General features: G+C 68.6%; 47 protein-coding genes (2 of these 47 only partly in view). 31 read left to right on the top strand and 16 right to left on the bottom strand.

What is annotated here, in order from left to right; translation table 11 throughout:
- The 6 genes from ACFV2O_RS21565 to ACFV2O_RS21540 form a co-directional block, all read left to right on the top strand.
- Positions 1-6,103, top strand: partial view of an amino acid adenylation domain-containing protein gene (locus ACFV2O_RS21565; RefSeq protein WP_379253322.1) — the 3' portion only. Its footprint begins 7,199 nt before the window's first position; the window shows 6,103 of its 13,302 coding nt (coding positions 7,200-13,302); the start codon falls outside the window, past its left edge; its stop codon occupies positions 6,101-6,103.
- Entirely contained in the window at positions 6,100-7,086 is a 987-nt protein-coding gene (locus tag ACFV2O_RS21560; protein WP_355078756.1) for an ATP-binding cassette domain-containing protein, read from the top strand. The genes ACFV2O_RS21565 and ACFV2O_RS21560 overlap by 4 nt, the downstream gene beginning before the upstream one ends.
- The gene (locus ACFV2O_RS21555; RefSeq protein ID WP_379253321.1) at positions 7,083-7,904 is read left to right on the top strand and encodes an antibiotic transporter; all 822 of its coding nucleotides are present in this window, start codon (positions 7,083-7,085) and stop codon (positions 7,902-7,904) included. The genes ACFV2O_RS21560 and ACFV2O_RS21555 overlap by 4 nt, the downstream gene beginning before the upstream one ends.
- Positions 7,904-8,722 carry an ABC transporter permease gene (locus ACFV2O_RS21550; RefSeq protein WP_379253320.1) on the top strand — a complete coding sequence of 273 codons (819 nt, stop codon included), beginning with the start codon at positions 7,904-7,906 and terminating at the stop codon, positions 8,720-8,722. Before ACFV2O_RS21555 ends, ACFV2O_RS21550 begins: the two co-directional genes overlap by 1 nt.
- 268 nt (positions 8,723-8,990) lie before the next feature.
- Positions 8,991-9,953 (top strand): class 1b ribonucleoside-diphosphate reductase subunit beta, encoded by a 963-nt coding sequence (gene nrdF / locus ACFV2O_RS21545; RefSeq protein ID WP_355078753.1) that lies wholly within the window; start codon positions 8,991-8,993, stop codon positions 9,951-9,953.
- Between the two features lie 130 nt (positions 9,954-10,083).
- Entirely contained in the window at positions 10,084-11,043 is a 960-nt protein-coding gene (locus tag ACFV2O_RS21540) for a hypothetical protein (protein WP_379253319.1), read from the top strand.
- Between the two features lie 25 nt (positions 11,044-11,068).
- On the opposite strand, the gene mgtE is transcribed toward ACFV2O_RS21540, so the two are convergent.
- A complete protein-coding gene (gene mgtE, locus ACFV2O_RS21535; protein ID WP_355078750.1) occupies positions 11,069-12,433 on the bottom strand; it encodes a magnesium transporter in 1,365 nt (454 codons plus the stop codon).
- A 785-nt stretch (positions 12,434-13,218) separates the two neighbouring features.
- Between mgtE and ACFV2O_RS21530 the strand changes: the two genes are divergently transcribed.
- The 4 genes from ACFV2O_RS21530 (at position 13,219) to ACFV2O_RS21515 (ending at position 17,159) form a co-directional block, all read left to right on the top strand.
- On the top strand, positions 13,219-14,301 hold the full coding sequence (locus tag ACFV2O_RS21530; protein ID WP_379253318.1) for an ABC transporter substrate-binding protein: 1,083 nt from the start codon (positions 13,219-13,221) through the stop codon (positions 14,299-14,301).
- Complete coding sequence (locus ACFV2O_RS21525) at positions 14,298-15,158, top strand: ABC transporter ATP-binding protein (protein ID WP_379253317.1); 861 nt, start codon at positions 14,298-14,300, stop codon at positions 15,156-15,158. Before ACFV2O_RS21530 ends, ACFV2O_RS21525 begins: the two co-directional genes overlap by 4 nt.
- Positions 15,151-16,041, top strand: coding sequence for an ABC transporter permease (locus ACFV2O_RS21520; RefSeq protein ID WP_379253315.1), 891 nt, complete (start codon positions 15,151-15,153; stop codon positions 16,039-16,041). Before ACFV2O_RS21525 ends, ACFV2O_RS21520 begins: the two co-directional genes overlap by 8 nt.
- A gap of 170 nt (positions 16,042-16,211) precedes the next feature.
- Positions 16,212-17,159 (top strand): TauD/TfdA family dioxygenase, encoded by a 948-nt coding sequence (locus ACFV2O_RS21515; protein WP_355078746.1) that lies wholly within the window; start codon positions 16,212-16,214, stop codon positions 17,157-17,159.
- Between the two features lie 113 nt (positions 17,160-17,272).
- Here the strand turns inward: ACFV2O_RS21515 and ACFV2O_RS21510 are convergent, their stop codons facing one another.
- A complete protein-coding gene (locus tag ACFV2O_RS21510) occupies positions 17,273-17,821 on the bottom strand; it encodes a hypothetical protein (RefSeq protein WP_379253314.1) in 549 nt (182 codons plus the stop codon).
- Between the two features lie 189 nt (positions 17,822-18,010).
- Here ACFV2O_RS21510 and ACFV2O_RS21505 point away from each other — a divergent pair, with 189 nt between their 5' ends.
- The gene (locus ACFV2O_RS21505) at positions 18,011-19,003 is read left to right on the top strand and encodes an LLM class F420-dependent oxidoreductase (RefSeq protein WP_355078744.1); all 993 of its coding nucleotides are present in this window, start codon (positions 18,011-18,013) and stop codon (positions 19,001-19,003) included.
- Between the two features lie 315 nt (positions 19,004-19,318).
- Here the strand turns inward: ACFV2O_RS21505 and ACFV2O_RS21500 are convergent, their stop codons facing one another.
- The 5 genes from ACFV2O_RS21500 to ACFV2O_RS21480 form a co-directional block, all read right to left on the bottom strand.
- Positions 19,319-20,140 carry an SAM-dependent methyltransferase gene (locus ACFV2O_RS21500; RefSeq protein WP_379253313.1) on the bottom strand — a complete coding sequence of 274 codons (822 nt, stop codon included), beginning with the start codon at positions 20,138-20,140 and terminating at the stop codon, positions 19,319-19,321.
- 184 nt (positions 20,141-20,324) lie between these two features.
- On the bottom strand, positions 20,325-22,406 hold the full coding sequence (gene nrdE / locus ACFV2O_RS21495) for a class 1b ribonucleoside-diphosphate reductase subunit alpha (protein WP_355078830.1): 2,082 nt from the start codon (positions 22,404-22,406) through the stop codon (positions 20,325-20,327).
- A 62-nt stretch (positions 22,407-22,468) separates the two neighbouring features.
- Complete coding sequence (nrdI, locus tag ACFV2O_RS21490) at positions 22,469-22,930, bottom strand: class Ib ribonucleoside-diphosphate reductase assembly flavoprotein NrdI (protein ID WP_355078742.1); 462 nt, start codon at positions 22,928-22,930, stop codon at positions 22,469-22,471.
- Between the two features lie 67 nt (positions 22,931-22,997).
- On the bottom strand, positions 22,998-23,231 hold the full coding sequence (nrdH, locus tag ACFV2O_RS21485) for a glutaredoxin-like protein NrdH (protein ID WP_043729459.1): 234 nt from the start codon (positions 23,229-23,231) through the stop codon (positions 22,998-23,000).
- Positions 23,232-23,623: 392 nt separating this feature from the next.
- Complete coding sequence (locus tag ACFV2O_RS21480; RefSeq protein WP_379253312.1) at positions 23,624-24,193, bottom strand: NAD(P)H-dependent oxidoreductase; 570 nt, start codon at positions 24,191-24,193, stop codon at positions 23,624-23,626.
- A gap of 143 nt (positions 24,194-24,336) precedes the next feature.
- Between ACFV2O_RS21480 and ACFV2O_RS21475 the strand changes: the two genes are divergently transcribed.
- Complete coding sequence (locus ACFV2O_RS21475) at positions 24,337-24,942, top strand: TetR/AcrR family transcriptional regulator (protein ID WP_379253387.1); 606 nt, start codon at positions 24,337-24,339, stop codon at positions 24,940-24,942.
- A 22-nt stretch (positions 24,943-24,964) separates the two neighbouring features.
- Positions 24,965-25,789, top strand: coding sequence for an ammonia-dependent NAD(+) synthetase (gene nadE, locus ACFV2O_RS21470; RefSeq protein ID WP_379253311.1), 825 nt, complete (start codon positions 24,965-24,967; stop codon positions 25,787-25,789).
- A gap of 127 nt (positions 25,790-25,916) precedes the next feature.
- Here the strand turns inward: nadE and ACFV2O_RS21465 are convergent, their stop codons facing one another.
- Together ACFV2O_RS21465 and moaA are read right to left on the bottom strand one after the other, a co-directional pair.
- The gene (locus tag ACFV2O_RS21465; protein WP_356961082.1) at positions 25,917-26,159 is read right to left on the bottom strand and encodes a MoaD/ThiS family protein; all 243 of its coding nucleotides are present in this window, start codon (positions 26,157-26,159) and stop codon (positions 25,917-25,919) included.
- Positions 26,152-27,210 (bottom strand): GTP 3',8-cyclase MoaA, encoded by a 1,059-nt coding sequence (moaA, locus tag ACFV2O_RS21460; RefSeq protein WP_379253309.1) that lies wholly within the window; start codon positions 27,208-27,210, stop codon positions 26,152-26,154. Before moaA ends, ACFV2O_RS21465 begins: the two co-directional genes overlap by 8 nt.
- A gap of 231 nt (positions 27,211-27,441) precedes the next feature.
- On the opposite strand from moaA, the gene glp reads away from it, so the two are divergent.
- The 4 genes from glp to ACFV2O_RS21440 all read left to right on the top strand — a co-directional run bounded on the left by glp (position 27,442) and on the right by ACFV2O_RS21440 (position 31,261).
- Positions 27,442-28,686, top strand: a complete 1,245-nt coding sequence (glp, locus tag ACFV2O_RS21455; protein WP_379253308.1) for a gephyrin-like molybdotransferase Glp — start codon at positions 27,442-27,444, stop codon at positions 28,684-28,686.
- Positions 28,683-29,705 (top strand): bifunctional molybdenum cofactor biosynthesis protein MoaC/MoaB, encoded by a 1,023-nt coding sequence (gene moaCB / locus ACFV2O_RS21450; RefSeq protein ID WP_379253307.1) that lies wholly within the window; start codon positions 28,683-28,685, stop codon positions 29,703-29,705. Before glp ends, moaCB begins: the two co-directional genes overlap by 4 nt.
- Positions 29,692-30,126, top strand: coding sequence for a molybdenum cofactor biosynthesis protein MoaE (locus ACFV2O_RS21445; protein WP_355077707.1), 435 nt, complete (start codon positions 29,692-29,694; stop codon positions 30,124-30,126). The genes moaCB and ACFV2O_RS21445 overlap by 14 nt, the downstream gene beginning before the upstream one ends.
- Positions 30,127-30,247: 121 nt before the next feature.
- Positions 30,248-31,261 carry an AraC family transcriptional regulator ligand-binding domain-containing protein gene (locus tag ACFV2O_RS21440; RefSeq protein ID WP_379253306.1) on the top strand — a complete coding sequence of 338 codons (1,014 nt, stop codon included), beginning with the start codon at positions 30,248-30,250 and terminating at the stop codon, positions 31,259-31,261.
- Here ACFV2O_RS21440 and ACFV2O_RS21435 read toward each other — a convergent pair.
- The 3 genes from ACFV2O_RS21435 to ACFV2O_RS21425 all read right to left on the bottom strand — a co-directional run bounded on the left by ACFV2O_RS21435 (position 31,251) and on the right by ACFV2O_RS21425 (position 34,115).
- Positions 31,251-31,442 carry a hypothetical protein gene (locus tag ACFV2O_RS21435; RefSeq protein ID WP_355077710.1) on the bottom strand — a complete coding sequence of 64 codons (192 nt, stop codon included), beginning with the start codon at positions 31,440-31,442 and terminating at the stop codon, positions 31,251-31,253. The genes ACFV2O_RS21440 and ACFV2O_RS21435 overlap by 11 nt on opposite strands.
- A 185-nt stretch (positions 31,443-31,627) precedes the next feature.
- Complete coding sequence (locus ACFV2O_RS21430; protein WP_379253304.1) at positions 31,628-32,662, bottom strand: CobW family GTP-binding protein; 1,035 nt, start codon at positions 32,660-32,662, stop codon at positions 31,628-31,630.
- 94 nt (positions 32,663-32,756) lie between these two features.
- Positions 32,757-34,115 carry an N-acetylmuramoyl-L-alanine amidase gene (locus ACFV2O_RS21425; protein ID WP_379253303.1) on the bottom strand — a complete coding sequence of 453 codons (1,359 nt, stop codon included), beginning with the start codon at positions 34,113-34,115 and terminating at the stop codon, positions 32,757-32,759.
- Positions 34,116-34,552: 437 nt separating this feature from the next.
- Here ACFV2O_RS21425 and ACFV2O_RS21420 point away from each other — a divergent pair, with 437 nt between their 5' ends.
- Together ACFV2O_RS21420 and ACFV2O_RS21415 are read left to right on the top strand one after the other, a co-directional pair.
- Positions 34,553-34,924, top strand: coding sequence for a hypothetical protein (locus tag ACFV2O_RS21420; RefSeq protein WP_379253302.1), 372 nt, complete (start codon positions 34,553-34,555; stop codon positions 34,922-34,924).
- 57 nt (positions 34,925-34,981) lie between these two features.
- Positions 34,982-35,731, top strand: coding sequence for an SDR family oxidoreductase (locus ACFV2O_RS21415; RefSeq protein ID WP_379253301.1), 750 nt, complete (start codon positions 34,982-34,984; stop codon positions 35,729-35,731).
- 33 nt (positions 35,732-35,764) lie between these two features.
- On the opposite strand, the gene ACFV2O_RS21410 is transcribed toward ACFV2O_RS21415, so the two are convergent.
- Positions 35,765-36,622 carry a cyclopropane mycolic acid synthase family methyltransferase gene (locus ACFV2O_RS21410; protein WP_356961068.1) on the bottom strand — a complete coding sequence of 286 codons (858 nt, stop codon included), beginning with the start codon at positions 36,620-36,622 and terminating at the stop codon, positions 35,765-35,767.
- 179 nt (positions 36,623-36,801) lie between these two features.
- Here ACFV2O_RS21410 and ACFV2O_RS21405 point away from each other — a divergent pair, with 179 nt between their 5' ends.
- On the top strand, positions 36,802-37,203 hold the full coding sequence (locus tag ACFV2O_RS21405) for a PaaI family thioesterase (protein ID WP_379253300.1): 402 nt from the start codon (positions 36,802-36,804) through the stop codon (positions 37,201-37,203).
- Here ACFV2O_RS21405 and ACFV2O_RS21400 read toward each other — a convergent pair.
- Positions 37,200-38,324 carry an MAB_1171c family putative transporter gene (locus ACFV2O_RS21400; RefSeq protein ID WP_379253299.1) on the bottom strand — a complete coding sequence of 375 codons (1,125 nt, stop codon included), beginning with the start codon at positions 38,322-38,324 and terminating at the stop codon, positions 37,200-37,202. The genes ACFV2O_RS21405 and ACFV2O_RS21400 overlap by 4 nt on opposite strands.
- A 636-nt stretch (positions 38,325-38,960) precedes the next feature.
- On the opposite strand from ACFV2O_RS21400, the gene ACFV2O_RS21395 reads away from it, so the two are divergent.
- The gene (locus ACFV2O_RS21395; protein WP_379253298.1) at positions 38,961-39,689 is read left to right on the top strand and encodes a TetR/AcrR family transcriptional regulator; all 729 of its coding nucleotides are present in this window, start codon (positions 38,961-38,963) and stop codon (positions 39,687-39,689) included.
- Positions 39,690-39,702: 13 nt separating this feature from the next.
- On the opposite strand, the gene ACFV2O_RS21390 is transcribed toward ACFV2O_RS21395, so the two are convergent.
- On the bottom strand, positions 39,703-40,251 hold the full coding sequence (locus ACFV2O_RS21390) for an ester cyclase (protein ID WP_379253297.1): 549 nt from the start codon (positions 40,249-40,251) through the stop codon (positions 39,703-39,705).
- Positions 40,252-40,707: 456 nt separating this feature from the next.
- Between ACFV2O_RS21390 and ACFV2O_RS21385 the strand changes: the two genes are divergently transcribed.
- The 7 genes from ACFV2O_RS21385 to ACFV2O_RS21355 are packed head-to-tail and all read left to right on the top strand — an operon-like array spanning position 40,708 to position 53,949.
- Entirely contained in the window at positions 40,708-47,031 is a 6,324-nt protein-coding gene (locus ACFV2O_RS21385) for an SDR family NAD(P)-dependent oxidoreductase (RefSeq protein ID WP_379253296.1), read from the top strand.
- Positions 47,028-48,452: an aminotransferase class I/II-fold pyridoxal phosphate-dependent enzyme gene (locus ACFV2O_RS21380; protein ID WP_379253295.1), complete on the top strand. Its 1,425-nt coding sequence runs from the start codon at positions 47,028-47,030 to the stop codon at positions 48,450-48,452. Before ACFV2O_RS21385 ends, ACFV2O_RS21380 begins: the two co-directional genes overlap by 4 nt.
- Positions 48,449-50,461, top strand: coding sequence for a CRTAC1 family protein (locus tag ACFV2O_RS21375; protein ID WP_356961060.1), 2,013 nt, complete (start codon positions 48,449-48,451; stop codon positions 50,459-50,461). Before ACFV2O_RS21380 ends, ACFV2O_RS21375 begins: the two co-directional genes overlap by 4 nt.
- The gene (locus ACFV2O_RS21370) at positions 50,458-51,648 is read left to right on the top strand and encodes an enediyne biosynthesis protein (protein WP_379253294.1); all 1,191 of its coding nucleotides are present in this window, start codon (positions 50,458-50,460) and stop codon (positions 51,646-51,648) included. Before ACFV2O_RS21375 ends, ACFV2O_RS21370 begins: the two co-directional genes overlap by 4 nt.
- Positions 51,645-52,139: a flavin reductase family protein gene (locus ACFV2O_RS21365; protein ID WP_379253292.1), complete on the top strand. Its 495-nt coding sequence runs from the start codon at positions 51,645-51,647 to the stop codon at positions 52,137-52,139. Before ACFV2O_RS21370 ends, ACFV2O_RS21365 begins: the two co-directional genes overlap by 4 nt.
- Positions 52,140-52,173: 34 nt before the next feature.
- Positions 52,174-53,136, top strand: coding sequence for a DUF1702 family protein (locus ACFV2O_RS21360; protein WP_379253291.1), 963 nt, complete (start codon positions 52,174-52,176; stop codon positions 53,134-53,136).
- A gap of 9 nt (positions 53,137-53,145) precedes the next feature.
- Positions 53,146-53,949, top strand: coding sequence for an SDR family oxidoreductase (locus tag ACFV2O_RS21355; RefSeq protein WP_379253290.1), 804 nt, complete (start codon positions 53,146-53,148; stop codon positions 53,947-53,949).
- Positions 53,950-54,015: 66 nt separating this feature from the next.
- Here ACFV2O_RS21355 and ACFV2O_RS21350 read toward each other — a convergent pair whose 3' ends face one another.
- On the bottom strand, positions 54,016-54,453 hold the full coding sequence (locus tag ACFV2O_RS21350; RefSeq protein ID WP_356961055.1) for a hypothetical protein: 438 nt from the start codon (positions 54,451-54,453) through the stop codon (positions 54,016-54,018).
- 99 nt (positions 54,454-54,552) lie between these two features.
- Between ACFV2O_RS21350 and ACFV2O_RS21345 the strand changes: the two genes are divergently transcribed.
- The 3 genes from ACFV2O_RS21345 to ACFV2O_RS21335 all read left to right on the top strand — a co-directional run.
- A complete protein-coding gene (locus tag ACFV2O_RS21345; protein ID WP_379253289.1) occupies positions 54,553-55,122 on the top strand; it encodes a TetR/AcrR family transcriptional regulator in 570 nt (189 codons plus the stop codon).
- 86 nt (positions 55,123-55,208) lie between these two features.
- On the top strand, positions 55,209-55,580 hold the full coding sequence (locus ACFV2O_RS21340; protein ID WP_379253288.1) for a hypothetical protein: 372 nt from the start codon (positions 55,209-55,211) through the stop codon (positions 55,578-55,580).
- A 134-nt stretch (positions 55,581-55,714) separates the two neighbouring features.
- A protein-coding gene (locus ACFV2O_RS21335) for a tetratricopeptide repeat protein (protein ID WP_379253287.1) crosses the window boundary here: on the top strand, positions 55,715-57,671 show its 5' portion. It continues 575 nt past the right edge of the window; 1,957 of the gene's 2,532 nt are visible here — the first part of the coding sequence; its start codon is at positions 55,715-55,717; the stop codon falls past the right edge of the window.

Raw genomic sequence — 57,671 nt, 5'->3', positions numbered from 1 at the left:
CCGCGACGACGAGGTCGAATACGCGGTGACCATCGGGCGCACCGGCCCCGCCGGGACGACCGTGCTGGTCTCCTACGTGCTGCCCGTCGAAGGCGCGCGGCTTGACGTCGAGCGGCTGCGCGCGCAGGTGGCCGCCGAACTGCCGGGCTACATGGTGCCCGGTTACCTCGTCGTACTGGAGACTATCCCGCTCACCCCGGTCGGCAAGCTGGATCGCAAAGCCCTTCCGGCGCCGGACTTCTCCGACAGCCACCGGCCCTACCTCGCGCCCCGCGGACCCGTCGAGGAGGCGGTGGCCGCCGTGTTCGGCGAAGTGCTCGAACGGGAGCGCGTCGGCGTCGACCAGTCGTTCTTCGAACTCGGCGGCAACTCGCTGAGCGCGACCAAGGTGGTGGCGCGAGTGAACGCGGCGCTCGGCTCGCGGATCGCGCTGCGTGATCTGTTCGACGCGCCGACCGTGGCCCAGCTCTCCGCCCGGGTGGTGCCCGCCACCGGCGCCGCGCCGGGCGGGTTCGGCCTCGCGCCCCGCATCCGGCCGGACCGGGTTCCGCTGTCTCCCGCACAACAGCGCATGTGGGTGCTCAATCGGATGGATCCGGCTTCCGCCGCCTACAACATCGCGGTGGCACTGCGGCTCACCGGAGAGCTGGACGTCCATGCGCTGCGCGCGGCGCTCGTCGACGTCGTGGACCGGCACGAGAGCCTGCGCACGCTCTACCCCGCCGACGCGGAAGGGCCGCGTCAAGTCGTGGTCGACGCCGACGTGGCCGTGCCAGCGATGCCGGTGACCGACACCGAGGACGGCGCGGAACTGCGGGAGCGGATCGCCGAATTGGCGGGAACCGGCTTCGATCTCGCCACCCAGCCGCCGCTGCGGGTCGGCCTGTTCCGGATCCACGGCGACGTCGAGCCCTCCGCGAGTGCGGGACCGGTGTCGTCGGCCCCTTCCACCGGCGAAGCGCCGATCTCGTCCGGGCCCGTGAGCGCGACCGCACCGGTCTCATCGAGTTACACCGCGAGTTCCGGCGAGATCGCCGCCGCCACGCCGCCGGTGCACGTCGTCGTGCTGGTGGTGCACCACATCAGCGCCGACGGCGCGTCGATGGCGCCACTGGCCGCCGACCTGGTCGCCGCCTACTCCGAACGGTCCGCGGGCGGGCACGCCGTCCGTGTCCCGCTGCCGGTGCAGTACGCCGATTTCGCGCTGTGGCACCGCGAGGTGCTCGGCGACGAGGCGAATCCGGAATCGTTGGCGGCGCGGCAGATCGAGTTCTGGCGCGCGACCCTGGCCGGCGCGCCCGACGTGCTGGAACTGCCCTCCGACCGGCCACGCCCCGCGGTGCAGACCATGCACAGCGCCGACTTCGGCTTCACCGTCGACGCCGAGACGCACCGAGCGCTGGTGGATTTCGCCACCGCGCACCACGTCAGCCCGTTCATGGTGGTGCACGCGGCGCTCGCGGTGCTGCTCGCGCGCCTCGCCACCACCGACGACGTGCTGATCGGCACCCCGGTCGCCGGACGCGGCGAGGAAGCGCTGGACCAGCTCGTCGGCATGTTCGTCAACACCCTGGCACTGCGCACCCCGGTCGATCCGGGCGCGGGCTTCGCCGCGTTCCTGGACACCGTCCGGTCCACTGACCTGGACGCCTTCGCCAACGCGGACGTGCCGTTCGAGCGGCTGGTCCAGGTGCTGGATCCGGCTCGCTCGACCGCGCACCACCCGCTGTTCCAGGTCTCGCTGTCGCTGCAGAACTTCGTCGAACCCGTGCTGGAACTGCCCGGCCTGCGGTTCGAGGTGGAGGACTTCGAGCGCGACGCCTCCCAGTTCGACCTGACCTTGGATCTGCGCGAGCGCTTCGCCGCAGGCGGTCCGGCGGGCATCGAGGCCGTGCTGACCTACGCCACGGATCTGTTCGACGAGGCGACGGTGGCCGCGTTCGCCACCCGGTGGCGGCGCGTGCTCGCTGCGGTGCTGGCGCGGCCCGAGGTACGCATCGCCGATATCGACATTCTCGACGACACCGAACGGGCCACGTTGGTACCCGTGCGTGGCCCCGCCGCGGCGGCGACCACGATCCTGCCGGACCTGCTGGCCGAGACCGTGCGGCGGTACCCGGACCGCATCGCCTTGGTGTCCGACGGGCAGACCACCACCTATGCCGAGATCGACGCGCACGCCAATCGCCTGGCCCGAGTGTTGCTCGAGTCGGGCGGCGGTCCGGAAACCGTGGTCGCGCTGGGGCTGCCGCGTTCGCCGGAACTGCTCATCGGCATGTGGGCCGCGGCGAAAGCGGGGGCGGCGTTCCTTCCGGTCGATCCGAAGCACCCGGTCGAGCGCATCGATCACATGCTCACCGACTCCGGCGCGACGCTCGGGCTGACCCTCGCCGTGTTCCGGCCCATGCTGCCCGACAGCACGAACTGGCTGGTGCTCGACGACCTCGCGCTCGTCGAGCGGTGGAGCGCCGCGAGCAGCCGGCCGCTGGGCGAGCGTGAGCTGCCGGGCCCCATCCGGCCGGACAACGCGGCGTGGATGATCTACACCTCCGGCTCCACCGGCACACCGAAGGGCGTCTCGGTATCCCATCGTGGCATCGCGGATCTTGTTTCAGCGCAACGAGTTTCGCTCGGCCTGGACGAGCGCTCCCGGGTGCTGCAGGTGGCGTCACCGAGTTTCGACGCGTCGGTGTTCGAGGCGATCATGGCGTTCGGTTCCGGCGGCGCGTCGGTCGTGGCACCGCCGGAGGTGTTCGGCGGCGGCGCGCTGGCGGAGCTGATCGACACCGAACAGGTCAGCCACATGGTGATCACGCCATCCGCGCTGGCGACCCTCGACCCCGCCGAGGTGACCAGCGTCCGGGTGCTCGCGGTGGCAGGCGAGGCGGTCGGCGCGGAACTGGTCGAGCGCTGGGCCACCGGACGCACCATGGTCAACCTGTACGGACCCACCGAATCGACTATCTGGGCAACAGGTTCGGCGCCGCTGGCGGTGGGCGCCCCGGTAACCATCGGCGCGCCGGTGCAGGGCGCGCAGGTGCTGGTCCTCGACGACCGGTTGCGCCCGGTCCCGTTCGGCGTGGCGGGCGAGCTGTATCTCGCCGGGCCGTCGCTGGCGCGCGGGTACCACGCGCGGCCGAGTCTGACCGCTGCCCGCTTCGTCGCCGGTCCCTTCGGCACGGCGGGTGAACGGATGTATCGCACCGGCGATCTGGTGCGCTGGATCCGCGGCGACTCCGGACCCGAACTGGAGTACCTGGGCCGCACCGACTTCCAGGTCAAAGTGCGCGGACAGCGGATCGAGCTGGGCGAGATCGACGCGGTGCTCGGCCGCGCCGACGGCGTGGACTTCGCGGTGACGCTCGGCGTACCCGGCCCCACCGGGGCCACCGCGCTGGCCGCCTACCTGGTCCGCACGCCCGGCTCCGAGCTCGACGTGGCGAAGGTGCGCGCCTTCGCCGCCGACATCCTGCCCGGCTATATGGTGCCCTCGGCGTTCGTCGTGCTGGACGAGATCCCGCTCAACGCGGTCGGCAAGCTGGACCGCAAGGCGCTGCCCGCGCCGGAGTTCCGCGCCGACCGCACCGAGTACCGCGCGCCCGAAACGCCGACCGAACAGCAGCTGGCCGCGATCTTCGGCGAGTTGCTGGGGGTGGCGCTGGTGGGCGCCGACGACTCGTTCTTCGCGCTGGGCGGCGACAGCATCCTGGCGATCCAGCTGGTGTCGCGCGCCAAGCAGCAGGGCATCACCTGCACCCCGCTGCAGGTGTTCGAGCACCGCACGGTGGCGGCGCTGGCCGCGGCCGTCGACGCGGCGGGCGCCGCGGTGACGTTGGACGAGCTGCCCGGCGGCGGCGTCGGCGAACTGCCGCTCACGCCGATCGCGCACTACATGCTGGAGCGCGGCGGAAACCACGACCGCTTCGCCCAGACGGCGGTCCTGGAGCTACCGGTCGGCATCGAGCGGTCGCAGATCGTCACCGTGCTCGCCGCCGCGGTGGACCGGCACGACATGCTGCGCGCCCGGCTGGTGACCGACGGCGCGGACGGGCCGCGCATACTGGTCGGCTCCCCCGGATCGGTCGACGTGGACGCGCTGGTGCACCGCGTCGAGTTCACCGCCGTCGACCCGATCGAACTGCACGAGTTCGCCATGACGGAGTTGGACGCCGCCGCCGACCGGCTCGACCCGGCCAACGGCACGGTGCTGCAATTCATCTGGCTCGACCCGGTCGGCGACGCGGGCTCGCGCACCCGATCGGGCCGGTTGATCGTGCTGGCGCACCACTTGGTGATCGACGGGGTGTCCTGGCGCATCCTGATCCCGGACCTGGTGGCCGCGTGGGCCCAGGTGTCGGCGGGCGCCACCCCGGTGCTGGCGGAGACCGGAACCTCGATGCGCCGGTGGGCCCACGCGCTGACCGAGGAGGCGCACTCCGAACAGCGGGTCGCCGAATTGGCGTACTGGCACGACGTGCTCGCCGGACCCGACCCGCTGATCGGGGGCCGGGAACTCGATCCCGCCGTCGACCGGACCGGCACGCTGCGCATGGTCGAGCGAGAGGTGTCCGCCGAGGTCACCACCGCGCTGCTCACCACCCTGCCCGGCTTGTTCCAGGGCAGCGTCAACGACACGCTGCTGGCCACCTTGGCGCTGGCCTTGGTGCGCTGGCGCGCCGGTGACCCGTCGGCGCTGCTGCGCCTGGAAGGTCACGGCCGTCAGGAAGAAGTGGTGCCCGGCGCCGATCTGTCCCGCACCGTCGGCTGGTTCACCAGCATCTACCCGGTGCGCCTCGATCTGGCACAGATCGACATCGACGACGCGCTGGCCGGTGGACCCGCGTTGGGCGCCGCGATCCGCGCCGTGAAGCACCAATTGCTCGCGGTGCCCGACAAAGGCATCGGCTTCGGCCTGCTGCGCTATCTCAACGCCGAGACCGCGCGGCAGTTGCCGCGGCGGCTGCCGGGCCGGGTCGGCTTCAACTACCTGGGCCGGTACTCCACCGGAGACATCCCGGCCGGACTCGAGGGCCTGGGCTGGCTGCCGACCGACGAACTGGGCGACGTGCACGTCGCCGAAGACCCCGGCGTGCCGCTGCAATCGGCGATCGACGTGAACGCGGTCGTGATCGGCGACCGGTTGCGGGCGAGCTTCGGCTTCCCGTCCACGCTGCTCGACCAGGACGAGGTCGCCGAACTGGCCGATCTGTGGATCGACGCCCTGAGCGCCGCGGCCCGGTTCGCCCATACCCCGGCGGCGCGGACCGCCGCCGAGGAAGAAGCGGCGGCCACGGCGTCTCCGGCCGTGCCCGCGGCGGGCGGCCTCGGGTTGGACGTGGTGCTGCCGATCCGGCTCGGGGGCGAGCAACCCGCGCTGTTCTGCATCCACCCGTCGTCCGGGATGTCCTGGACGTACCTGGGATTCGCCGACGCGCTCGCACCCGGCCGCCCGATCTACGGGCTGCAAGCGCCCGACCTCGGCGGCCACGAACCGCCCGCGCGCTCGATCGACGAGTTCGCCGAGCGGTACGTGCGGGAGATCCGTGCCCTGCAACCCGAGGGGCCGTACCACCTGCTCGGCTGGTCGTTCGGCGGCCTCATCGCCCACGCGGCGGCGGCGAAGCTGAAGGCCGAAGGCGCCGAGGTGGGCGTGGTCGCGCTGCTGGACGCCGACACCGCCGACATCGACGGCGACAGTATCGAACGGCTCACCGCGGGCTCGTTCGTGAACACCTTCGGCGCGGTGTTCGGCATCCACGACGTCCCCGCGGACGCGACCGCGCAGCAGGCGGCCGATCTGATCCGCGAACGGCTCGGCGTGTCGCTGATCGACGCCGCGACGCTCGAGCGCATGGCCGCGTCCTACAACGCCGCCGCGCGGACCAGAACCGGTTACCGCCGTCCGGTGTTCGACGGCGACATCGTGTACTTCAGCGCGATCGTCGACACCTCCGACATCTTCGGTCCGGACGGCTGGGGGCCGTACGTGACCGGCGAGATCATCAACCACGACATCGAGGCGACCCACGACGAACTGACCGCGCCGCACGTGCTGCCGGTCGTCGCGCGCGTGCTCGATGCACATCTGGGAGGCCGAGGATGAATTCCGACCAAGGAGTCGTAGTCGAAGGGATCGAGAAATCCTTCGGCGCGGTCAAGGCATTGCGCGGAGTCGACTTCGCGGCCGAGCCGGGCGAGGTGCTCGGCATTCTGGGACCGAACGGCGCGGGCAAGACCACCATGGTGAACGTGCTGTCCACGCTGGTCCGGCCGGATCGCGGCCGGGCGACGGTCGCCGGGTACGACGTGCTGGCCGATCCCGCGGCTGTCCGCCGCAGCATCATGCTGACCGGCCAGTACGCCGCGCTGGACGACATGCTCAGCGGCTACGAGAACCTGGTGATGTTCGGCAGGCTGATGGGCCTGCGCAAGCGGACCGCCCGCGCCCGCGCGGACGAACTGCTCGCCGAGTTCGACCTCGAACGCGCGGCGGGCCGCCGGGTCGGCACCTACTCCGGCGGCATGCGCAGGCGCATCGACATCGCCTGCGGTCTGGTCGTGCGGCCCGACGTGGTGTTCCTGGACGAGCCGACCACCGGCCTGGATCCGCGCAGCAGGCAAGGGGTGTGGGATCTGGTCGCCGGCTTCAAGAAGGCGGGCATCACCACCCTGCTCACCACCCAGTACCTGGAGGAGGCCGACGCGCTCAGCGACCGGATCATCGTCATCGATCACGGCGTGGTGATCGCCCAGGGCACCGCCGACGAGTTGAAGGCGCGCACCGGCGGCAGCTACTGCGAGGTGGTGCCGCTGAATCTGCGGGACCTGCCCGCTATCGCCGCCGCGCTGGGCCACCTGTTGCCGCAGGAGAATCGGGACGCGCTCGGTCCCGATTCCGATCGGATCGCCATACCGGCCCCGGACGGTGCGAAGACACTGCTGGAGGCGCTGCGCAGGCTGGACAGCGCGGGTTTCGATCTCGTGGACGTCGCACTGCGTCGCCCCTCGCTCGACGACGTATTCCTCCAGCTGACCGGGCATCTGGCGACGACGGAAGAGATCGCACGGCGGGAGGCCGCGTCGTGACGGCGGCGGCGACCTGGCTCAGCCAGACCCGTGCCACGCCGCTGCGGCCGCAGCAGTGGTGGGTGCTGACCACCCGGTTGATCGCACCGTCGATGCGAACCGGCGAGGTGCTCACCTCGGTGCTCGCGCCCGTGACGTTCACCGCCAGCTTCTTCATCCCGCTGAAGACCATCATGACCGTCATCGGCACGGGGTTCAGCAGCTACGCGCAGTACATGATGCCGCTGGTCATCCTGCAGGCCGCCGCGTTCACCGCAGTCTCGGCGGCCTTCCGCGCCGCCACCGACTCCGTGGCCGGGCTGAACCGGCGTTTCGGCTCGATGCCGATCGGCCCGCTGGTCCCGGTCACCGCGCGCCTCGCCGGCAGCGTCTTCCGCCTGATCATCGCCTTGATCAGCGGGTTGATCTGTGGATACGTCATCGGGTTCCGCTTCTACCTCAGCCCCGCCCACACAGTCGGCTTCGTGTTGTTCTCGGTGCTCGTCGGGATCGCGCTGATCTGGGGCGGGGATGTGATCGGCACCTTGTCGCACAACCCGGAGGCGACGGCGCAGGCGCTGGTGTTGCCGCCGCTGATCCTGGGCATGCTGTCCACCGGGATCGCGCCTGCCGATCAGTTCCCGGAATGGGTGCAGCCGTTCGTGCGCAATCAGCCGGTGTCGCAGTGGGCCATCGCCTTGCGGGCGTTGGCCGGGGACAAGGGGCCGAACGCGGGTGAGGTGACCTGGTCGCTGATGGGTCCGCCGTTGGTCTGGGCGCTGGGCTATCTGGCCAGCTCCATCCTGCTGTCGATGCGGCTGAGCTCGAGGAGGGCGTGATGGCGCTGTTGACCGAACACTCGGACGAGTTGCTCACCGGCTCGGAGATATCGGGGTCGGCACTGGTGCGGCACACGCTGATCCAGACCCATCGACTGCTGCTGCGCTGGGCGCGCAACCCGGTCACGCTGTTGGAGACGCTGATCATCCCGTGCCTACTGCTGATCATGCTGAACACCGTCATCGGCGGGCAGATCCGGAAGTTCACCGGCGAGAGCGCGCTGTACGGCTCGGTGCCCTTGGTCGCTCTGGTCGGCGCGCTCTCCGGCGCGGTCGCGGGAGGTGTCCTGCTCGGCCGCGAACGCGACGCGGGCCTGCTCGCCCGCTTCTGGGTGCTGCCCGTGCACCGTGCCTCCGGACTCGCCTCGCGGGTGCTCGCCGAGGGCTGCCGCATTTTCGCGTGCACCGTCTCCGTCGTGCTGGTGGGCTTCGTGCTCGGATTCCGCTTCCACGAAGGTGTCGCGGCGACGATCGTCTTCCTGTTCCTCCCGACGTTCTTCGGCGTGGCCTTCGCCACCATCGTCACCTCGGTCGCCGTGTTCACCGCGAAATCGACTCTGGTGGAGAGCATCACGATCCTCACCTCACTGATGATGTTCTTCAGCACCGGCTTCGTGCCGCTGGTCGCCTTCCCGAAATGGATCCAGCCGGTGGTGCACAACCAACCCATGTCGGTGGGCGTCGACGCCATGCGCGCGCTCGCCTACGGCGGGCCGCTCGCGCGCCCGCTCACCCTCACCGCCGTGTGGTCGCTCGGCGCGATCGTCGTGTTCGCGGTGCCCGCGAGCATCGGCTACCGCAGGGCCAGCAGGCGCTGAGCCGCGCAGCGAACCCGGCGGTCGCCCGCCGCGGTGACCGGCGGCCCCCGCGCCCGACCGCCACGGGCCAGGGGCCGAGCCACGGCGGCTCACCGCTTGCCGCACAATAGGGGGCCGCGCGCGGCGCGTCACAGCATTCTTCCCGACGTAGACGCCTGCCGCGGCGACACAAGGTGTTGTGCTGAGCGGACATGTCGGCCACAAGGAGTAGTGTCCCGAGGGTAGACATTCCGTGACGACAGGTGCTCGGGAAAGGCGTGGAGGCAGGATGAAACTGATCGATCGGGTGTCGGCCATCAACTGGAATCGGGTTCCCGACGAAAAGGACGCCGAGGTCTGGGACCGGCTGACCGGCAACTTCTGGCTGCCGGAGAAGGTCCCGGTCTCCAACGACATTCCGTCGTGGAACACCCTGACCGCCGACGAGAAGCAACTGACCATGCGGGTCTTCACCGGCCTGACCCTGCTGGACACCATCCAGGGCACGGTCGGCGCGGTGAGCCTGATCCCGGACGCGCTCACCCCGCACGAAGAGGCGGTGCTCACCAACATCGCGTTCATGGAGTCGGTACACGCCAAGAGCTACAGCTCAATCTTCTCCACGCTGTGCTCCACGCGCGAGATCGACGAGGCGTTCCGCTGGTCGGAGGAGAACCGCAACCTCCAGCGCAAGGCCGAGATCGTGCTGGAGTACTACCGGGGCGACGATCCGCTCAAGCGCAAGGTCGCCTCCACGCTGCTGGAGAGCTTCCTGTTCTACTCCGGCTTCTACCTGCCCATGCACTGGTCGTCGCGGGCCAAGCTCACCAACACCGCCGACATGATCCGGCTGATCATCCGGGACGAAGCGGTCCACGGTTACTACATCGGCTACAAGTACCAGAAGGGCCTGGAGCAGGTCACCCAAGCCGAGCGCGACGAGCTCAAGAACTACACCTTCGAGCTGCTGTTCGAGCTCTACGACAACGAGGTCGACTACACCCAGGACCTCTACGACGAGGTCGGCCTCACCGAGGACGTGAAGAAGTTCCTGCGCTACAACGCCAACAAGGCGCTGATGAACCTCGGCTACGAGGGCCTGTTCCCCAAGGACGAAACCGAGGTGAACCCGGCCATCCTCTCGGCGCTTTCCCCCAACGCCGACGAGAACCACGACTTCTTCTCCGGCTCGGGCTCGAGCTACGTCATCGGCAAGGCCGTCAACACCGAGGACGAAGACTGGGAGTTCTGAACCATCAGTTATGGTGTGGGACAACGGGGCCCGGCAGCGATGCCGGGCCCTCGCCTTGTCTCCGATCGCCGACCCGGCGGCGAGGACTCTGCGCCACAGCTGTATTTCGATCCGAAGAGGGGGTTTCTCGATGTACCGACGACTGGCTCTGATCGCGGCGGTGCTGTTGACCGCTGCCGCGTGTCAGGACGACAGTCCGGCGGCGACTCCGCAGACCGGTGACGGATCCTTCTGGTCCACCGTGCCGCAGACCGACGACCAGCGTCTGGAAGTGCTGCGCCGCATGCGCGCGATGGACACCTGCGCGTTGCTGCCACGAGCCGAACTGGCCGAAGTCGGGCAATTGCGCACCGTCGGCACCGACGGGCTGAACTCGTGCCGGGCCGAACTCGACAGTTCGGAACGCTACAAGGGAAAATCCGTCCACTGGACCATGGCGGGACCGGCGCCGGAAGTGAAGAACGATCGAGGTACCACCGAGCGACTCGGCGACGTGACCATCACCTTGCTGGCGGACAAGGACACACTGAGCGCCGAACAGGCCGGGCAACTCGTCCAGCGCTCCTGTTCGGCCACCGCACGCTTCCCCTCCTTCGCCGCGATCGGCCTGGCGGTGGACACGCCCTTGGGGGTCGAGCCGTGCCCGATCGCCAAGTCACTGATCGCCACGGCGGTATCCGAATGGAAGCGGGAGCCACGACAGGGCAGCGCGGCGGAGACGATCACCACCGTGCTGACCGGCGCCGACCCCTGCGCGGTGCTGCCGCGGCTCGGCGTCACGGCGGACCCCGCGCGAGAGCGGGTCTCCAGCTGTACGTTCTCGTATCACGGCGACGAGATTCGTCTCGCTTACGAATACAGCGCGGAGTCGCTGGTCACCGCGGGCAGTCCGGCTTTCACCGTCGGCGACCGCACCGTCTACCGAGATGCCGCCGACGAACTGCGGTTCTACAACGTCGCGGTCGGACCGCCGCTCGCATCGGAGAACCGCGCTTCGCTCGGGCCGCGCCTACCCGCCATCTCGCTCACCGGCAAGGCTGACGCGGCCCTCGAAGATGTTGTGCGCCAAGTACTCACGCTCTTTCCGTAGGGCGATCGTCGAGCACACCGCGCCCTCAGATACCGAGGACCAGTTTGGCCGTCGTGAAGTAGATGATCAGACCGGTGGCGTCGACCAGGGTGGTGACCATCGGGGCGGAGACGACCGCGGGGTCGATGCGCAGCTTCTTGGCCAGCAGGGGCATGGTGCCGCCGATGGTGGCGGCCCAGCCGCAGATCAGGACCAGCGTGATCCCGACGACCAGAGCGATGCGCGGACCGACGAACAAGGCCCCGATCGCCAGGCCGACGGACGCCAGCAGTGAGCCCAGCACCAGACCTACCCGGCATTCCCGCCAGATCACCCGGAACAGGTCCGACACCCGGACCTCGCCGACCGCCACCGCACGCACGCAGGCGGTGGCGGCCTGCGCGCCCGCGTTGCCGCCCGCGCCGATCAGCAGCGGGATGAACAGCGCCAGATGCGCCGCCTGCTGCAAGGTGCCCTCGAAGAAGTCGGTCACGCTCACCGTGAGGGTCGCCGCGAACAGCAACAGCAGCAGCCACAGCGCGCGGTAGCGGGCCAGCTGGAACACCCCGGCGGCCATGTAGTGGCCTTCCCACGGCGCGGACCCCGCCTGCAACGCGACGTCCTCGCTGTCGGCAGCCTCGATCACCTCGACCGCGTCATCGATGGTCAGCAGGCCGACCAGCCGGTCCTCGCTGTCCACGACCGGCAGGTTGATGTCGTTGGTCTCGCGCATCAAGCGGGCGGCCTTCTCCGCGGCGTCGGTGGCGCGCGCGAAGGCGGGTTCGGTGACGACCAGCTCCGACACCATCGTCTCCGGCTTGCTGAGCACCAGTTCGCGCAGCTCGACGATGCCGGTCAGCCGCCTGCCCGCGTCGACGACGGGCAGCGTGTACACCGTCTCGGCGTTGCCGCCCTTGGCCCGCACCATGCCGAGCGCTTCGGCCACCGTGAGGTCACGCGGCAGCGCCACCACCTCCGGCGTCATGTACTGCCCCGCGGACCCCTCCGGGTAGCCGAGCAGGCTCGCGGTCATCCGCCGCTCGCGCGGGCTCAGCCCGGCCAGCGCCTTCTTGGCGACCTTGGCGGGCGCCTCGCGCAGCATTCGGGCGCGGTCGTCGGGCGCCATGCCCTCGACCAGGTCGCGGAAGCTCTGATCGCGCAGCCCCTGCAGGATCTGCTGCTGGTCCACCGGCTCGAGTTCCTCGAAGACGGCCAGCGCCAGGTCTTTGTCGAGCAGGCGGAACGCCATCCCGGCCCGCACGGCGTCCATCCGGGCGAGTTGATCGGCGATGACGTGCGGCGGGTGGTTGCCGAGCCAGTCCAGCGCGGCGTCCACGCGGCGGGTTTCGACGATGTCCTGGAGGGATTCGGACAGCGTCGGACGTACTTCGATGATGTCGGTCTGCGACATGAGAGGACCTCAGCACATGCGTGAGTGAACGGAGAGCTCGAAATTCACACCGCGGGCGCCGGCCCCTGCCGTCGCGACCTGACTAGGAATGCGAAGGGGCGGCGCCGCGCGGCCTTCGACTGGGAGGTTCGCTGCGCATCGCTACCCCACCTCCCTCTCGTCGCCGCCGCGGAACTCGGATATCCGCACCGTTCGGATCAACATCTCACGGACACGAAAATGTCCTCGTGCAGCTTACATCGCTTCGGAGACGATGATCACCTTACGACAGGGTGTTGTGACCGAAGCCGCTCCACACCGAGAGACCGCGACGCGACTCGTCCGCAGCGCAAGCGACGACCGCCGGGACGACCGGAACCGGGCGATGCCCTACGGAAGCCGGGCCGCACGGTATCGGCCGATGCGTTACCGCACGCGTCAGCCTGACCCCTTCGTAGTCCATCGGCCGCCGTAAAACAGGGTTATACGCAGTCGGCGTCGAACTGTTGCTCCCATGCTTGGGAACCGGGACAGTGTTTGCCAGGCAAGTGCCGAAACATCGGCGCCCGCAGGCACCAGTACAGCTCACGAAAGTTTCGAAGTGTCGACAGCCACCGCCCTGATCCGCCGTCGCGCGGTCGACTTCATGCGCGTTCCGCACGGAATCTGTTGCCGCTGAGGCAACGCGGCCCTCGTTTCCGACCGGAACCCGCACGGTCGTCCACCGCCGCATCGCTCCCGCTGTGGTGTCTCCGGACGCCGAGCGTCGAATCGCACGGCGTCTTCTCGTCTTCGAAAGAACAACAATGCCTTTCCCCCCCTCGTCCCGGCGCGTCGCCCGCGCTCTCTCCGCCGCCGTAGCGGTGCTCACCGGGCTGTCCGTGCTCACCGGCTGCGGCGAGTCCGCACCCGCCAAGACCGCGGACGGCAAGACCGTGCTGCGCTACCAAGGCTCCACCGGGCAGGTGAGCGCCTTCGAATTGGCCGACGACCTAGGCTATTTCAGCAAGGTCAGCCTGCATTGGGAAGGCGACACCACCAGTGGCCCCGCCAATATCCAGGCCGCGGCGACGAACCAAGTCGAGTTCGGCAGCGCGTTCAACGGCGCGGTGGTCAAGCTGATCGCGGGCGGCGCGAAGGTCACCTCCGTGCTCAGTTCCTATGGCGCGGACGAGCAGTCGTTCACCGGTTACTACGTGCGTGACGATTCCGGCATCAACTCGCCGCGCGATCTGATCGGCAAGAAGGTCGCGGTCAACACCCTCGGCGCGCACCACGAATTCATCACCAGGGAGTGGCTGCATCAGCAAGGCCTGACCGAGGACGAGATCAAGCAGGTGCAACTGATCGTCGTGCCGCCCGCCAACACCGAGGACGCACTGCGCAAGGGACAGGTCGACGTCGCGGCCTTGGGTAGCGTCTTCCGGGACACCGCCCTCCGGCGCGGCGGCATCCACCCGCTCTACACCGACAAAGCCATCTTCGGCACGTTCGACTACGGCACCTACGTCTTCCGCAACGACTACATCGCCAAGAATCCCGAAGCGGTGGAGGACTTCGTGCAGGGCACCGCACGCGCTATCCGCTGGCTCCAGGTGACGCCCCGCGAGCAGGTGCGCGAGCGGTTCACCCAGATCATCAACAAGCGCGGCCGCAACGAGAACACCAACTTGGTGCCGTACTGGCTCAGCTCCGGAATCCCGGTGCCGGGCGCGGTGGTCGCGGACAAGGAACTGCAGATCTGGATCGACTGGCTGGTGCGCAACGGCGAACTGCCGAACGGCAAGTTGAAGGCAGCGGATCTGTTCACCAACAAGTTCAACCCCTACGCCAACGGCAAGTACAAGCCGGAGGCCGGCCCGACCGGAGAGGTGGTGGCCGCGAAATGACCACGACGGCGACGAAACTGTCGCTCACCGGAGTGAGCAAGCAGTTCGCGGTGCGCGGCTCGCGCGAGCGATTCACCGCACTCGACGACATCTCGCTGGAGCTGCGCGAGGGCGAATTCCTGGTGCTGGTCGGGCCGAGTGGTTCGGGCAAGTCCACGCTGCTGGATCTGCTCGGCGGGCTGAGCAAGCCCAGCTCCGGTGAGATCCTGCTTGACGGCAAGCCGATCACCGGCCCCGGCCTGGATCGCGGCGTCGTCTTCCAGCAGTACGCGCTGCTGCCCTGGCGGACGGCCCGGGCCAACATCGAATTCGGACTGGAGGCCAAGGGTTTACGCCGCAAGGCGCGCCGCGAACTCGCCGAGCACTATCTGGAACTGGTCGGGCTCGCCGGCTTCGGCGACCGCTACCCGCACGAGCTGTCCGGCGGCATGAAACAGCGCGTCGCGATCGCGCGCAGTCTCGCGTTCGATCCAGAGGTGCTGCTGATGGACGAGCCGTTCGCCGCGCTCGACGCGCAGACCCGGGAGTCGTTGCAGGACGAACTGTTGCGCATCTGGCGTGCCACCGGCAAGACCGTCCTGTTCATCACCCACGGCATCGATGAGGCGGTGTACCTGGGCCAGCGGGTGGCCGTGCTGACCTCACGACCCGGCCGGATCAAGGCCATCGTCGACGTCGAGATCGACCGGGAAACCGACGACGACATCCGCTCCTCCGAACGCTTCCGGGATTACCGCCACGAGATCTGGACGCTGCTGCACAGCGAGGTCCAGCGGGCCGCGAGCCTGGAACTGAAGTCCTTGTCCGACCACACGGCCGACGTCGAATCCACCACCGAGAGGACGGCCAATGTCTAGTGCCATTCAGCTGAGCGAGCGGCCGGTACGGGAGAGCGCGGCCGCGCAGGCCCGGCCTGCCCAGGTGCGCAGGGCCGAGACCGCGCCCTCCGCCGGAACACAAGCCATCCGCGCGGTGAGCCGGTTGGCCTGGCGGGCGTTCAAACCGACCGTCGTCATCGCCCTGTTCCTGCTGCTGTGGCAGCTCGCCCCGACCCTCGGCCTGGTGGACGAGGTATTCCTGCCGCCGTTCTCGGTGGTCGCCCAGGCGTTCGCCGACCTGGTGGCGAGCGGGGAGATGTGGACCCACATCTCCGCGAGCCTGAACCGTTCGCTGGCCGGGTACTCGCTCGCGTTGGTAGCCGGCATTCCGGTGGGCATCGCGATCGCCTGGTACAAGCCGGTCGCGGACTTCCTGAACCCGATTCTCGAACTGTTCCGCAACACCGCGGCGCTGGCGTTGCTGCCGGTGTTCCTGCTGATCCTGGGCATCGGCGAGACCTCGAAGGTCGCCATCGTCGTCTACGCGAGCTTCTTCCCGATTCTGCTGAACACCATCACCGGCGTGCGCACCGTCGATCCGCTGCTCGTCAAATCGGCCGCCTCCCTCGGTTTCTCGCCGTTGCGGCTGTTCCAGAAGGTGATCCTGCCCGCGGCGCTGCCGTCCATCTTCACCGGCCTGCGGATGGCCGCCGCCAGCTCGATCCTCGTGCTGCTGGCCGCCGAGATGTTCGGAGCCAGGGCCGGTCTCGGCTATCTGATCACCGCCGCGCAGCAGAACTTCGCGATCCCGAACATGTACGCGGGCATCCTCGCCATCTCGCTGCTCGGCCTCGCCTTCAACGGCCTGCTGGTCGCCCTGGAACGCCGCCTGTCGCGGTGGCGCGCACCGGCGAACGCCTGATAACCATGCCCGCCCACCCCGCGCTCGGAAGGCAGTCGTCGTGCAGGCGCTGACCAAACGTCGCGTCGTCGACTTCATGCGCGTCTGCGGCAGCGCTTGTCGCCTTGCCGCAGACCCCGCATCTCCGGTTGCCGCCGGCCCGATCCTCTGATCCGAAATGAGTTCTTCCGATGACCGCTGTACACGAATCCCCCGTCTCGACCGCTACCGATGGCGCGGTGCACGTCGCTCCCGTCGCCGGGCACATCGGCGCCGAGATCTCCGGCGTCGATCTCCGTGAGTCGCTGACCGACCAGCAGGTCGAGGCCATCACCGACGCGCTGCACACCTACAAGGTGCTGTTCTTCCGCGATCAGCACATCGATCACGCACAGCAGATCGCCTTCTCCCGCCGCTTCGGCGCGGTCACGCCGTCGCACCCGTACGACGACGACGCGCCGACGGAGTACCCGGAGATCCTCGCGGTCGACAGCCGGCTGTACGAGAAGCGGTTCGGTGTGCGCAAGCACAGCTACACCAACCACTGGCACACCGATGTCTCCGCGCTGATCAACCCGCCCGCGGCCTCCATCCTGCGCGCCGAGATCGCCCCGGAGCGCGGCGGCGACACCGGCTGGACGAACCTCGTCGCCGCCTACGAGAACCTGCCCGAGTCGCTCAAGCGCTTCGCCGAAGGGCTGCGCGCCGAGCACCGCTTCGGCGGCAACAGGCCGGCCTGGAACTCCGACAGCGACTACGCGAAGAAGGTCGCGGCCGCGCCGCTGGTCACCGAGCACCCGGTCGTCCGGGTGCACCCGGTCACCGGTGAGCGGGCGCTGTTCGTCAACCCCGGCTTCACCACCCGGATCGTCGGGCTCACCCCGAACCAGAGCGACGCGGTGTTGAAGCTGCTGTTCGACGAGGTCACCCACCCCGCCTACACGGTCCGCTTCCGCTGGCAGAAGGGCAGCATCGCGTTCTGGGACAACCGGGTCACCGCGCACCTCGCCCCGAGCGATCTGGACCACCTCGATGTCACCCGGGTGCTGTACCGCACCACCCTCGAGGGCGACATCCCGGTCGGCGTCGACGGTGAGCCGTCGAAGTCCGTCGCCGGAGAGAAGTTCACCGGCGCGTAGGGAACGAACACGCGATCGGCCGGGCGCGCGAGCTCCCGGCCGATTTCGTGCGGTCACCGCACGCGAGCCGGAGCACTCGAACCGGAGACCGGCGCCCGGCCCCGCGCACCGGACTACAGATGCGCCTGCGGAAACCGATCCATCGTCTCCAGCACGGTCCGCTCCGCGTCCTCCCAGGTCGGGACGTGCCGCACCCACTCGGGGACCGGCTCCGACTGCGCGCCGAACAGCAATCGGTGCGGCACTACGTCACGCAGCGCACGGTGAACGTCGACGCGATCATCGATCATGTGCGTGATGCCGAGTTCGGCGCAGTGCGCCGCCTTGTCCGCCCGGGCACGGCAGAAGCGCACGTTCTCCCGGGCGATCCCGGTGCGGTTATAGAAGTCGTGGTGGTCGAGCCACTGGCGGGTGCGCTGCTCGATCCGCGGGCCACATTTGGAAATCACCCAGGCGCGCCCCTCGAACCGCCGGACCAGACGCGGCAATACCTCGAAAGCGCCCACGCTGGGCGGCGTGCGCAGCGCCTCCTCGAGCCCGCCGGAGAGAAACACCGTGTCCTCGTCCCCGGGCGCTAGAGCGGCCCCCTGGATGACCCGGCCGAAATCGACGCCGAGCCGAGGCTGCGTTTCTTTGTCCCGATGTCCTCTTTCCTCGTTCATACGTTTCCAGCGTGCGACATTCGCCCGCCTACCGCCAGCGAATTCTGTGGGTGCAGCCTTCCGGAAACATCGCGTGAATTCGATGCGTCGAGCGCCGAACAGTTGCCAGCGCGCGGCGCACTGGTAACAGTGAGATAGAGGCCGCGGCGCTCGCCGCGGCCGTTTCGGGTACACACGAAGGAGATATTCGTGCGCTTCGGCATCTTCGTCCCGCAGGGTTGGCGGCTCGATCTGGTGGGCATCGATCCGGCGGACCAATGGGGGGTGATGCGAGACCTCGCCCAGCGCGCCGATGCGAACCCGGTGTGGGAATCGCTGTGGGTGTACGACCACTTCCACACCGTTCCGGTGCCCACCGAGGAGGCGACGCACGAAGCGTGGTCGCTGATGTCGGCGTTCGCCGCGACCACCTCGCGTATCCGCCTGGGCCAGATGTGTACCGCGATCAGCTACCGCAACCCGGCCTACCTGGCCAAGGTGGCCGCGACGGTCGACCTGATCTCCGGCGGACGCGTCGAGATGGGCATCGGCGGTGGCTGGTACGAACACGAGTGGCGCGCCTACGGCTACGGATTCCCGTCCGCCGGCGAACGGCTGGGCCGCCTCGACGAAGGCGTGCAGATCTTCCGGCAGGCGTGGACCACCGGTTCGGCCACCCTCGACGGCAAGTACTACCAGGTGGACGGCGCGATCGTGCGCCCACTCCCCCTCCAGCAGGGCGGGATTCCGCTGTGGATCGCTGGTGGAGGCGAGAAGAAGACGCTGCGCATCGCGGCGAAATACGCCCAGTACACCAACTTCAGCGGCAATCCCGACGAGTTCACCCACAAGTCCGAGGTGCTGCGCGCGCACTGCGCTGACGTCGGCACCGACTTCGACGCGATCGTCCGCAGTTCCAACTTCAATGTCGTCATCGGTTCCACGCAGGCCGAAGTAGAGGATCGCCTGGAGGCGCTGAAAGCCCGCCTGACGCCCGTCATCGGCGCCGACGCGGCCAAGTCCTACTTCGAGCAGCTGTACAACAGCGGCGCCGCCACCGGCACCCCCGAGCAGATCGCCGAGAACCTGCGCCGGGTCCGCGATCTCGGCCTCGGCTACGCCATCTTCAACTTCCCCGAAGCCGCCTACGACACCTCCGGCATCGAACTCTTCGAACGCGAAGTGCTCCCGGCCCTGAGCTGACCACGCGGGGCAGGACTCACGAGCACCGAGCCTCCGTGATTCCTGCCCCGGGAAGGTCCGCCTACGCCCGAGCCCTCGCGACTCCTCCTCTCGGGAAGGTCCCCATCGGCCGAGCCGTCGGGACGCCTACCCCGGCGATATCCGCCAACAGCCGAGCCGTAGCGACTGCAGCTTCCTTTGAAGGCCGCCATTGCCGAGTCCCCACAACCCCGGCCCAGCCCTCAATAGCTCGATTCACCACTTACGCAACCACAACGGAGCGAGTCTTACGAGCGACCGTTCGCAGCGCCGCAGGCGCTGCCGAACAACACGACCTCACACCTTGCGGCCGACCGCGCTCCAGCAATTCACCTGCGAGTCGAGCCAAGACGGCGACTCGCCCTGCGGACGCCATTGATTGGTGACGACGATTCCCGGGTCCAATAGTTCCAACCCGGTGAAGAACCGGGCGAATTCGTCCCGCGTGCGCGTCTGGGCATAGACCCCGCTCTGCCGGTACACGTTGAGGGCGTCGGTCATCATCTCCGGTTCGAGGTCGGCGGTGATGTGCGAGACCACGAGGAACGATCCCGGCGCGAGTGCATCCATCAACGTCTCGACGATCCCGTAGGGGTTCTGCTCGTCGGTCAGGAAATGCAGCACGGCGACCAGGCTCAGCGCCACCGGGCGCTCCAGGTCCAGGGTCTCGCGGAGTTCGGGCGCGGACAGGATCGCCGCGGGGTCCTTCAGGTCGGCGTCGACGTACGCGGTGCGGCCCTCCGGCGTGCCGGTGAGCAGGGCGCGGGCATGGGTCAGCACGATCGGGTCGTTGTCCACGTAGACCACCCGCGCTTCGGGCGTCGGCGCCTGTGCCACCTGGTGCAGATTCGGCTCGGTGGGGATACCGGTGCCGACGTCGAGGAACTGCGTCACGCCCAACTCGGTCAGCGCGTTCACCGCACGGTGCATGAACGACCGGTTCTGCCGAGCCGCGACCCGGGTGGTGGGAAACGCCGCGATCACTTTCTCGGCCGCGTCCCGATCCACTTGATAGTGGTCTTTCCCACCCAGCACATAGTCGTATATTCGAGCGCTGCTCGGCACACTCGCGTCATGAATCGGCCTGAGCGGCTTCCCATTGCCGCCGAGATCGGTCATCGTCGTTCCCATCACTACCGGATCGCTTCTGCCCCAGCCTATTCCAGGCGCTGACGGCCTACCGCACGCGATGCGAGGAAGAGCGCAGGATGGGGTTGCGCTTCGAGCGTAGGCGAGCGCGCGATCTCAGCGGCCGCGGAATGCGAAAAAGGGCCCCTTCCGGAGGCCCCCGTTCGCAACCGAACTACAGCATGCAGGAGACGCAACCTTCGACTTCTGTTCCCTCCAGGGCCATCTGGCGCAGCCGGATGTAGTAGAGGGTCTTGATGCCCTTGCGCCAGGCGTAGATCTGGGCGCGGTTGAGATCGCGGGTGGTGGCGGAGTCCTTGAAGAACAACGTCAGCGACAGGCCCTGGTCCACGTGCTGGGTGGCCGCGGCGTAGGTGTCGATGATCTTCTCGTAGCCGATCTCGTAGGCATCCTCGTAGTACTCGAGGTTGTCGTTGGTCATGTAGGGCGCCGGATAGTAGACGCGCCCGATCTTGCCTTCCTTGCGGATCTCGATCTTCGACGCCACCGGGTGGATGGAGCTGGTGGAGTGGTTGATGTAGGAGATCGATCCGGTCGGCGGCACCGCCTGCAGGTTCTGGTTGTAGATGCCGTGCTCCATGACCGAGGCCTTCAGCTCGCGCCAGTCGTCCTGGGTCGGGATGTGCACGCCCGCGTCGGCGAACAGTCGCCGGACGCGCTCGGTCTTCGGCTCCCACACCTGATCGGTGTACTTGTCGAAGTACTCACCGCTGGCGTACTTCGATTCGGGGAAGCCGCCGAAGTACGTACCGCGCTCGATCGCGATCCGATTCGACGCCCGGATCGCGTGATAGACCACGGTGTAGAAGTAGATGTCGGTGAAGTCGATGCCCTCTTCGGACCCGTAGTGGACCCGTTCGCGCGCCAGGTAGCCGTGCAGATTCATCTGCCCGAGGCCGATGGCGTGGGAGAGGTTGTTGCCTTGCTCGATGGACGGCACCGAGTAGATGTGGGTCTGGTCCGACACCGCCGTCAACGCCCGGATGGCCACCTCGATGGTCTGCGCGAAATCGGGTGAGTCCATCGTCTTGGCGATGTTCAGCGACCCGAGGTTGCAGGAGATGTCCTTGCCCACCTTGGCGTAGGACAGATCGTCGTTGAACTCCGACGGCGTGGAGACCTGCAGGATCTCCGAGCACAGGTTGGAGTGGGTGATCTTGCCCGCGATCGGGTTTGCCCGGTTCACCGTGTCCTCGAACATGATGTACGGATAACCCGACTCGAACTGCAACTCGGCGATGGTCTGGAAGAACTCGCGCGCCTTGATCTTCGACTTGCGGATGCGCTTGTCGTCGACCATCTCGTAGTACTTCTCGGTGACGTCGATGTCGGCGAACGGCTTGCCGTAGATGCGTTCCACGTCGTACGGCGAGAACAGGTACATGTCCTCGTTCTTCTTGGCCAGCTCGAAGGTGATGTCCGGGATGACCACGCCCAGCGAGAGCGTCTTGATGCGGATCTTCTCGTCCGCGTTCTCCCGCTTGGTGTCCAGGAACCGGTAGATGTCCGGGTGGTGCGCGTGCAGGTAGACCGCGCCCGCGCCCTGCCGCGCGCCGAGCTGGTTGGCGTAGGAGAACGAGTCCTCGAGCAGCTTCATGATCGGGATGACGCCCGAGCTCTGGTTCTCGATCTTCTTGATCGGCGCACCGTGCTCGCGAATGTTGCTCAGCAGCAGCGCCACTCCGCCGCCGCGCTTGGACAGCTGCAACGCGGAGTTGATCGAGCGCCCGATCGACTCCATGTTGTCCTCGATGCGCAGCAGGAAGCACGACACCGGCTCGCCACGCTGCTTCTTGCCCGAGTTCAGGAAGGTCGGGGTGGCCGGCTGGAAACGGCCTTCGATGATCTCGTCGACCAGTTGGCCCGCCAGCGCCTCGTCACCGGCGGCGAGCGTGAGCGCGACCATGCACACCCGGTCCTCGAACCGCTCCAGGTAGCGCTTGCCGTCGAAGGTCTTCAGCGTGTACGAGGTGTAGTACTTGAACGCGCCGAGGAAGGTGGGGAACCGGAACTTCTTGGCGTAGGCCTGCTTGAACAGCTTCTTGATGAACGCGCGGCTGTACTGCTCGAGAACCTCGGCCTCGTAGTAGTTCTCCTCGATCAGGTAGTCCAGCTTCTCGTCCAGGTTGTGGAAGAAGACGGTGTTCTGATTGACGTGTTGCAAGAAGTACTGGTGGGCGGCCTCACGGTCCTTGTCGAACTGGATCTCCCCGTCCGGGCCGTACAGGTTCAGCATCGCGTTGAGGGCGTGGTAGTCGAGGACCTCGCCCGCCTCGCCGCCGCGGACCGGGGGCTGCTCTAAGCGAGCTGTCTTTCCGGCCGGTGCTGTCGTTGCTGTTGCCAAAACAATCCCAATCCCTCTCGGACGCGCTCGACGTCCTCAGCGGTTCCCATGAGTTCGAAGCGATACAGGTACGGCACCCCGCACTTGCGTGCGATGAGCTCGCCCGCGTAGCAAAAGGTGTCGCCGAAGTTCGTGTTGCCCGCCGCGATCACCCCGCGCAGCAACGCGCGGTTGTGCGGGTCGTTGAGGAACTTGGCGACCTGCCTCGGCACGAAGTCCTTGTCGGAACGATCGCCCCCCAGTACGTGCCGACCGCCCCCGTAGGTGGGGACGATCAGCACGTACGGATGGTCTACGCGCAGTGAGTCGGCGGTGTGCAGTGGTATGCGAGTCGCCGGGAGACCCAGCTTCTCGACGAAGCGATGCGTGTTCTCCGAAGCGCTGGAGAAGTAGACCAGCGCCGTCGTCTCCGACATGGTCGCCTTCCTCTTCTCTGGAGCGCCGTAGCGCTCGCCCTCGGATGAACCGGAAGCGGTGGAAGCGTCAGGCCGCCACGGTCGCGAGCGACTTGATGCGGTCGGGACGGAAGCCCGACCAGTGATCGTCCCCGGCCACCACGACCGGCGCCTGCAGGTACCCGAGTGCCATGACGAAGTCACGCGCCTCGTCGTTCTCCGAGATGTCGATGACCTCGTAGTCCACCCCGGCCTTGTCGAGGGCCTTGTAGGTGGCGTTGCACTGGACGCAAGCGGGCTTGGTGTACACGGTGACGGTCATTGATGTCCCTCTCTCCTTGTGCCTGATCCACAGCCTGTGATCCGTTGCAATTCACGATCCGACGTATGCTGCGCAAACTCCTGGATCCGAGCTCGAATCCCCTGATCAGCCACCTGTGGCCGACTCGTGCCGAGTGAGGTCTCTCGCCGTCTTCCAGTACCGAAGACACTACACCTAGTGGCCGACAGATTCCTACAACACGACATGTAGCGAGTCACATTGATGAAATTCCATCGAGAGAAGTACCAGTACGCTCGATTCCCCCCGACACGAAACAGTGGCGCAGATCACTCCCTGGCGCGTCAGCTTACTTTCAGCAAACTTTCCGGCAAACGAAGAGGGCCACCGCTGCGCCCCGCAGCGATGGCCCTCGTTCAGACCGGAGAAGGAGCTTACACCGACGCCAATTCGCCGCGCGTGGCCTCCACCAAGTCGCGCACCGTACCGGCCAGCTGGGTCAGCGCCTCGGCATCGTCACGCGGATGCGTGGCGCCGAACCGCTCGCCGATGACCCCGAAGTGCAGGTGCGCGGACTCGACCACCCGTGCGCCCGCCACGCCCAGCGCCTTGACCGCGTCGCCGTGCGCCCACTGGGCGGCGTTCGGGCTGATCGATGCGCTCACCACGGCGGTGGGCTTGCCCTTGATCGCTCCCGCGCCGTAGGGACGGGAAGCCCAGTCGATCGCGTTCTTCAGCACCGCCGACAGCGTGCCGTTGTATTCCGGGGTCACCACCAGCAGGCCGTCCGCCTCGGCGACCGCGTCGCGCAGCGCCTGAGCGGGCGCGGGAACGGAGCCGGGGACATCGATGTCCTCGTTGTAGAACGGGATGTCGGCGAGCCCTTCGTAGAGAGTGACCTCGACACCCTCCGGCGCGCTGTGCGCCGCGGCCTCGGCGAGCCGCCGGTTGACCGACGCGGCGCGCAGGCTGCCGACGAGTGCGAGAATGCGGGTCTGGCTCATGACGACTCCTGGTGTACTGATGAGGTGGTGTCCGTACGTTCACCACACACTAACCGGACCATGGTCCGATTACTTCCCGCGGAGCCTGCGTGAGCGCTGTGAACTACCCCACACCGGACGCGTCGGCCGATGGCGCCCCTCGGCTGCTCGACGTCGGCACGCCATTGCCGGGCACCTCGGAGCCCGCCGAGCGCGCCGACGCGGCGCGCAACCGTCAACTGCTCCTGGACGCGGCGCAGCAACTGGTGCGAGAGCACGGCGTCGACAGCCTCACCATGGACGCGCTGGCCAAACGCGCCGGGGTCGGCAAGGGCACGGTGTTCCGGCGGTTCGGAAGCAGATCCGGCCTGATGCTCGCGCTGCTGGACCACTCAGAGCGGAAGTACCAGGAGTCGTTCATCTTCGGGCCGCCGCCGCTCGGACCGGGCGCGCCCCCGGTGGAACGACTGGTCGCCTTCGGGCGGGCCCGGCTCCTGGACATCGAGGTGGCAGGCGAGCTACACCGCGCCGCCGAGCTCGGCGAGGCGAGCGAACGCTATTCCGGTGGGCCGTACGGACTACAGCGCGCGCACGTCGTGATGCTGTTGCGGCAGGCCGACGTGCCCGGCGAGGTCGCGCTGGTCGCCGACTGGCTGCTGGCGATGCTCGGCGCGGCGCTCGTCATGCACCAGATGCAAGTGCTCGGCTTCACCCGCGAGCAGATCGGCGACAACTGGGAGCGCGTCGTTCGGCGCGTCGTCGCCCGCTGAGCCGCCAGTAGACTCGGGCGCCATGGGGAACCTGCGTGCACAGATCATCAGTGAATTGGGCGTCCGGCCCACGATCGAACCGAAGGAAGAGATCCGCCGCCGGGTCGATTTCCTCAAGGACTATCTGAACGCGACTCCCGCACGAGGTTTCGTCCTCGGCATCAGCGGCGGACAGGACAGCGCTCTCGCGGGCCGGTTGTGCCAGCTCGCGGCCGAAGAACTGCGCGCGGACAGCGTGGACGCGACCTTCCTCGCCGTGCGGTTGCCCTACGGCGTCCAGGCCGACGAGGCCGACGCGCGCACCGCCCTGACGTTCATCCGGCCCGACCGGCAGGTCGTGGTCAACGTCCGGCCCAGCGCGAACGCCGCGGCCGCCGAGGCGGCGTCCGCCTTGCAGGTCCACCAGCTGCGTGACTTCGTGCGCGGCAACATCAAAGCGCGCGAACGCATGGTGATCCAGTACGCGCTGGCCGGGCAGGAGAATCTGCTCGTGGTCGGCACCGACCACGCGGCCGAGGCGGTCACCGGATTCTTCACCAAGTACGGCGACGGCGGCGTCGACCTGACCCCGCTCACCGGTCTGACCAAGCGCCAGGGCGCCGCCCTGCTCCAGGAACTCGGCGCGCCCCCCAGCATCTGGTCCAAGGTGCCCACCGCCGATCTGGAAGACGACCGGCCCGCCCTGCCCGACGAGGAAGCGCTCGGTCTGCGCTACAGCGAGATCGACGACTACCTGGAGGGCAAGGAGGTGACCCCCGAGGTCGCCGAACGGCTGGAGGGCATCTTCCACAACACCCGTCACAAGCGCACCGTCCCGGTGACGCCGCTGGACACCTGGTGGCGCTAGCCCTTCGGGGGACCTCGGCGTCCGGCGAGGAGCGCCGCCGTGCAGCGTGCCGTCGCTCACGAAAACCGCGCACCTCATCGACACCTGGCACAGCTGGTCGTGGCGGCGCTGGATGTGAACGCGCCGCCTAGCCGCCCGCGAAGGGTGGCAGGACGTCGACGCGCGGGCTCAGCGCGACCGCGGGATCTCGGGTGAGTTCGTCACCGACCAGGTAGGCGCACACCGACAACATCTTGTCCAGGTCCGGGCCGTAGGCCGCCGCCAGGGTCGCGCGCAGGTCGGCCACCGTCGCTCCGGCCGGGAGGTCGAGCGTCTCGCCGTCCTTGCCGACGGCGTCGGCGATCGCGGCGAAGTAGCGGATCTCAACCACCGATGGCTCCCATCGTCCGCTCCGGCGGGACGAAGCCCTCGGCGTCGATGCCGTGACCGGCCCACTTGTTCCACATCGCACCGCGCCAGAGCGTCGCGAGCTCCTCGTCGTCGGCGCCGGAGCGCAGTGCCTGACGCAGGTCGAATTCCTGGTCGCTGAACAGGCAGGAGCGCAGCATGCCGTCCGCGGTGAGCCGGGTGCGGTCGCAGGTGTCGCAGAACTTCCTGGTCACCGTGGCGATGATGCCCACGGTGCCGGGGCCGCCGTCGACCAGCCACTTCTCCGCGGGCGCCGACGGATCGGGGCGGCCCACCTCGTCGAGGGAGAACCGGGCGCCGAGCACGTCGAGCAGTTCGGCGGCGGTGACCATGTTGGCGCGGGCCCACTCGTGGTCGGCGTCCAGCGGCATCTCCTCGATGAAACGCAACTCACAGCCCTCGTCCAGGCACCAGCGCAGCAGATCGGGCGCGCCGGAGAGGGTCTCCCGCATCAGGACGGCGTTGACCTTCACCGGGGCCAGCCCGGCGGCGCGGGCGGCGCGGATGCCCGCGAACACCGATTCGAGGCGGTCGCGGCGCGTCAACCGCGCGAAACCGGCCCGATCCACAGTGTCCAGCGAGACGTTCACCCGGTGCAGACCGGCGGCGGCGAGGCCGATCGCGCGGTGCTCGAGCCCGATGCCGTTGGTCGTCATGGCCAGCGGGATGTGCGGCACCTCGGCATGACAGCCCGAGATGATCTGTTCCAGGTCGCGGCGCATCAGCGGCTCGCCCCCGGTGAAGCGGACCTCGCGCACCCCCAGCTCCAGCACCGCGAGGCGCACCAGCCGGACGATCTCGTCCACCGTGAGCAGTTCGTGCCGGGGAATCTCCGGCAGCCCCTCCTCCGGCATGCAATAGGTACAGCGCAGCGAACACTTCTCGGTGATGGACACACGTAGGTCGCGGGCGACGCGTCCGAAACGATCCAGCAAATAGGGGGTGTCGGGACGGCCGGCGAGCGAGGGACGCCCGGAACGCACGGCCGGAATCCCGATCTCGACCAGAGTCACACGTCCATTATGACCGCCTGCCCCAATTCGTCTGCGGGCGGAATGCTCGATTTCGGCTCACTTCGGCCGCGGACAGGCGGTGAGGCCTCGCCACGGCGTCCGGCGACCTGCGCATGGCGGCAGAGGCGGAGAACCGCCCCGACCGGGCGTTAGGCGTACCTCCGCCTTCGCTCCGGCCATGCGCAGGCTGAGGACGGATTACGTCCGACCGCACCCATTAGGCTGACTCGCATGAACCCTCGGCCCGCCGGCGTCTCGGCCAGGCCCGTCGACGACTATCGCGACAGCATCGAACAGCTGCTGCGGCCACTGGCCGCGCGCGCGGTCGAGTCCGTCGCGGTGCCGCGGGCGCTGGGCAGGCAGCTGGCCGAAGACGTCCGTTCGCCGATCGATCTGCCGGTGTTCCGCAACTCCGCGATGGACGGGTACGCGGTGCGCGCCGAATCGGTGCTGGTCGCGCCGGTCACCCTGCCTTTGGCAGGCGTCGTCGCGGCGGGAGCCGCCGGCCGCGCGCCGCTGCCGCCCGGTGCGGCGATGAAGGTGATGACCGGCGCGCCGATCCCGCCCGGCGCGGACTGCGTGGTGCCGGTGGAGGACACCCACGTCGGCGACGGCACGGTGACCATCGAGCGCGGACGCAGCGCGGGGGAATTCGTGCGGGAACCCGGCACGGACGTCCGGACCGGTGACCTGCTCGCACGGGCGGGCACCACGCTCGCGCCCCGGCATGTCGCCGCCCTGGCCGCGGTCGGGCTGTCCGCGGTGGCGGTCTTCCGCGCGGTGCGCGGCGCGGTGATCACCACCGGCGACGAGCTGGTCGCGGCCGGAAAGCCGCTGCGCCCCGGCCAGATCTACAACTCCAACGGCGTCGCCCTCGCCGCGGCGCTCACCGCGAACGGCGTCGAGGTCGTCTCGGTGGCGCACAGTACCGACGATCCGGCGCGTTTCCGCGGGCTGCTGTCGGACGCGATGGAGCGCGCCGATGTGGTGTTCACCTCCGGTGGTGTGTCCAAGGGCGACTTCGAGGTGGTCAAGGACGTGCTCGAACCGATGGGCGGACGGTTCGGCTCGGTCGCGATGCAACCGGGCGGCCCGCAAGGGCTGACCGTCGTCGACGGGGTGCCGGTGCTCAGTTTCCCCGGCAACCCCGTCAGCACGATGGTGTCGTTCGAGGTGTTCGCCCGCCCGATCCTGCGGCGCCTCGCCGGTCTGCCCGAGGTGGACACCTACGAGCTTCCCTTGTTCAACGCCGTGCCGCGCTCGCCGGAGGGCAAGCGTCAGTTCCTGCGGGGGAGGCTGATCCGTGGGCGCTCGAGTGAGTCGTCCGCGTCCGGACGGCCGCGTGCGGTCGAGGTGGTGTCCGGTCCGGGCTCGCATCTCGTGGCGGCCATGGCGAAAGCCGACGTGCTGATCGATGTGCCCGCCGAGGTCACCGCTCTGCCCGCGGGCGCAGTTGTGCGAGTGTGGACCTTATGAGCGAGTTGTCCCATGTCGACCACGAAGGTCGCGCCCGCATGGTCGATGTGAGCGCGAAGAGCGAGACCACCCGGATCGCCGTCGCGGCAGGCGAGTTGCGCACCACGGCCGAGGTGGTCGCGCTGGTACGGGCCGACGACATGCCGAAGGCGGACGTGCTGTCCACCGCCCGCATCGCGGGCATCGCGGGGGCGAAGAAGACCTCCGAGTTGATCCCGCTGTGCCATCAGCTGGCGCTGTCGTCGGTGCGGGTGGAGTTCGGTTTCACCGACACCGCCATCACCATCGAGGCCACCGCGAAGACCAAGGGTCCGACGGGTGTCGAGATGGAGGCGCTCACCGCCGTCGCGGTCGCGGGTCTCACCCTGCACGACATGGTGAAGGCGGTCGACCCCGCGGCAGTACTCACCGGCGTGCGCCTGCTGGCCAAAGAAGGCGGCAAACACGGTCATTGGGAGCGCCCCGCCGACGCGGCCTCGGACGAGAGCGAGGACGAGCCGGTCACCGCCGACTACGCCGAGCCCGAATTCGACGAGGAGGAACGCTCGGCCGTGGTGCTGGTCGCGTCGACCGGGGTCGCGGCGGGCACCCGCGTCGACACCACCGGTCCGGTGCTCGTGGACTGGCTGTCCGGCCTCGGCTTCTCGGTGCGGGGCCCGCTGGTCTACGCCGACGCCGAGATCGAATTCGGGCTTGCCGACGCGCTGCGCTTCGAACCCGCACTCGTCATCAGCACCGGTGGGACCGGAGCCTCCCCCACCGACGCCACCCCGGAGGCCACCCTCGCCTTGCTCGATCGCGAACTACCCGGTGTGGCGGAGGCGATCCGGCAGCGCGGCACCGCGAAGTTCCCGCTGGCGGCGCTGAGCCGCGGCGTGGCGGGACTCGCGGGACACTCGGTGATCGTGAATCTGCCCGGGTCGCCGGGCGGCGTGAAAGACGGCATCGCGGTGCTGGAACCGCTGCTGGATCATCTGCTCGCACAAGTCGCCGGAGGTGGAAGTCATGACAACGGCTGAGGCTACGGTCCGGCTCGCCCGGATCAGCGACCAGCCGCTGGACCCAGCGGAGGTCGAGGAGGCGGTATCCGGATCGCATTACGGCGCTGTCGTGGTGTTCACCGGGAAAGTCCGCGACCACGATGGCGGACAAGCCGTTTCGGCCCTGGAATACTCCGCGCACCCGCAGGCGGAGCGGTTCCTGCACACCGTCTGCGCCGAACTCGCCGCCACGCACGGCCTGCCGGTCGCGGCCGTGCACCGCGTCGGCTCGCTCGACATCGGTGACCGCGCGATCGTCGTCGCGGTGGCGGCGGCGCATCGCGGCGCGGCGTTCGCGGCGTGCGCGGAACTGGTGGACCGGATCAAACACGAAGTTCCGATCTGGAAGCGCCAGCTGTTCGCCGACGGACTGTCGGAATGGGTGAACGCCTGCGGGTGATCTGACCGTGACGTGAATCTCATGACGAATCAACACGTCCGGTATAGCGTGTGCGCGCGGTATCGCTTCACTCGGAGACCGACGGTGCGCCGATCGGTCGCGTGGCAGAAGGGAGCACGCGATGGGAACCGATCAGGTTCTGCTCCACCGGTTCGTCATCTCGCAACTCATCGCGGCCGGGGTGGACCGCGACCGGCTGCTCCGGGAAACCGGATTGCCGGAGTGGACCATGGCGGGCGACGACCTGCACCTGCCCAGCCAGATGTTCTCCCGGCTGTGGGAGATCGGTGAACTCGAACTCGGCGATCCGGACGTCGCCCTGAACGTGGCGAGCCGCTACGAACTGACCTGCCTGGGGCTCTACGACTATCTGTTCTCCTCGGCGCCGACACTGGGGGCCGGACTGGCGACCTGCGGTCCGTACGTCACCGCGGTGACTACCAACCACCGATTCGACCTGGTCGCGGAGAACGACGACGAAGTCACCTTGTACCTGGACATGATCGACGGGGAAGGCCGCGGCCGCGATCTCACCCAACTCTGGGGGCTGAGCGCGGTGCTCAGCCGGGCACGGCGCGTGGTGCGTGAACCGCTGGCCCCGGTGCGGGTCGCGCTGCGCCAGCACGCGCCCACCAAGATCGACACCTTCATCGAGGTGTTCGGCACCACCGCGATCGAGTTCGACGCGCCGGTGGACGCTATGACCTTCCGCGCCTCGGACATGGATCTGCCGCTGACCACCAGCGATCCGGTCCTGGCCGGCATCCTGCAACCCTTGGCCGCCGCGCTTCCGCCACCGCCGCCGCTGGCCACCGCATGGCCCGAACGCGTCGCGGCCGCCCTGGCGGACTGCCTGGAGGACGGCGACGCGTCCCTGGAGCGGGTGGCGCGGAGGCTGGCCACCAGCCCGCGCACGCTCCAGCGGCGGTTGCGCGAGGCGGGTACCACGTGGCGCGCCGAGCTGGACCGGGCGCGCGGCGCGCGGCTGGTCGCCGCGACCGCCACGGGGCCGCTGAGCCCCTCGCGCCAAGCCGAGATCCTCGGCTACTCCGACCCGGGATCGCTGCGGCGCGCGGCTCGGCGCTGGTCGCTGGCCACCCACGCTCCGCGCACCGAGCGGAGCTTCACGGCCTGAGGAAACGCGCGGCGATCGACCAGAAGGTCGCGTCCTCGATCGCCCGGAAATCCCAGCTGTTGGTGAGTGCGTGGGTCTCGGCGACGATCGCGGGAACGTCGAAGTCGTCGCGGGTGGCGGTGCCCTTGGCCTCCAGCACCTCGATGACGTACGCGGTGGCGCTCTCCATGGAATCTGACACGGGAAACTCCCATCGGTCGCAGGACGATTCGGTCGGTAACGGATCGGCTGCCGAGCGGCGCCGCGCGCGGCAATACGCTCCCGGTGCCCACCGACCGGCGGACACGCATCCAGTCTCATGAAAAGACCGCTCTGTCACCAGCACCGAACACGACATGTCGCGACCGAACGCGCCAATCTGCGCGCTCAGTACGGCGTATAACGCCATACCCCGAGCATGCTCTGCGAATCGAGCGGTTCGGCGTCGTCGTGCACCGTGCCACGAAGCCGCGCCATGGCCTTGTCGGTGTGCAGACCGGCGCCGATGAGCACCAGCTGCGCCCCCCGCGATTCGCCGCGCGACCAGCCGCCCGGCTCGAAGACGATGTGGCGGCCGACCATGTGCAGGACGAATTTCCTGCGTTCGCCCGCCACCCCGAAGGCGGCGAAGCCCTTGGCCCGGAACAATCCCGGTGGCGGGTCCTCCAGGAAGCCGATCAGTTTGCGCGGGTCCAACTCCCGGTCGCTGGCGAAGGAGACACTGGTGTAGTCGTCGTGCAGATGGCGGTGCCCGGCGTGGTCGTGGTGCTCGTGCTCGACCAGCAGTTCGTCGAAGCTCAGTTGCTCGGCCACCAGCGGGCGTTCGCGTCGCGGTCGGTCGAACAGCAGTCCGGGATCGATCCGGCCGTGAGTGGTCGCGTACACCGGCACCGAGCCGACCAGCGCCGCGATGTCCGCGCGCAGCCGTGCGAGCTGCTCGGGCGCCACCCGATCGGCCTTGTTCACCACCACCAGGTCGGCCAGCCGCACATGAGTGCGCAGCTCCGGATGCCGGGCACTGCTGTCCGGGAACTGTTCGGCGTCCACCACCTCGACCAGGCCGCCGTAGCGCAGGCGCGGATTGTCGCTGCCGACCACCATCCGGATGAGATTGCGCGGCTCGGCCAAGCCGCTGGCCTCCACCACGATCACGTCGATTCCGGCGCGCGGCTGCGTGAGCCGGGTGAACAGCTCGTCCAGTTCGGTGACGTCGACGGCGCAGCACACGCAGCCGTTGCCGAGCGAGACCATCGCGTCGACCTGCCCGGCGACCAGCATCGAATCGACGTTGATCGCCCCGAAGTCGTTGACCACCACGCCGATCCGGGTCCCCCGGTTGTTTCGCAGCAAATGATTGAGCAGCGTGGTCTTCCCCGAACCGAGAAACCCCGCGACGAGCACAACAGGAATCCGGTCAGCCATTCCGCTCACCCTAGTGCGCCGCGAGACCCGCGGGAAAAGCCGGACGCCACCCTCGCCGTGGTGAGGGTGGCGTCCGGTGGGTTCGGTGCGCGGACTATTTCGCGGGGCCCAGCAGCATGCCCGCCAGGCTGTAACCGAGATTGATCAACTCCGTGCTGATGGCGTTGTTGTCCAGCCCGAGCATCTTCGCCAACGGCATCAGCAACTCCATGATCGAAGCGTTGCCCCCGGCGGCCCCGGGGGACTGCTGTGCGTTCGGCGTGCCCGGCGACTGGGTTCCGGAAGTACCCGGCGATTTCGGCGCCGCCGACGCACCGGGTGACTGCGGTGTCGCCGTTCCTGGAGCCGGTTTCGGCGTCGTGGTGCCGGGAACCGACTGCGCCTGCGGCACCGCCGGGGCCGCAGGGCTCTGCGGCACACCGGGAGTCGTGTAACTCTGCGGCACCGCGGGAATCACCTGGGCCTGCGGTACCGCCGGGTTCGTCTGAGCCTGGGGAGCGAACGGGTTCGTCTGGGCTTGGGGGGCGAACGGGTTCGTCTGGGCCTGCGGCGTTCCCGGCGTCGGAGCCTGCGGCGTTTCCGGGGCGACCGCGGGATGGTCGAACGACGCACCCTGCGGGGTGCTCTGGCCGCCCTGCTGATCCGGCGCGGCACTCGGCTGCGGTGTGCCGAGCAGGTAACCGACCACGCCGGTGGTCAGCGCGATCGCGTGCTTGAGCTGCCCGTCCGGTGTCTCCAGCGACGCCGCGTCCTCGGGATTGGCGCCATTGCCCATCTCGAGGAAGACGAGCGGAACGGTGGTCAACGCGGGCCCGGCGATGTCCGTGCGGGTCTGCAGACCGTCCACCACCCCGCCGTAGTTTGCGGGCGGGAATCCCGCATCGCGATACGCGTCGCGCACCGACTTGGACGCGGCGAGTCCCGCTCCCGCCTGGACCTGATCGACGATCAGATTCGGGATGGGCAGCTCCGGGATGATCAGGTGGAATCCGCGATCCTGCGCGGGCGCGCTGTCGGCATGGATGCTCACGGCGACGTCGGCGCCGGACTGGCTCGCCGCGCGGGCCCGTTCGTCGACGCAGCCGCCCCAGTTCATATCGTCCTGGCGGCTCAGCACGACGTGCGCGCCGAGCGTCTCCAGCGATGTCTTGACGACCTGCGCGACGTTCCAGGTGATGGTGTGCTCGGGAACGCCGTTCATCGTGGTCATGCCGGTGGTCTGGCAGTCCTTGGTGCCGCCGCGACCATCGCTGACCTGTCTGGCCAAGTCCTGGGAGTGGTTGGACCCCTGGTGGCCGGGGTCCAGGAATACGGTCTTGCCTGTGAGCTTCTTCGACATGTCCAGCGGCGACGGCGCCGCCTGCGCGCTGGCCGGAAGCAATCCGGACAACGTCACCGTCACCGCGGTCGTGACCGCGGCGCAGATACCGGCTTTGACGATGCTTGGCTTCATAGTGCGGTCGGTGCCCCGGGACGGAGCACCCCTCCCTTCCCACTTGTAACACCAAACCCAATGGTCACTCTGGCAACGCATGTATCAGCAAAGCAAGGTGCGTGATCGAAGTGTTACAGCATGCGCGACGCCCGGCGGTCAGATCCTCCCCGGCGGTTTGCGCAGAGATAGCAGAGCGTAATGCACGTGGGTCGGCACTGTCTCGATCGGCACGCCGAAATCCGTAGCGACTTCCCGATACGTCGGGATTGCCCGGAATTTTCTGGGCGATAGCGATGTCCGTGTGGTCCGGTCCGGAAACGCGGATTCCGGCACACCACCTGGTCGGTTCTGGTAATGCTTGCCGCGGAGATGCGGAGGATCTCTCGAGTCGGCCGCGACGGCGGGAGCACGACGACCCGTGGACGCGGCGGGAGTACAAGTCAAGGAGAACCGGTATGCGTGCTAGCGCGCTCCTCCTCGCGGGAGCCATGGGTTCCGCGGTGACCCTGCTCGCGGCGGCGACGGCGACGGCCGAACCCGCGAACACCATCTCGCAGGATGGCGTCTATTCGGTCGGCGTCGATATCGTCCCCGGTCTCTGGGAGGCGCCCGGCACGAGCGACCCCGCCTACGCGTGTGATTGGCGCAGGTTGTGGAAGGTCGAGGGCGACAACACGAACATGCAGTACATCATCGCGAACAACTACACCCGGCTCGGCCCGGTCCGGGTGCGGATCAAGCCGACCGACGTCGGGTTCAAGACCGAGAACTGCGGGCCGTGGCGGTTGCTGTCGACAGCGCCGCCGACCGGCTCCTCCGGCGACTGAAACGACGGAGGCGCACTCGACGGACGACGTCCGACTGTGCCTTATAAGGTCAGCCGCATGTCGCGAAAAAGGATTCTGATCACCGGCGCGAGCGCGGGCCTCGGGGCCGCCATGGCGCGCGATTTCGCCGCCGAGGGCCGCGACCTCGCGCTGTGCGCCCGCAGGCTGGACGCGCTCACACAGTTGCGCGACGAGCTGGTGGCGAGTCATCCCGGAATCAACATCGCGGTGCGCGCGCTCGACGTGGACGACCACGCGGCGGTGCCGGCCGTCTTCGGCGAACTGCGCGACGAGCTCGGCGGCTTGGACCGGGTGATCGTCAACGCCGGGATCGGCAAGGGAGCGCTGATCGGCACCGGACGGGCCGACGCGAATCTCGCGACGGCCACCACGAACTTCGTCAGCGCGCTCGCGCAGGCGGAAGCGGCGCTGGAGATCTTCCGCGCGCAGCGGGCGGGGCACCTGGTACTCGTCGCGTCGATGAGCGCGGTGCGCGGGCTGCCCGGCAAGAAGGCGGCCTATTCGGCGAGCAAGGCGGGGCTCGCCGCGCTCGGCGAGGCACTGTCCACCGAATTGGCACGCTCGCCGATCCGGGTGACCACCCTGCTGCCGGGTTTCATCGCCACCGATATGGCGGCCAAGGCGGGCGACGCGCGGATGGTCGCGCCCCTGGACAAGGGCGTGGCGGCGATGGTGGCCGCCATCGAGCAGGAGCGACGCCGAGCCTGCGTCCCCGGGTGGCCGTGGCGGCTGATCGACCTCGCGCTCCCCCATCTCCCCGACGCCGTGGTGGCGCGGATGAGCTGAACCGGCCCCCGCCGGGGCGGCTCTGAATGAGCGTCACTTGACCAGCGTGAACTGCACGATATCGATGCGACCGGCGCGGAATTGCGCCGCGCACCCGGTCAGATACTTCATGTACCGCTGGTAGACCTCCTCGGATGCCAGGGCGACCGCCTCCTCCCGATGCGCCCGCAGCGCCTCGGCCCAGCAGTCGAGGGTGCGCGCGTAGTGCGGCCGCAATTCCTGCATCTTCTCCGTGCCCAACCCGGCGCGCCCGGCCAGCCGCGTGACCTCTGCGGGATGCGGCAGCTGCCCGCCGGGGAAGATCTCTCGTTTGATGAAGATCTGGAACAGCGCGTCGTCCCGGGTCACCGGGATGCCCATGCGCCGCATGTCTTTCAACGTCCACCCCACGATCGTGTGCAGCAGCATCCTGCCGTCCGGCGGCAGCATCCGGTGACACCGCTGGAAGAACGTCTCGTAGCGCGACCGCCGGAAGTGTTCGAACGCGCCGATGCTGACGATCCGGTCGACTTCGCCCTCGTATTCCTCCCAACCCTGCAGCCGGACCTGCACACCGGGGATGCGCTCGCGCTCGATCTTGTCCCTGACGTAGTCGTACTGGTTGCGACTGAGCGTCAGACCCACGACCGTGGCGCCGTAGGCCGTGGCGGCGCGCAGCATCGTCGACCCCCACCCGCAGCCGACGTCCAGCAGGGTCATCCCCGGCCGCAGGTCGAGCTTGCCCAGGGCCAGGTCGATCTTCGCGCGCTGCGCTTGCTCCAACGTCATGTCCGGTCGCTCGAACCAGGCGCAGCTGTAGGTCATCGTCGGGTCGAGGAAGAGTGCGTAGAACTCGTCGGAGAGGTCGTAGTGGGCCTGCACCTGCCGATAGAACGGTTGGAGGTTGGTCATCGCGTTTCTCCTGTTCATCGGGTTCATCAGCTGATACCCGCGCGCCGCCGCCGCGTTTCGCCGCACGCGGACCGATACGCAACCGATGTGCGGGTCACCGTTCGGCAACGGCGGCGGAAGAAGGTCGATTACCCGCGAGGTAATCGACTCCGTGACCCGCGGCAGGCAAGATCGCGGACATGATCGATGAGACGGGCACCAAGTTGTTCCACCAGACCATGCCGTTCACCGAACGCCTCGGCGTCGAGGTGCTCGCGCACGGGCCCGAGCTGGTGCGCAGCCGCCTGGCCTGGGACGAGTCGCTGTGCACGCTGGGCGGCGTGCTGCACGGCGGGGTGCTGATGTCGCTGGCCGACGCCACCGGCGCGGTCTGCGCGTTCCTCAACCTGCCGGAGGGCAAGCAGGGCACCACCACGGTGGAGTCGAAGACGAACTTCCTGCGCGCGGTCCGTTCCGGATACGCCGTCGCGTCGGCCACGCCGCTGCACGCCGGACGCTCGTTCGTCGTGGTCGAGACGGTGATCCGGGACGACGCGGACAAGCTGGTCGCGAAGGTCACCCAGACCCAAGCGGTGCTCTAGCCGACGCCGACGGCCGAGTGGACCCGCTCGCCCGCCGCCGCGCGGGCCACGGGCCACACCCGGGCGAGACCGAGCAGTTGCCGCAGCCCGGCGTCGAAATCGGGCGCCGGGACCGGCAACCGGGCCGGGGACGATCCGATCGGGGCCGCTCCCGCCTCGCGCGCGAGCGCCGCGTACGCCACTTGGTGCGCGTAGTCGGTCAGCGGACATCCCGAGCCTGCCGTCGCCGACGTCGGGGCGTAGCGGCCGAGTTGCAGCAGCGCGTCCTGGATCTCCACGGTCATGCGCATGAGCCGGGTCTCCGGGTCGGCCTGCTCACCGGCCGCGGGCCGCAGCACGATCTCGGGCACCGCGGTGGTGAGATCCCGCCACAGCGGGCGCAGCCTGCGACCGGCGCGTCCGGCCCGATCCAGTTCCGCCATCGCCAGCAACGTCTGGACCAGCGGAATCGCGACCAACGTCGCGTCGACCATCAGGCACAGGGTGACCGTCGTTTCGACCCTGACCATCTGCGCGCCCAAGCCTTGCCATCCGGTGACGACCCATACCGTCGACAGCACCAGATTCGCCCCGAAAAGGGTCGCCGCCCAGATCAGCGTGCCACACACCAGCTTTCCCGCCAATCCGATGCCACCGGCCCGCAGTTCCTGCGCGCACATGCGGGCCAGGAGCCAGACGTTCAGCAGCAGCGGGAGTCCGAACGCGGTCCACACCACCACGCCCTCGGTGTCCAGGGTCAGCTCGACCAGCCTGCCCTCCTGTCGCGCCGACGTGCCCGCCAGCAGGATCGCGGCGGTGGACGCGGCCGCCAGCAGACAGCAGACGCGGTGCCTGCGCCGGACCGCGGCCGGTTCCGCGCCCAACGCCCAGATGCGGACGATCCCTTGCACGCACATCGATGACATCACCGTGCAACCCAGCGCGAGCTGATGGGCGAGACTCGCGATGCCGGGCGTCATGCCGCAGCGATACAGCAGCAGACTCAGCAATCCCCACCCGAACAGCTTGTTCAGCAGCCGGTCGACGATCGTGTCGTGTACCAGCAACCACCGGCCCGCGAAGACGGCCGCGACGAAGCCGACGACCGGCCACGCGATGATTCCCGGAATCGATGCCGCCATCGGCCGACCTCCCACCCACGAAACTGTCCCTTGCGAACGATAACGTTGTCGCGTGTTCGTGACCACGCTGAACAAGAATCGGCGGCAACCGATAGCCGAGGCGTGCACCGAACCGATGTCTTATTTGTCCAATTATCGACATCGCGTGCCGAGCGCGGGGCGGACATCGTTTGTCACCGGCCCCAGAACTTCCGCCGCGCCGTCGGCGAACGTCACAACAGCGTGCCGAACAGCGAATTACATAAGGACACAAAACATTCGGCGGAATCGCTGTGGATGTTACGCTGTATCACATAGAGTTTCAGTGACGACACTCACCTCCGACACGCACCTCCCGGCGGGTGCGTCTGCTCTTCGTAGCCCGCGAACGCGGCTCTACCTCATGCTCTGCCCGCCCGTTCGTGCGGCAAGAACGGAGATATCTGTGCGCGATGAACCACGGTCAGCTTTCCGGCCCGAGCGAATCGATGGTGCATCGATCGAAATCGACTTCGTTCCCCCGGCGCCGAGACCGGTGGCCCGCGCGCTGATCAGGACCGGGGCGCCCTCGGTCGAGCGGCGATACCGCCTTCCGGAAGACAGCGCACCAGTGCATCTATGCGTCACGGCGTGATGGCGCCGGGGGAAACGGAAGCGATGAGCAAGCAGACTGCCGGAACAACCGAACTAGCCGTGCGCCCGGCCGCCGGGACGGACACGATGAACACCGCGCTGCGCGATCGCCTGATCGACGCGACCGTCGAGGTGGTGTCGACCGAAGGTTTGCACGCGCTCACCGTCCGCCGCGTTTCCCGTATGTGCGGGGTCTCCACGATGGCGGTGTACTCCAACTTCGGCGGGATGCCCGGCCTGATCCGGGCGGCGGGTTCCGCGGGCTTCGCGCAACTGGCCGAGCGCATGACCGCGGCCGGGGTGAGCGACGAGCCGATCACCGACCTGCTCGTGCTCGGCCTGGTGTTCCGCGACGAGGCCCAGCGGCGGCCGGAACTCTTCCAGCTGATGTTCGGCACCGGGACACGCATCGACCTGAAGATCAACCGCGGCAATGTGCTCGTGGCCGGGCACGATTCGGAGTTCGAGCACTACGCGGAAACCTTCGACCACGTGGTCGGGGCGGTGCAGCGCGCGCAGGACGCCGGGCTGATCAACACCCCGGACGTGCGGTCCGCCGCGGCGCAGCTGTGGATGGGACTGTTCGGCTTCGTCCAACTGGAGATGGCCGGTCACCTGGGCGACGACGGTCTGCTCGAAGTGCTGGTGCCCGCGATCGTGAATCTGCTCGTAGGCATGGGCGCCGAGCTGAAATCCGTCGGCGCTTCGGTCCTGCTCGCGGTGGAGCGGTTCGCCACGCTGTTCGGCGAGTGAACCACCGCCCGGATCAGAAGGGCAGCTTGGACCTGAATCGCTGGGCGCGCGCCATCGCGCGCTCGGCGGCGCTACCCCGCGGCGGCATCAGACCCAATTGCAGCAGCATCTCCGTGAGATCCCAGGTGGCCTGGCTGCGCCAGATCAGCCCGGAACGGAACTGCCACGCGTCGATGACAAGCAGATCGAGCTTCTTGCCGGTCGGGCCGAAACCGGGCGGGTCGATGGGGCCGAGATGGGTGCCGGTCATCCGCCACGGCACCAAGGCCAGCCGGCCGTCCGCGGCGAGTACCGGCGGAAAGGGGTTGGTGTAGGCGACATCCGGGAACGAGCGCACCGTGTCGGCGACGAACTTCTCCACACCCGTCCGGCCGTGCGCGGGCGCGTCCAGCGAGGGGTCGTGCCAGATCGTGTCCTCGGTGACGCATTTCGCGACCGCCGCGCCGTCACCGCTGTTCCACCCCGCGATGTATTGCTCGGTGAACGCCAGCAGCCACTCCAGGCTTTCGATGGGTTCGGCCTCCGCCTCGATGCGGAACTGCCCGGTGTTGTACGAATCCACGCCCATCGCCTTTCAGCCAGTGCTTTTCGACGAGCCATCGTAGCCACGAATGGACCGCGCACTCAACACCTTCCGGCGCTCCGGAGCCGGACGGTACGGAATAACATCGGAATAACGATGTAATTCACACCGGTTCCACCGCTCGATAACTCTGTAATAACGCCAGAATAATCCCGTCATACCCCCTCTGAACTGCGTTGATGATGGATTCGGCATTACTTGCCCAGCAATGGTTTTCGGTAATCGCCCGCATGATTCCGTATTGACCTTCGCGAATCACCCCTCCTACCATGGGTGGACACTGACCTCCTACCGCGGAACCACTTCACCGCCGGACGGCGCCAATGGCCGAACAGGTTTACCGGCGCCGCGATTCCGGCTGTCTCCACGCTGATTCGACGACGCCGACGTGAAACCGTCTGCGTTTCCGAATGCCCGAGCATCAGGGGATTTTTCATGCCCAATGTAGCAATTGTCGGTATCGGCTGCCGTTTTCCGGGCGGCATCGACGGACCGGACACTTTCTGGGATCTCGTCGTGCACAAGGGCGACGGGATCGTGGAAGTACCGGCGGACCGCTGGAACCTCGCGAAGTTCTACGACCCGGACCCGGACGCCCCGGGGCGGATGTACACCAGGCATGGTGGATTCCTGACCCAGTCGCTGTGGGACTTCGACGCCGAGTTCTTCGGCATCTCCCAGCGTGAGGCGTCGATCATGGATCCGCAGCAGCGGCTGCTGCTCGAGGTCGCCTGGGAAGCGCTCGACGACGCGGGGATGGCGGGCCGGGTCGGCGGCCGCGAGGTCGGCGTGTTCGTCGGCGGCTTCATGAACGACAACGCGCTGGTACGCAGCGGCTCGGTGGCCAGGGCCTCGATCAACAGCCACAGCCCGACCAGCTCGTCACACACGCTGCTGTCGGCCCGCATCGCGTTCCTGCTGGATCTGCTCGGGCCCACCATGACCATCGACACCGCCTGCTCCTCCTCCTTGGTCGCGCTGCACCAGGCGGTGCTGGCGCTGGAGTCGGGCGAGTGCGAGACGGCGATCGTCGGCGGCGCCAACGCGATGCTGCGCCCCGAGGCGTTCATCTCCATGTGCAAGGGCCGCTTCCTCTCCGTCGACGGCCGGTGCAAGTCCTTCGACGCGGCCGCCGACGGCTACGGGCGCGGTGAGGGCGCCGGCGCCGTGGTGCTGAAGACGCTGGACGCGGCGGTCCGCGACCGCGACCGGATCTACGCGGTGGTGCGCGGCAGCGGCGTGAACCAGGACGGCCGTACGCTGGCCATCCCGGTGCCCAACCCGGCCGCGCAGGAGGCGCTGGCCCGGCGCGTGCACCGGCTGGCGGGCATCGACGCGCACGACGTCCGCTATGTGGAGGCGCACGGCACCGGCACACCCGTCGGCGACCCGCTCGAATTGGCCGCCCTCGGCGCGGTGTACGGCGCGGTCGAGGGCCGCGACGAACCGCTGCCGGTCGGCTCGGTGAAGAACAACATCGGCCACACCGAGGCCGCCGCGGGCGTCGCGGGTCTCATCAAGGCCGCGCTGACGCTGCACCACGGCGTCATCGCACCGCAACTGCGGCTGGACAACCCGAACCCGGAGATCCGGTTCGACGAGCTGCGGGTGCGCATTCCGCTGGAGACCGAACCGCTGCCCAACGACGACGGCCGGGCCGCGGTGGCGGTCAACAGCTTCGGCTACGGCGGCACCAACGCCCATGCGGTCCTCACCCGCGCGCCGGAAGCGCCCGCGCAGGAGCGGACGCGCGGGCCGATCACGGTGCTGCCGCTGTCGGCCCGCAACGAGACCGCGTTGCGCACGATGGCCACCCAGGTGCGCGACCTGACCGAGACCATCCCCGCGGACGCGGTGACCGAGGCGGCGTGGACGCAGCGGGCGCACCATCCGATCCGCGCGGCGTTCGCCTACCGCGACACCGACGATCTGCGCGCGCAGCTGGCCGATTTCGCGGCGGGCGCGAGCAAGTCACCCGCCCGCGCGCTCACCGACGGCTCCACCCAGCCGGTGTTCGTGTTCAGCGGCATGGGCCCGCAGTGGTGGGGCATGGCCCGTGGCCTGCTCGAGGCCGACGGGCATTTCGCCGCCGCCGCGCGATCGATCGACGAAATCTTCCGGGACATCGCGGGCTGGTCGATCGTCGAGGAACTGCTGCGCCCCGAGGCGGAGTCGCAGATCACCAGAACCGCGTACGCGCAGCCGGCGAACTTCCTGGTCCAGGCCGCGCTCCTGGCCGAATTCGCCGAACTCGGCATTCACCCCGCCACGGTGGTCGGCCACAGCGTCGGCGAAGTGGCCGCGGCCTACGCCTCGGGCTCGCTGTCGCTGCACGACGCGCTGCTGGTGAGCTATCACCGCGCCCGGTTGCAGGCCACCACCGCGGGCACCGGCGGCATGCTCGCCGTCGGCCTTTCGGAAGACCAACTGCGCGAGCGTCTCGCGGGCGTTGCGGGCGTCTGCGTCGCGGCGATCAACAGCCACTCCGCGGCGACGCTGTCCGGCGACTCGGCCGAATTGGACCGTATTCGGGAGGAACTCACCGCCGAAGGCGTCTTCGCCAGGGCGCTGCGCGTCGAGGTGCCCTACCACAGTCACCTGATGGACCCCATCCTCGGCGAACTCACCACGGTGCTCGCCGGACTCGCGCCGCGACCCGCGCGGGTGCCGATCTGGTCCACCGTCACCGGCGGGGAACTGTCCGGCCCCGACTGGGACGCCGAGTACTGGTGCCGCAACGTGCGCGAGCCGGTGCGGTTCGGCGCGGCCGTGGACAGCCTGCTCGACGCAGGCCACCGGGTCTTCCTCGAGGTGGGACCGCACCCGGTGCTCAGCGGCAACATCAAGGAGGCGTTCGTGCGCCGCGGCCTGGACGGCGCGGCGATCAGCACCCTGTCCCGCAACACCGACGACCGCGACAACCTGCTGCGCGCGGTCGGCGAGCTGTACCAGACGGGCGGCTTGGACACGGCGCACGCGCCGGGCGCACCGGAAACGCCTGTGGCGCATCTGGATCTGCCTCGCTACCCGTGGCAGCGCCGCACGCTGTGGACCGAGGACCCGGCGATCGAGGCGGACCGCGTCGGCGCGGTCGACGGCTACGTCATGCTCGGCCAGCGCACCGCGGCGTCCGCGCCGGAGTGGGAAGTCGAGTTGTCGGTGGCCGCGCTGCCGTGGCTGCCCGATCACGTGGTGGACGGTTCCGTCGTGCTGCCGGGCGCGGCCTATCTGGACGCCGCGCTCAGCGCCGTCGCGGTGCGGACCGGTCGCGCCTGCTTCGGGCTGGAGTCGGTCCAGTTCGTCGCGCCGCTGGTGATCGGCAGGCACGACGTGCCGGTATTGCGTCTCACCGTCGAGGAGACCACCCACAGGTTCACCCTGCGTTCGCGCGCCGCCACCGCGACCACCTGGACCGTCAACGCGTACGGCAGGCTGATCGAGGCGGACGTCGACGCGCGCTCCGTCGACCTCACCCCGGCGGCCGACGCGGTGGAGGTGTCCGCGGCGACGCTCTACGACGGCCTGGCCGCGCACGGCCTCGCCTACGGACCGAGCTTCCGGCTGATCACCGCCGCCAGCGTGGGTTCCGACTCCGTGCTGGCCCGGCTGGATCTCACGCCGCTGGCCGGGAGCGCGCCGAGCCTGCCGCATCTGGCCCATCCCGCGGCGGTCGACGCCGCGCTGCAATGTTTCGCGGCGCTGTACGCGCAGACCGCGCACGGCGCGAGCGTCGTGGTGCCGTCCTCGGTCGCCGGGGTCCGCTGGACCGGCCCGCTGCCCGAGCAGGCCGTCGTGCTCGTCCGCCGCGTCGACGGCGACCCGCTGTGCGCGGACATCACCGTCGCTTCGCCGGAAGGCGCCGTGGCACTGCATCTTTCAGGTGTACGATTTGCCGCCCTCGGGGGCGATCCGGATCTGCACGAGCAGCTCGACGGGCTGTTCTACGAGCCGGTGTGGTCCATCGTCGACGACACCGCGACCGCCGACGAACCCGCGGGCGGGGAGGAGTTCCTGCTCGTGGTCAGCCTGGGCGGCGCCGTCTCCCAGCGCGCGAAGGAGATCGCCAGCGCGCGAGCGTCGGCGGAGATCCTGACCCTGGAACCGGAGGAGGCCGACGCCTCCGATCGTGTCCTCGCCGCCCTGCGCGCCGCGCAGGAACGGCCCGGCGTGACGCGCGGTCGCCTCGTCGTGGTGTCCGGCGCCGAACTGGACGCGGTGCCCAACGCCTACGGGCTCGCCCAGGTCGCCAAAGCGGTCGGCGAACTGGTGGTCGGCGAGGAGGACGACGACGCCCCGGCGACCGAGGTGCGCGCGGTGGTGGTCACCGAGCAGGCGTTCTGCCTGCCGGTCGACGCCTTCGCCCATCCCGCGCAGGCCGCGCTCACCGGCGCCCGGCGCACGCTGCGCAACGAGCAGCCCGCGGTGCAGTGGCGACTGGTCGACACCGAATCCACTACGCGCGCCGCGGACATCGTGGAGCAGGTGTTCGGCGACGGACGAGCCGACGAGGTCGCCTTGCGGGCGGGCGCGTGCTGGGCGCTGCATCTGCGCAAGTCCCTGCGCGACCATCTGGCGGTCTGGGACGAGGCCGCGCCGCTGACCGACCCGGAAGGCTCTTTCCGCCTGGAGGTTCCGCGCTCCCGATTGCTGTCGGACCTGGCGTGGCGCGCGGTCGATCGCGTGCCGCCGGGGCCGGGCGAGGTCGAGATCCGGATGGACGCGGTGGGCCTGAACTACAAGGACGCGCTCAAGGTGCTCGGTGTGCTCACCGAAAAGGAGCTGGCCGGCACGTATTTCGGCACCGACCTGGGTATGGACGGTTTCGGCGTGGTCGAGCGCGTCGGCCCGGGAGTGACCGAGGTCGCCGTCGGGGACGAGATGTCGGTGTGTGCCAGGGACCTGGTTCGCAGGTACGTCACCCTCCGGCCCGACGAGGGCGCCACGATGCCACTCGACTACCCGGACACCGAGCTCGACCCGTGCCACTCCAGCTCGGTACTGCCCTTCCTCACCGCCGAATTCGCCTTCGGCGAGCTCGCGCACCTGCGACCGGGTGAGACGGTGCTGATCCACGGCGCGGCGGGCGGCATGGGCATGGCCGCGGTCCAAGTGGCGGTGCGCCTCGGTGCGCGGGTGATCGCGACGGCGGGCTCGGAAGAGCGCCGAGCGGTGGCCGCGACGGCGGGGGCGCACGAGGTGGTCAACTCGCGTTCGATCAGCTTCGTCGACGACGTGCTCGGCCTGACCGCGGGACGTGGCGTCGACGTAATCTACAACTCCTCCCCCGGCGAGATCCTTCAGCAGAACCTGCGGGCGGCCGCCGAGTTCGGGCGGATCATCGAGATCGGCAAGGCCGACATCTACGGCGGCGGCGCGATCGACCTGCGCCCCTTCGACCGGAACCTGTCGTTCTTCGCCGTGGACATGGACCGCGCCCTGGCCGTGCGCCCCGAACTGGTCCGCCGCGCGGCGCGCCGGGCGATGGACGCGCTGAACGACGGCACCTACGAGTACCTGCCGTACACCGCGTTCCCGCTCACGTCGACCGCCGAGGCGTTCGAGACCGTGGTGCGGTCCAAGCAGATCGGCCGGGTCGTCCTCGATCTGCGGGAGCCGGAACCGACCGTGCTGGCCAAGCGGCCGAGTCTGCCGATCGACCCCGCGGCCAGCTACCTGGTCACCGGCGGCTTCGGCGCGTTCGGTCTGGCCACCGCGCGCTGGCTGGTGCGGATCGGCGCGCGGCGCGTGGTGCTGGCCGGACGCAGCGGCGCGACCGGTGACGCGGCCCGCGCCGCGGTCGCCGAGCTCACCGCCACGGGCGTGGAGGTCGTCGAGGAGCGTCTCGACATGGCCGACTACGACGCCGTCGCCGCGCTGGTCGAACGCATTCAGGTCAGCGGACATCCCCTGCGCGGGGTGTTCCACGCGGCCGGCGTGGTGAACAACCTCGAGGTCCCGCAGATCACCGCGGAGTCGCTGGCGGAGATCTTCGGGCCCAAGGTCGCCGGTGCGGTCAACCTGGACACCGCCGTCACCGCCGCCGACATCGACCTCGACATGTTCGTGCTGTTCTCCTCGGCGAGCAGCATCGTCGGCATCTCGCCCCAATTCGGTTACGCGGCCGCGAATTCCGTGCTGGACATGATCGCGTCCGCCCGCCGGGCCCGCGGCGTCGCCGCACTCGCGGTGAACTGGGGCTTCATGAGCGGTGGCGGCGGCATGGCCGATTACGAGGCGGTCAGCCGATATGCGGAGATGACCGGTTACCGCTCGGTGGACATGGACGTGGCCACCGATCTGCTGGGCGAGTGCCTGCGGCTGAACCTGCCGCAGATCGTGCTGTTCGACGTGGACTGGAGTCAGTGGGCGCTGGCGCATCGCCCGTCCACCCGCACACCGCGTTTCGCCGACCAGGTGGCGGCCGCGGGCGGCGGGGCGTCGGGCGCGGGCGCGCTGCGGGCGGAGATCCTCCAACTGGGGGTGGAGCAGCGCGGCGAGGTGGTGGCCTACCTGCTCGCCGAGCAGCTGGCCGCGGTGCTCGGCGTCGACGCCGAGACGATCGACCTGAACACCCCGCTGCCCGAACTCGGCATGGATTCGCTGATGGGCATGGAGTTCGGCGCCCGCGTGGTGCAAGTGCTCGGCACCCAGCTGTCGGTGCTCGCCGTGATCGGACTGACGTTGCGCGGGCTCGGCGCGCGAATTGCCGAGCAGATTGTCCAGGAAGAAGAGCGCGCGGCGAGGAGCGAGGACGAATGACCGGCAACAACAGGGAACTGGCCCGCGCACTGCTGGCCAGGCACGCCAACGGTGAGAACACCGCCCCGGCGACCGGCAACGGCGCGCGTGCCGCGGACGGCCCCGCCGTCCCTACCGCGGCGACCGGCAACGGCAACAGCGCGTCGCGCGGAGTCGCGCACACGTCGTTCCGTGACCACCCCGGCGTGCTCGAGGCCGCGCAGCGGTTCGGGCGGTTCGACGCCTGGGTCAACGAGGTCGGTCTCGTCAACCCGTACTACCTGCCGCACGAGGGCATCAGCGGCGCGGTGACCCGGATGGCAGATCGGGACGTGGTGAACTTCAGCAGCTTCGGCTACCTGGACCTGGCCGCCGACCCCCGGGTACGACAGGCCGCCAAGGACGCGATCGATCAGTACGGCACCTCCGCCGCCGCGGTCAGGATCGTGGCGGGCGAGCTGCCGATCTATCGCGAACTGGAAGCCGAGATCGCGCGCATCTACGACACCGAGGCGGCGCTGGTGACCGCGAGCGGCTACCTCACCAACGCCGCCGCGGTCGGATTCCTGCTCGGCAAGCGCGATCTCGCGGTCTGTGACGCGCTGATCCACCACAGCGTGGTCTCCGGCACGGAGTGGTCGCGCTGCAAGCGAGTTTCCTTCCGGCACAACGATCCGGAGTCGCTCGAGACGATCCTCAAGATGTCGCGGCGTAGCTTCGACCGGGCCATGGTGATCATCGAGGGCCTCTACAGCATGGACGGCGACGTGGTGCGGTTGCCCGAGATCATCGAGGTGGCCCGGCGCTACGACTGCTCGATCATGATCGACGAGGCGCATTCGTTCGGCACCCTCGGCGCCACCGGACACGGTGTGCGCGAGCTGTTCGACCTACCCGGCGACGCCGTGGACGTCTGGATGGGCACCCTGTCCAAAGCGCTCGGCAGCGTCGGCGGCTACCTCGCGGGCAACCGGGAACTGGTCGACGGATTCAAGTACGTCGCGGGCGGTTTGAGCATGTACACCGCCGCCCCGGCCCCGTCGGCGATCGGCGCCGCCTTGGCCGGGCTCGGGGTCCTGCGCGACGAGCCGGAACGCGTGGCGCGGCTGCGGCACAACAGCGAGTACTTCCACCGCCGCGCCAAGGACTACGGCTTCGACATCGGCACGTCGGAGGGTTCGCCGATCATCCCGGTGATGACCGGCGCCGACGAACCGGCCGTGCTGGCGGCATTGGCCATGCTGCAACGCGACTTCAGCGTGAACGCCATCACCCACCCGGTCGTCCCGGCGGGAGAGGCCAGGCTGCGGTTCTTCATCAACTGCAGGCACACCGAGCAGCAAATGGACCAGGCGCTGGCCACGCTGCGCGAGGTGCTCGACGGACTCGCGGACACCGCGGGACAGCAATTCACACTCGCCCATGAGGAGCAGCACTCGTGAAAATTCCCATCAATCGATCCCTCCTCCGAAAGGCGGTGGTGCCCGGGGTGGCGCTGCTGCTGATGGGCTCGCTGTTCATTCCCGCACGGTCGGCGCTGCTGCCCACCTACGACGAGGCGGGCGGCCCCATCGCGAGCAAGTTCGACTTCACCGCGATGCCGATCGCGCTGCCAAAGGGCCTGCCGACCGACCGCAAGATCCGCGAGCTGCGCGAGCCGTACAAGCACCTGTCGGCCTGGATCTCCTCGGTCGGCGCGGCCATCGCGATGAACGACTTCGACGGCAACCGGCTGGCCGACGACCTGTGCGTGGTCGACCCCCGCTCCGACACGGCTTTCATCACGCCGACGCCGGACAGCAATACCGCCCGCTACGAGCCCTTCGTGCTCGATCCGCGGCCGCTGCCCGCCGACTCCTCCACGGTTCCGTCCGGCTGCATCCCGGGCGACTTCAACGGTGACGGCCGCATGGACGCGCTGGTGTCGTACTACGGCCGCACGCCGATTCTGTACCTGCAGCGCGCCAACGCGACCCACCTGGACGCCAAGGCGTTCCGCCCGGTGGACATCGTGCCGTCCCCGAACACCCCGGACGGGCACTACGAGGGCCAGCGCTGGATCACCGCGGCGGTCTCGGTGTCCGACTTCGACGGTGACGGCAAGCCGGACATCTACCTGGGCCAGTACTTCAACGACATGGACGTGCTCTCCAAGGACGGCCAGCTCGCGCTGTGGATGACCGACTCGCTGTCCAACGCGCGCAACGGCGGCAAGGATCGCATCTTCACCCTCGCCTCCGCCAAATCGGGTGACGAGCCGACCGCCGAGTACCGCGAGGTGGCCAACCCGTTCCCGATCGGCATGGACACCGGATGGGCGCTGGCCGCCGCCGCGGCCGACCTGAACGGCGATCAGCTTCCCGAGCTGTACGTGGCCAACGACTTCGGGCGCGACCGCCTGTTCGTCAACAAGTCCACACCGGGCCAGATCCGCTTCGGCTACGCCGAGGGCGAACGCGGCATCACCGAGCCGAAGTCCTATGTGATGGGCCATGATTCGGACAAGGGCATGGCGGCCGACTTCGGCGACCTGAACGGCGACGGCATGCCCGACCTGTTCGTCAGCAACATCGCCGTGCGCTTCGCGCTCATGGAAGGCCACTTCGCGTTCTACAACACGGCCAAAGACACCGCCGACGCGGCACGTCAACTGGCCGAGGGCATCGCGCCGTTCAAGAACCGCGCCACGGACGTCGGGCTGGCCTGGGAGACCTGGGGCTGGGACGCCAAGATCGATGACTTCGACAACGACGGCCGCAACGAACTGATCCAGGCGACCGGCATGATCAAGGGTGAGACCAACCGGTGGCCGCAGATCCAGGAACTCGGCACCATGAACGACGACCTGACCAGGTACCCCTGGGCCTGGCCGATCATCAGCTCGGACGCCGATCTGGCGGGCAGCAATCCGGTCGGCTTCTTCAGCCGCGGTGACGACGGCAAGTTCGCCAACCTCACCCACGCGCTCGGCATGGACACCCCGGTGCCGTCGCGCGGCATCGCGGTCGGCGATACCTCCGGCAACGGCGCGCTCAGCTTCGCCGTCGCCCGCCAGTGGGGCGACCCGACCTTCTACCACAACAACAAGGCGAAGGGCGGCCAGTTCCTCGGCCTGAAGCTGTTCAAGCAGGCTTGGGAGGGCAACGCGGCCACGACCACCGTCGCCGGTCTGCCCCCGCAGGGCGTTCCGGCGGTGGACGCCCAGGTCGAGGTCCGCACCCCGGACGGCCGGTTGCTCACCAGCCACCTCGACGGCGGCAGCGGGCACACCGGCAAGCGGGCCACCGAGGTGCACATCGGCCTCGGCGAGGTCGATCCGGCCGCCCCGTTGAACGTCACGCTCCGCTGGCGGGAGACCAACGGCACCCCGCACGATCAATCCCTCCAGCTCGCGCCGGGCTGGCACACCGTGAACCTCGCCTCGGACGCGCAGGAGGTCAAGCAGCGATGAGCGACAACGACAACAAGGATCCGGGCGAGGCGAAAGCCGCCTCGAACGGTCATCACGAAACATCGGCGGCCAACGGCAACGGCGCGGCCAACGGCAACGGCGCCGCTCCCGAAAGCAACGGCACGGCCGCACCGACGACCACCGCCGAACGCATCTCGTCGATGCAGCGCTCGGGCACCGAATTCGCCAAGGAATGGATGGAAAAGCCCGCAGCGACGAAGGATCCGCGCTACCTGGCGCTGCGCAACTTCGCCATCTCGATCACGATCTTCAACCTGATCGGGTTCCCGCTGCTCGGTTTCGAGCAGCCGTTCCTGTGGCCGTTCATCGCACTGGCCACCGCCTACACCACCGAGATCGGGCTGGAGGTCCTGGCGGCCTGGGCGTACAAGCGTGCGCCCGCCTTCCGCGGCCGCGGGCCGCGTGGGTTGTTCGAGTTCCTGTTGCCCGCGCACATCACCGGCTTGGCGTTCAACTTCCTGACCTTCGCGCACGACAAGCTGTGGCCAGTGATCTTCGGCGTCGTGGTCGCGGTCGGCACGAAGTGGGTGCTGCGCGCCAAGATCAACGGCAAGATGCGCCACTTCATGAACCCGTCGAACTTCGGTGTCGTGGTGTGCTTCCTGGTGTTCCCGATGATCGCGGTCGCACCGCCGTACCACTTCACCGAATACATCACCGGACCGGCGGACGCGCTCATCGTGCTCGGCCTGCTCACGACCGGCACCATGCTCAACGCCAAGCTGACGCTGAAGATGCCGCTGATCATGGCGTGGGTGGGCGCGTTCGCGCTGCAGGCCATCGTGCGCGGGCTCATCGAACCGAACATCTCGATCCTGGCCGGCCTGAGCATGATGACCGGTCTGGCGTTCGTCCTGTTCACCAACTACATGGTCACCGACCCTGGCACCACCCCGTCGGGCAAGAAGCAGCAGATCATGTTCGGCGCCTCGGTCGGCATCATGTACGGCGTGGTCACCGCGCTGCACATCTCCTACGGGTTGTTCATCGCGCTGGTCATCGTCTGCGGCGCGCGCGGCGTCTACTGGTGGGTGCGCGGCATCGCCGAATGGTGGCGGCAAGGGGGCGCCGCGCCGGAAGCGGCGGAGCAGCCCGTGGTGGCCGACGACCTGGAGGCCGACATCGCGGGTGAACCCGAAGCGGAGAAGGAGGCCGCCCGCTCATGACCGACCGCGCCGAGCTGCGCCGCGTGCTCGGCGCGTTCACCACCGGTGTCACCGTGGTCACCACCGGGTGGCCACGGCCGCACGGCATGACCGCCAACGCGTTCACGTCCGTCTCGCTGGATCCCCCGCTGATCCTGGTGTGCGTCGCCCATACGGCGCGTCTGCACCGGGCGATCCACGAGGCGGGCGCGTTCGCCGTTTCGGTGCTTTCGGCGGGCCAGGAGCCGGTGGCCCGGTATTTCGCCGACTCGGCGCGCCCCGACGGCAGCGCGCAATTCGACCAGGTCGAGTGGTTCCCCGGACCGCACACCGCGGCGCCGATGCTGGCGCACGCGGCCGCGGGCTTGGAGTGCAAGCTCGACGCCGTATTCGACAGCGGCGACCACAGCATCGTCGTCGGCGAGGTCGTACACGCCGAACGCGACGCCGAACTGGCCGCCACGGGAGCGCTGACCTTCTTCGACGGCGGCTTCCGTCGCTTGATCCTGTGACGATCCCCCACTCCTCCGACGATTGGAGAACCCCATGCCCTCGCCGTTGGGTCCGCTGCGCGCGGCCCTGTTCGTCCCCAGTCCGGCCAGTGTCCGCCAAGTGCTCAGCGGATTCGAGCAGCCCGACCAGCACACCGCGCTCGAACTCGAGCAGGTGACGATGCATTTGGTCGGCGGCATCGACTCCGCGGTCCGCAGCTCCGACAACGACGAGCTGATCGCCACCCTCTTGCGGGTGCCGCCGAAGTACCGCGGGTTCGCCTACGAGGGCGCGGCGGTCGGCCTCACCGCTGTCGACTCGCTCTCGCCCGGCCGGCGCGCCGCCGACCTGATCGACGGCCCGGCCAGCGAATACGCGCTGACCATGTACGTCGGCGTCGGCCTCGCCATGGCGAAGATCCCGAAGTTCCGGTGGAAGAAGCTGTTCCCGCAGCACCCGCTGTTCCGCTGGCTCGCCATCGACGGCTACGGCTTCTACAAGGCGTTCTTCCAGATGCAGCGCTACGTGCGGGACAAGCACGTCGAGACCCGCTACCCCGGCTGGCTCGGCGACCGCGACAACCTGAAGCGCATCGCGGACCAGGGCATGGGCCGCGCGCTGTGGTTCATCGGCGGCGGCAGCCCGGCCGGTGTCGTGCGGCTGATCGGCGAGTTCGAGCCGAAACGGCACGCCGATCTGTGGAGCGGCGTCGGCATCGCCGTCACCTTCGCGGGCGGCGTGGAATCGGCTGCGATGGAGGAACTCTGGGACGCGGCCGGTGAGTTCCGGCCGCAGTTGTCGCTGGGCTCGGCCATGGTCGCCCGCATCCGGCAGCAGACCAACAGCGTCAACGAGCACAGCGAGGCGGCGGCGCAGGTCTTCTGCGGAACCACCGTGGCGAAGACCGACGCGCTGATCGAGAGTTCGCTCGATGATCTGCCCGACGACGGCAGCTCCGCCACCTATCTGCTGTGGCGAGACCGGATCGCCGACATCGTCACCGCCAGTCGAGCCTGAGTCGCCGCGATGGCACGGGTCAAGGACTGGGTCGGCAAGCACGTCATCGTCACCGGAGGATCGGAAGGGATCGGCGCCGCGGTGGCGGAGGCCTTCGCGGGGCGTGGGGCGCAGGTCTCGCTCATCGCGCGGCGGAAGCTTCCGCTGCGCGACACCGCGAAACGACTGGGCGCGGACTGGGCCGCCGCGGACGTCACGAGCGCGGACCAACTCGCCTCGGCCATCACGGAACTGGAGCAGCGCAACGGACCGTGCGAGGTCATCGCCTGCTGCGCCGGTCTCGCGCTGCCCGGGCGGTTCCTCGAAGTGCGGCCCGACGAGTTCGAGGTGCAGATGTCGGCGAACTATCTCGGTGCGGTGCACGCGGTGCGGCGGGTGCTGCCCGGCATGGTGGAGCGGTCCAGGGGAAAGATCCTTTTGGTCAGCTCCACCTCGGCGTTTCTCGGCATCACCGGGTATACCGCCTACGGACCGACCAAGGCGAGCATCCGGCAGCTGGCGTTGTGCCTACGCTACGAAGTGGAGCCGAAAGGCGTGGACGTCACGGTGATCTATCCGGCCGACACCGACACACCGGGGCTGGCCATGGAGAACACCCGTAAGCCGGTCGAAACCAAGGCGATCACCGGGTCGATCGAGCCGATGCCTGCCGAGCGCGTCGCCGAGGCCGCCGTGCGCGGCCTGGAACGCGGCCGCCACCACATCGCGCTCGACCCGCTCACGCGATTCTTCCTGGCCTGGGCGAACCTGCCCGAGGACATGGCGCGGCCGTTCATGCGCCGCACCATAGCCAAGGCACTGCGCGGCAGCTGAACGCCGACCCGGCAAAGGCCCGCTCACCCATCGACTTGCGATGCGTGAGCGGGCCTTTCGCCGTTCTCAGCCGATGATTATGACCACGCAGGCCGCGATGAACAGGACCTGAACCAGCGCCCGCAGCGGCAGCGGCATGGTCTTGATGCCCAGTTCGGCGCGGGCGGCGCGGACGTTCGCTGGGAACAGCGCCACCAGCAGCGCGATCAGACAGGCCGCGGCCAGGTCGGCGGTCGCGGGAATGAGGACGCCGACCGCACCGGCCAGTTCCAGCACGCCGGTCAACGTCACCAGCGCCGGGGCGTTCGGCAGCCGGGGCGGAACCATGGCGACCAGAGCGTCGCGGCGCGGCTGGAGGAAGTGCGCGCTCGACGTGAGCGCGAGCATCGCGGCCAGCCCGAGCGCGGTCGCGTGCGCCCACGAATCGAGCCAGCCGTTGCCGGTGAGCCAGCCGATGAGCCGGGCGAGTGCGGTGACGGCGACGAGGACGACCAGCGGTGCCATCGGGATCTCCTGTGGATCGAAGAGCAAATCTTGACAGTGGAAAGATACGGCCGCGGTCATGAACTTGTCAATGTCTAGATGATGGGTCACCATCGAGGTATGGCGAAGGACGGTTATCACCACGGAGATCTCCGCGCGGCACTGCTCACCGCCGCCGCCGAGCGGATCGCCGCCGACGGCGTCGACGCGCTCTCCCTGCGCAACCTGGCCCGGCACGCGGGCGTCTCGCACGCCGCGCCCGCCCACCACTTCGGTGATCGAGCAGGACTGCTCACCGCGTTGGCCACCGAGGGATTCGAACTGCTGGCCGAACAGCTCGCGCAGGCCGGTTCGGACTTTCGTGAGGTCGCGGTGGCCTACATTCGCTTCGCGCGCGAGCATCCGGGACACTTCGACGTGATGTTCCGGCACAGCCTTCTCCACGCGGAGAACGAGACTCTGCGCGCCGCGCGAGAACGATCCGGGTCGGCGCTGCGCTCCGGCGTTTCGAGCATCCAGCTGAGCCACAGTCAGGACCGTCAGTTGTCGACCCGACTCGCCGCGTGGTCGCTGGTGCACGGCTTCGCTTCGCTGTGGCGCGAAGGCGCACTGCATAATTCAGCACTGGCCACCGACTCCGATCCGGAGATCCTGGCCCGCAAGATGCTGTCCACCATCCATTTCGACTGACCGCAAACCGGCTTGCGCCGAGCCGCCATCGTGCTATCCAGAGACCCGGAAGGAGCAGGCGGCCACACCCCCGCTGCCATCGACACATGGACATCCACGCCTACCCCACCGACGCGACCACACCGGTGGACCCGACCGAGGCACACCGGATCGCCGAGCGGCATCTCACCAACGGCGATTACGCCGATCGCGGCATCACCTATCAGCTAGCGGAGTTCGACACCTGCTTCGTCGCCGTCGCCACCTTCCCCCGCTCGCCGCACGCCGACCCGGACAGTCCGCCGGTGATCGTCGGCGGCTCCGTCTGCGTCATCGACAAGCCCACCGGCGCGGTCTCCTATTGGCCGACCTACCCGGCCGACCTGGTCGCCGACCAGTACGCGACCGCGCTGCGCGACGGGACACTCGTCATCGAGGACGACTGGCCGGAGGACGACGAGGCACCCTCCTCGGCGTGACCGAGTCCCACATCCACGACGCTCGACCACGACGCGATCCCATACAACGACGAGCCCGAACCTGTCGGACCCCGCTGTTAGCCTGAGCACCAGGATCGGCGCTCTTTCGCTCACGAAATCCATTGGGGGATCGCATGTTCGAAGATCAAACGCTCGAAGACGCCGGACCGGCTCCGACGCCCCGTCCGCAGAGCTCCGCGGAAGCGATCGATCCGTTTCGCGAGTGGCAGGAGACCGCTCCGGACGGAGTTCCCGAAGCCGACCTGCGCCGTGCCGTCGCAGTGGCGACCTTGTTCGGCGCGGATGATTCCGCCGAGGCGGAACAACTGATGACAGTCATCTTCGGGAATGGACTCGATACCGCCGCCGACCGGGTGGCGGTCGTCCAGTGGCTGCGGTCCCAGTTCCCGAGCGAGCGGTATCTCGATCCCTCGCCCGGCCCGCTCGGCGACGCGCTCGTCGGTCAGGCGCTGCGCGCGGAAACAGACGCCGGGGTACGGCTGCTGGCCGACGGGGTGCACAGCGCTTCTCTCCGCCAGCGCGAGCGATGCTTCGAAATCCTCTCCCGGCTCCGCACGACAGACGAATACATCGCCTCCACGTGCGCGAAGTATGTCGCCGCTCATCATCGCCGGTTGGCCGAATACATCGCGGATTCCTCGGAGGGCGACCCGGAAGTCCGGCTTCCCGGCTCGATCACCCATCTCCTCCTCAGCTCGATACCGAATAGCCCGGCCGACGGGTCGAACTCCGGGGGCACACGACAGTTGACGCTGTCCTTGATCGAGATCGGCGATCGCCTCCGCGCCGCAGGCGACCCGCGGGCAGCCGGGCGACTGTACCGCCGCGCGTTCCTCCTCGGTCTCGATGACGACCTCGACGGCCCCCTCGCCGAGGAGCGCGATTCCGACGGTGAACTCACCCCGCTCGCGAGCGGGGCGGCCGAAGCCGGGCGCCTGTACCGACGCTCCGTCGCCATCGGGGAACGTGTCGCCACCGCGCAACCGGCCGACTCCGGTTACCGCCGCGATCTGTCGGTGTCGTACGGCAAACTGGCCGATCTGGAACGGAAAGCGGGCGCGGTCGACGCGGCGACCAGACTGCACTACTGCGCGCTCGCCATCGTCGAAGAACTCGCGGAGGCCGAACCCGCGAACCGCGTGTATCGCCGCGATCTCGCTGTCGTCAACGAGAAGATCGGCGACATCGCTCACGCCGCGGGCGATGCCGACAAAGCCGCGCGCCACTACGGGATCACGCTCCTCCTCACCGAAGAACTCGCCGCGGCCGACCCGGAGAATACGCTCTACCGACGCGATCTCTCGGTGTCCTACAACAAGCTGGGCGATCTGGCGTCGGCCACCGGCGACCTCGATGAGGCCGCTCGGCGCTACCAGCTCGCGATCAGCATGGCGCAAGAACTGGTCGATGCCGATCCGGACAACCTCCAGTACCAGCGGGATCTTTCGATCGGCTACGACAAGCTCGCCGAAATGGCCCGGACTCGAGGAGATCTGGACGAAGCGATCCGCCTGTACCGGCGCTCGATGGAGATCGCCGAAGCGCTCGTCGCCGCCGAACCCTCGAACCTCGGATACCGACGCGACCTCTCGATCACCGCAGACCGGCTCGGCGGGGCGATCCGCGCGAACGGCGATCCGCACGAGGCCATCCGGCACTACCATCGCGCCCTCGCTCTCACACAGGAACTCCTCGCCGCCGACCCCACCAATCCGCAGTACCGCCGCGACCTCGTCGTCACGTGCAATGTGCTCGGCGACATCGCCAGAGAATGGCGCGACTTCGGCGAAGCCGCCCGGTTCTACCGACGTGCGCTGGAGGGCACGGAGGAACTGGCCGCGAGCGCACCTGGCAATCTCCGATATCGTCGCGACCTCTTGGTCGTCCACGATGCGCTGGGCTCGTTGGCGATGGATCAGGGCGACTACGACGGCGCGGCGACCCACTGCAGGCCTGCCCTGATTCATGCGGAGGAACTGTCGGCCGCCGACCCGGTGAACCTTCGGTCTCGGCGTGACCTGCTGCTGGCCTACAACGCGCTCGGCAGAGTCGTAGCCGCCCAGGGAGATC

The organism is Nocardia sp. NPDC059691 (genome assembly GCF_042733915.1).
In the GTDB taxonomy this organism is placed as follows: domain Bacteria; phylum Actinomycetota; class Actinomycetes; order Mycobacteriales; family Mycobacteriaceae; genus Nocardia; species Nocardia sichangensis.
The sequence above is the reverse complement of the archived record's forward strand: the minus strand, read 5'-3'. Positions and strand labels throughout refer to the sequence as shown.

Coding starts and splice junctions, on each gene's coding strand:
- ACFV2O_RS21560 (WP_355078756.1), top strand. CDS start 6,100: ATGAATTCCGACCAAGGAGTCGTAGTCGAAGGGATCGAGAAATCCTTC.
- ACFV2O_RS21550 (WP_379253320.1), top strand. CDS start 7,904: ATGGCGCTGTTGACCGAACACTCGGACGAGTTGCTCACCGGCTCGGAG.
- nrdF (WP_355078753.1), top strand. CDS start 8,991: ATGAAACTGATCGATCGGGTGTCGGCCATCAACTGGAATCGGGTTCCC.
- ACFV2O_RS21540 (WP_379253319.1), top strand. CDS start 10,084: ATGTACCGACGACTGGCTCTGATCGCGGCGGTGCTGTTGACCGCTGCC.
- mgtE (WP_355078750.1), bottom strand. CDS start 12,433: ATGTCGCAGACCGACATCATCGAAGTACGTCCGACGCTGTCCGAATCC.
- ACFV2O_RS21530 (WP_379253318.1), top strand. CDS start 13,219: ATGCCTTTCCCCCCCTCGTCCCGGCGCGTCGCCCGCGCTCTCTCCGCC.
- ACFV2O_RS21525 (WP_379253317.1), top strand. CDS start 14,298: ATGACCACGACGGCGACGAAACTGTCGCTCACCGGAGTGAGCAAGCAG.
- ACFV2O_RS21520 (WP_379253315.1), top strand. CDS start 15,151: ATGTCTAGTGCCATTCAGCTGAGCGAGCGGCCGGTACGGGAGAGCGCG.
- ACFV2O_RS21515 (WP_355078746.1), top strand. CDS start 16,212: ATGACCGCTGTACACGAATCCCCCGTCTCGACCGCTACCGATGGCGCG.
- ACFV2O_RS21510 (WP_379253314.1), bottom strand. CDS start 17,821: ATGAACGAGGAAAGAGGACATCGGGACAAAGAAACGCAGCCTCGGCTC.
- ACFV2O_RS21500 (WP_379253313.1), bottom strand. CDS start 20,140: ATGACCGATCTCGGCGGCAATGGGAAGCCGCTCAGGCCGATTCATGAC.
- nrdE (WP_355078830.1), bottom strand. CDS start 22,406: ATGCTGAACCTGTACGGCCCGGACGGGGAGATCCAGTTCGACAAGGAC.
- nrdI (WP_355078742.1), bottom strand. CDS start 22,930: ATGTCGGAGACGACGGCGCTGGTCTACTTCTCCAGCGCTTCGGAGAAC.
- nrdH (WP_043729459.1), bottom strand. CDS start 23,231: ATGACCGTCACCGTGTACACCAAGCCCGCTTGCGTCCAGTGCAACGCC.
- ACFV2O_RS21480 (WP_379253312.1), bottom strand. CDS start 24,193: ATGAGCCAGACCCGCATTCTCGCACTCGTCGGCAGCCTGCGCGCCGCG.
- nadE (WP_379253311.1), top strand. CDS start 24,965: ATGGGGAACCTGCGTGCACAGATCATCAGTGAATTGGGCGTCCGGCCC.
- glp (WP_379253308.1), top strand. CDS start 27,442: ATGAACCCTCGGCCCGCCGGCGTCTCGGCCAGGCCCGTCGACGACTAT.
- moaCB (WP_379253307.1), top strand. CDS start 28,683: ATGAGCGAGTTGTCCCATGTCGACCACGAAGGTCGCGCCCGCATGGTC.
- ACFV2O_RS21445 (WP_355077707.1), top strand. CDS start 29,692: ATGACAACGGCTGAGGCTACGGTCCGGCTCGCCCGGATCAGCGACCAG.
- ACFV2O_RS21440 (WP_379253306.1), top strand. CDS start 30,248: ATGGGAACCGATCAGGTTCTGCTCCACCGGTTCGTCATCTCGCAACTC.
- ACFV2O_RS21430 (WP_379253304.1), bottom strand. CDS start 32,662: ATGGCTGACCGGATTCCTGTTGTGCTCGTCGCGGGGTTTCTCGGTTCG.
- ACFV2O_RS21425 (WP_379253303.1), bottom strand. CDS start 34,115: ATGAAGCCAAGCATCGTCAAAGCCGGTATCTGCGCCGCGGTCACGACC.
- ACFV2O_RS21420 (WP_379253302.1), top strand. CDS start 34,553: ATGCGTGCTAGCGCGCTCCTCCTCGCGGGAGCCATGGGTTCCGCGGTG.
- ACFV2O_RS21415 (WP_379253301.1), top strand. CDS start 34,982: ATGTCGCGAAAAAGGATTCTGATCACCGGCGCGAGCGCGGGCCTCGGG.
- ACFV2O_RS21410 (WP_356961068.1), bottom strand. CDS start 36,622: ATGACCAACCTCCAACCGTTCTATCGGCAGGTGCAGGCCCACTACGAC.
- ACFV2O_RS21405 (WP_379253300.1), top strand. CDS start 36,802: ATGATCGATGAGACGGGCACCAAGTTGTTCCACCAGACCATGCCGTTC.
- ACFV2O_RS21400 (WP_379253299.1), bottom strand. CDS start 38,324: ATGGCGGCATCGATTCCGGGAATCATCGCGTGGCCGGTCGTCGGCTTC.
- ACFV2O_RS21395 (WP_379253298.1), top strand. CDS start 38,961: ATGAGCAAGCAGACTGCCGGAACAACCGAACTAGCCGTGCGCCCGGCC.
- ACFV2O_RS21385 (WP_379253296.1), top strand. CDS start 40,708: ATGCCCAATGTAGCAATTGTCGGTATCGGCTGCCGTTTTCCGGGCGGC.
- ACFV2O_RS21380 (WP_379253295.1), top strand. CDS start 47,028: ATGACCGGCAACAACAGGGAACTGGCCCGCGCACTGCTGGCCAGGCAC.
- ACFV2O_RS21370 (WP_379253294.1), top strand. CDS start 50,458: ATGAGCGACAACGACAACAAGGATCCGGGCGAGGCGAAAGCCGCCTCG.
- ACFV2O_RS21365 (WP_379253292.1), top strand. CDS start 51,645: ATGACCGACCGCGCCGAGCTGCGCCGCGTGCTCGGCGCGTTCACCACC.
- ACFV2O_RS21360 (WP_379253291.1), top strand. CDS start 52,174: ATGCCCTCGCCGTTGGGTCCGCTGCGCGCGGCCCTGTTCGTCCCCAGT.
- ACFV2O_RS21355 (WP_379253290.1), top strand. CDS start 53,146: ATGGCACGGGTCAAGGACTGGGTCGGCAAGCACGTCATCGTCACCGGA.
- ACFV2O_RS21350 (WP_356961055.1), bottom strand. CDS start 54,453: ATGGCACCGCTGGTCGTCCTCGTCGCCGTCACCGCACTCGCCCGGCTC.
- ACFV2O_RS21345 (WP_379253289.1), top strand. CDS start 54,553: ATGGCGAAGGACGGTTATCACCACGGAGATCTCCGCGCGGCACTGCTC.
- ACFV2O_RS21340 (WP_379253288.1), top strand. CDS start 55,209: ATGGACATCCACGCCTACCCCACCGACGCGACCACACCGGTGGACCCG.